General features: G+C 64.5%; 52 protein-coding genes (1 of these 52 running past the window's edge). 16 read left to right on the top strand and 36 right to left on the bottom strand.

Going from position 1 to position 57,294, the window contains the following annotated elements; translation table 11 throughout:
• The first annotated feature begins 426 nt into the window (after positions 1 to 426).
• Entirely contained in the window at positions 427 to 2,070 is a 1,644-nt protein-coding gene (locus tag DFR29_RS07910; protein WP_133818042.1) for an ArnT family glycosyltransferase, read from the top strand.
• 101 nt (positions 2,071 to 2,171) lie between these two features.
• Here DFR29_RS07910 and DFR29_RS07905 read toward each other — a convergent pair whose 3' ends face one another.
• The 3 genes from DFR29_RS07905 to DFR29_RS07895 are packed head-to-tail and all read right to left on the bottom strand — an operon-like array spanning position 2,172 to position 4,932.
• A complete protein-coding gene (locus DFR29_RS07905; RefSeq protein WP_133818041.1) occupies positions 2,172 to 3,590 on the bottom strand; it encodes a sensor histidine kinase in 1,419 nt (472 codons plus the stop codon).
• Positions 3,577 to 4,254: a winged helix-turn-helix domain-containing protein gene (locus tag DFR29_RS07900; RefSeq protein ID WP_133818040.1), complete on the bottom strand. Its 678-nt coding sequence runs from the start codon at positions 4,252 to 4,254 to the stop codon at positions 3,577 to 3,579. Before DFR29_RS07900 ends, DFR29_RS07905 begins: the two co-directional genes overlap by 14 nt.
• A gap of 54 nt (positions 4,255 to 4,308) precedes the next feature.
• Positions 4,309 to 4,932, bottom strand: coding sequence for a phosphatase PAP2 family protein (locus tag DFR29_RS07895; protein WP_341829848.1), 624 nt, complete (start codon positions 4,930 to 4,932; stop codon positions 4,309 to 4,311).
• 234 nt (positions 4,933 to 5,166) lie between these two features.
• Here DFR29_RS07895 and DFR29_RS07890 point away from each other — a divergent pair, with 234 nt between their 5' ends.
• Genes DFR29_RS07890 through DFR29_RS07880 form a run of 3 tightly spaced genes read left to right on the top strand, consistent with a single transcriptional unit; the run spans position 5,167 to position 10,533 of the window.
• Complete coding sequence (locus DFR29_RS07890; RefSeq protein ID WP_133818039.1) at positions 5,167 to 6,540, top strand: TolC family protein; 1,374 nt, start codon at positions 5,167 to 5,169, stop codon at positions 6,538 to 6,540.
• The gene (locus DFR29_RS07885) at positions 6,533 to 7,441 is read left to right on the top strand and encodes a hypothetical protein (protein WP_133818038.1); all 909 of its coding nucleotides are present in this window, start codon (positions 6,533 to 6,535) and stop codon (positions 7,439 to 7,441) included. Before DFR29_RS07890 ends, DFR29_RS07885 begins: the two co-directional genes overlap by 8 nt.
• Before the next feature lie 2 nt (positions 7,442 to 7,443).
• A complete protein-coding gene (locus DFR29_RS07880; RefSeq protein ID WP_133818037.1) occupies positions 7,444 to 10,533 on the top strand; it encodes an efflux RND transporter permease subunit in 3,090 nt (1,029 codons plus the stop codon).
• 397 nt (positions 10,534 to 10,930) lie between these two features.
• Here the strand turns inward: DFR29_RS07880 and DFR29_RS07875 are convergent, their stop codons facing one another.
• The 4 genes from DFR29_RS07875 to DFR29_RS07860 all read right to left on the bottom strand — a co-directional run bounded on the left by DFR29_RS07875 (position 10,931) and on the right by DFR29_RS07860 (position 17,370).
• Positions 10,931 to 14,128, bottom strand: a complete 3,198-nt coding sequence (locus DFR29_RS07875; protein WP_133818036.1) for an efflux RND transporter permease subunit — start codon at positions 14,126 to 14,128, stop codon at positions 10,931 to 10,933.
• Positions 14,125 to 15,621, bottom strand: a complete 1,497-nt coding sequence (locus DFR29_RS07870; protein ID WP_133818035.1) for an efflux RND transporter periplasmic adaptor subunit — start codon at positions 15,619 to 15,621, stop codon at positions 14,125 to 14,127. Before DFR29_RS07870 ends, DFR29_RS07875 begins: the two co-directional genes overlap by 4 nt.
• Complete coding sequence (locus DFR29_RS07865) at positions 15,618 to 16,919, bottom strand: TolC family protein (protein WP_133818034.1); 1,302 nt, start codon at positions 16,917 to 16,919, stop codon at positions 15,618 to 15,620. Before DFR29_RS07865 ends, DFR29_RS07870 begins: the two co-directional genes overlap by 4 nt.
• A gap of 67 nt (positions 16,920 to 16,986) precedes the next feature.
• Positions 16,987 to 17,370, bottom strand: a complete 384-nt coding sequence (locus DFR29_RS07860) for a hypothetical protein (protein WP_133818033.1) — start codon at positions 17,368 to 17,370, stop codon at positions 16,987 to 16,989.
• A 995-nt stretch (positions 17,371 to 18,365) separates the two neighbouring features.
• Here DFR29_RS07860 and DFR29_RS29060 point away from each other — a divergent pair.
• Positions 18,366 to 18,791, top strand: coding sequence for a MerR family transcriptional regulator (locus DFR29_RS29060; protein ID WP_166653952.1), 426 nt, complete (start codon positions 18,366 to 18,368; stop codon positions 18,789 to 18,791).
• A gap of 29 nt (positions 18,792 to 18,820) precedes the next feature.
• Here DFR29_RS29060 and DFR29_RS07850 read toward each other — a convergent pair whose 3' ends face one another.
• The 3 genes from DFR29_RS07850 to DFR29_RS07840 are packed head-to-tail and all read right to left on the bottom strand — an operon-like array spanning position 18,821 to position 20,748.
• A complete protein-coding gene (locus DFR29_RS07850; RefSeq protein WP_133818031.1) occupies positions 18,821 to 19,036 on the bottom strand; it encodes a hypothetical protein in 216 nt (71 codons plus the stop codon).
• Between the two features lie 8 nt (positions 19,037 to 19,044).
• On the bottom strand, positions 19,045 to 19,428 hold the full coding sequence (locus tag DFR29_RS07845; RefSeq protein WP_133818030.1) for a four-helix bundle copper-binding protein: 384 nt from the start codon (positions 19,426 to 19,428) through the stop codon (positions 19,045 to 19,047).
• Positions 19,429 to 19,461: 33 nt separating this feature from the next.
• Complete coding sequence (locus DFR29_RS07840) at positions 19,462 to 20,748, bottom strand: hypothetical protein (RefSeq protein WP_133818029.1); 1,287 nt, start codon at positions 20,746 to 20,748, stop codon at positions 19,462 to 19,464.
• A gap of 749 nt (positions 20,749 to 21,497) precedes the next feature.
• Here DFR29_RS07840 and DFR29_RS07835 point away from each other — a divergent pair.
• From DFR29_RS07835 to DFR29_RS07825, 3 genes are all read left to right on the top strand, one after another.
• Positions 21,498 to 22,385: a zinc metalloprotease gene (locus DFR29_RS07835; RefSeq protein WP_166653951.1), complete on the top strand. Its 888-nt coding sequence runs from the start codon at positions 21,498 to 21,500 to the stop codon at positions 22,383 to 22,385.
• 72 nt (positions 22,386 to 22,457) lie between these two features.
• The gene (locus DFR29_RS07830; protein WP_133818027.1) at positions 22,458 to 22,838 is read left to right on the top strand and encodes a hypothetical protein; all 381 of its coding nucleotides are present in this window, start codon (positions 22,458 to 22,460) and stop codon (positions 22,836 to 22,838) included.
• Positions 22,839 to 23,120: 282 nt separating this feature from the next.
• Positions 23,121 to 23,435 carry a hypothetical protein gene (locus DFR29_RS07825; RefSeq protein WP_133818026.1) on the top strand — a complete coding sequence of 105 codons (315 nt, stop codon included), beginning with the start codon at positions 23,121 to 23,123 and terminating at the stop codon, positions 23,433 to 23,435.
• A gap of 73 nt (positions 23,436 to 23,508) precedes the next feature.
• Here DFR29_RS07825 and DFR29_RS07820 read toward each other — a convergent pair whose 3' ends face one another.
• From DFR29_RS07820 to DFR29_RS07810, 4 genes are all read right to left on the bottom strand, one after another.
• A complete protein-coding gene (locus DFR29_RS07820; RefSeq protein WP_133818025.1) occupies positions 23,509 to 24,417 on the bottom strand; it encodes a hypothetical protein in 909 nt (302 codons plus the stop codon).
• 26 nt (positions 24,418 to 24,443) lie between these two features.
• Positions 24,444 to 24,830 carry a hypothetical protein gene (locus DFR29_RS29975; protein WP_243745989.1) on the bottom strand — a complete coding sequence of 129 codons (387 nt, stop codon included), beginning with the start codon at positions 24,828 to 24,830 and terminating at the stop codon, positions 24,444 to 24,446.
• Positions 24,827 to 25,735, bottom strand: a complete 909-nt coding sequence (locus DFR29_RS07815; RefSeq protein ID WP_243745988.1) for a hypothetical protein — start codon at positions 25,733 to 25,735, stop codon at positions 24,827 to 24,829. Before DFR29_RS07815 ends, DFR29_RS29975 begins: the two co-directional genes overlap by 4 nt.
• Positions 25,736 to 25,907: 172 nt before the next feature.
• Positions 25,908 to 26,249 carry a DUF305 domain-containing protein gene (locus DFR29_RS07810; RefSeq protein ID WP_133818024.1) on the bottom strand — a complete coding sequence of 114 codons (342 nt, stop codon included), beginning with the start codon at positions 26,247 to 26,249 and terminating at the stop codon, positions 25,908 to 25,910.
• Between the two features lie 560 nt (positions 26,250 to 26,809).
• Here DFR29_RS07810 and DFR29_RS07805 point away from each other — a divergent pair.
• From DFR29_RS07805 to DFR29_RS07795, 3 genes are read left to right on the top strand one after another with little or no spacing between them, the layout of a single operon-like run.
• Complete coding sequence (locus DFR29_RS07805; protein ID WP_208113541.1) at positions 26,810 to 27,337, top strand: DUF305 domain-containing protein; 528 nt, start codon at positions 26,810 to 26,812, stop codon at positions 27,335 to 27,337.
• Positions 27,334 to 28,713 carry a PQQ-dependent sugar dehydrogenase gene (locus DFR29_RS07800; protein ID WP_133818023.1) on the top strand — a complete coding sequence of 460 codons (1,380 nt, stop codon included), beginning with the start codon at positions 27,334 to 27,336 and terminating at the stop codon, positions 28,711 to 28,713. The genes DFR29_RS07805 and DFR29_RS07800 overlap by 4 nt, the downstream gene beginning before the upstream one ends.
• Positions 28,714 to 28,732: 19 nt before the next feature.
• On the top strand, positions 28,733 to 29,635 hold the full coding sequence (locus tag DFR29_RS07795) for an NAD(P)/FAD-dependent oxidoreductase (protein ID WP_133818022.1): 903 nt from the start codon (positions 28,733 to 28,735) through the stop codon (positions 29,633 to 29,635).
• Between the two features lie 88 nt (positions 29,636 to 29,723).
• Here the strand turns inward: DFR29_RS07795 and DFR29_RS07790 are convergent, their stop codons facing one another.
• The 8 genes from DFR29_RS07790 to DFR29_RS07755 form a co-directional block, all read right to left on the bottom strand.
• Complete coding sequence (locus DFR29_RS07790; protein ID WP_133818021.1) at positions 29,724 to 30,074, bottom strand: four-helix bundle copper-binding protein; 351 nt, start codon at positions 30,072 to 30,074, stop codon at positions 29,724 to 29,726.
• Between the two features lie 58 nt (positions 30,075 to 30,132).
• A complete protein-coding gene (locus tag DFR29_RS07785; protein WP_166653950.1) occupies positions 30,133 to 30,576 on the bottom strand; it encodes a DUF411 domain-containing protein in 444 nt (147 codons plus the stop codon).
• A 184-nt stretch (positions 30,577 to 30,760) separates the two neighbouring features.
• Positions 30,761 to 31,243 carry a DUF411 domain-containing protein gene (locus tag DFR29_RS07780; RefSeq protein ID WP_208113540.1) on the bottom strand — a complete coding sequence of 161 codons (483 nt, stop codon included), beginning with the start codon at positions 31,241 to 31,243 and terminating at the stop codon, positions 30,761 to 30,763.
• A gap of 7 nt (positions 31,244 to 31,250) precedes the next feature.
• Positions 31,251 to 32,258 (bottom strand): c-type cytochrome, encoded by a 1,008-nt coding sequence (locus DFR29_RS07775; protein WP_133818019.1) that lies wholly within the window; start codon positions 32,256 to 32,258, stop codon positions 31,251 to 31,253.
• A gap of 3 nt (positions 32,259 to 32,261) precedes the next feature.
• Complete coding sequence (locus DFR29_RS07770) at positions 32,262 to 33,689, bottom strand: multicopper oxidase family protein (protein ID WP_208113539.1); 1,428 nt, start codon at positions 33,687 to 33,689, stop codon at positions 32,262 to 32,264.
• The gene (locus DFR29_RS07765) at positions 33,689 to 34,021 is read right to left on the bottom strand and encodes a hypothetical protein (RefSeq protein ID WP_133818018.1); all 333 of its coding nucleotides are present in this window, start codon (positions 34,019 to 34,021) and stop codon (positions 33,689 to 33,691) included. Before DFR29_RS07765 ends, DFR29_RS07770 begins: the two co-directional genes overlap by 1 nt.
• Positions 34,018 to 36,090, bottom strand: coding sequence for a TolC family protein (locus tag DFR29_RS07760; RefSeq protein WP_166653949.1), 2,073 nt, complete (start codon positions 36,088 to 36,090; stop codon positions 34,018 to 34,020). Before DFR29_RS07760 ends, DFR29_RS07765 begins: the two co-directional genes overlap by 4 nt.
• A 117-nt stretch (positions 36,091 to 36,207) precedes the next feature.
• Complete coding sequence (locus DFR29_RS07755; RefSeq protein ID WP_133818016.1) at positions 36,208 to 36,606, bottom strand: CopL family metal-binding regulatory protein; 399 nt, start codon at positions 36,604 to 36,606, stop codon at positions 36,208 to 36,210.
• Between the two features lie 258 nt (positions 36,607 to 36,864).
• Between DFR29_RS07755 and DFR29_RS07750 the strand changes: the two genes are divergently transcribed.
• Positions 36,865 to 37,269 (top strand): heavy metal-responsive transcriptional regulator, encoded by a 405-nt coding sequence (locus tag DFR29_RS07750; RefSeq protein ID WP_133818015.1) that lies wholly within the window; start codon positions 36,865 to 36,867, stop codon positions 37,267 to 37,269.
• Complete coding sequence (locus DFR29_RS07745) at positions 37,266 to 39,692, top strand: heavy metal translocating P-type ATPase (RefSeq protein ID WP_279571516.1); 2,427 nt, start codon at positions 37,266 to 37,268, stop codon at positions 39,690 to 39,692. The genes DFR29_RS07750 and DFR29_RS07745 overlap by 4 nt, the downstream gene beginning before the upstream one ends.
• 15 nt (positions 39,693 to 39,707) lie before the next feature.
• Here the strand turns inward: DFR29_RS07745 and DFR29_RS07740 are convergent, their stop codons facing one another.
• A complete protein-coding gene (locus tag DFR29_RS07740; protein WP_166653948.1) occupies positions 39,708 to 41,108 on the bottom strand; it encodes a PepSY domain-containing protein in 1,401 nt (466 codons plus the stop codon).
• A gap of 333 nt (positions 41,109 to 41,441) precedes the next feature.
• On the opposite strand from DFR29_RS07740, the gene DFR29_RS30485 reads away from it, so the two are divergent.
• From DFR29_RS30485 to DFR29_RS07725, 3 genes are all read left to right on the top strand, one after another.
• Positions 41,442 to 41,846 (top strand): CopL family metal-binding regulatory protein, encoded by a 405-nt coding sequence (locus tag DFR29_RS30485; protein ID WP_133818013.1) that lies wholly within the window; start codon positions 41,442 to 41,444, stop codon positions 41,844 to 41,846.
• A 304-nt stretch (positions 41,847 to 42,150) separates the two neighbouring features.
• On the top strand, positions 42,151 to 42,843 hold the full coding sequence (locus DFR29_RS07730) for a heavy metal response regulator transcription factor (RefSeq protein ID WP_133818328.1): 693 nt from the start codon (positions 42,151 to 42,153) through the stop codon (positions 42,841 to 42,843).
• Positions 42,821 to 44,254, top strand: coding sequence for a heavy metal sensor histidine kinase (locus tag DFR29_RS07725; RefSeq protein ID WP_166653947.1), 1,434 nt, complete (start codon positions 42,821 to 42,823; stop codon positions 44,252 to 44,254). The genes DFR29_RS07730 and DFR29_RS07725 overlap by 23 nt, the downstream gene beginning before the upstream one ends.
• Positions 44,255 to 44,272: 18 nt before the next feature.
• Here DFR29_RS07725 and DFR29_RS07720 read toward each other — a convergent pair whose 3' ends face one another.
• The 13 genes from DFR29_RS07720 to DFR29_RS07660 all read right to left on the bottom strand — a co-directional run.
• The gene (locus tag DFR29_RS07720; protein ID WP_133818011.1) at positions 44,273 to 45,094 is read right to left on the bottom strand and encodes a DUF3050 domain-containing protein; all 822 of its coding nucleotides are present in this window, start codon (positions 45,092 to 45,094) and stop codon (positions 44,273 to 44,275) included.
• A gap of 78 nt (positions 45,095 to 45,172) precedes the next feature.
• The gene (locus tag DFR29_RS07715) at positions 45,173 to 45,895 is read right to left on the bottom strand and encodes a ferredoxin reductase domain-containing protein (protein WP_133818010.1); all 723 of its coding nucleotides are present in this window, start codon (positions 45,893 to 45,895) and stop codon (positions 45,173 to 45,175) included.
• On the bottom strand, positions 45,892 to 46,380 hold the full coding sequence (locus DFR29_RS07710) for a hypothetical protein (protein ID WP_133818009.1): 489 nt from the start codon (positions 46,378 to 46,380) through the stop codon (positions 45,892 to 45,894). Before DFR29_RS07710 ends, DFR29_RS07715 begins: the two co-directional genes overlap by 4 nt.
• Entirely contained in the window at positions 46,367 to 48,694 is a 2,328-nt protein-coding gene (locus DFR29_RS07705; RefSeq protein WP_133818008.1) for an efflux RND transporter permease subunit, read from the bottom strand. The genes DFR29_RS07710 and DFR29_RS07705 overlap by 14 nt, the downstream gene beginning before the upstream one ends.
• Positions 48,691 to 49,878, bottom strand: coding sequence for a hypothetical protein (locus tag DFR29_RS07700; protein ID WP_166653946.1), 1,188 nt, complete (start codon positions 49,876 to 49,878; stop codon positions 48,691 to 48,693). Before DFR29_RS07700 ends, DFR29_RS07705 begins: the two co-directional genes overlap by 4 nt.
• 78 nt (positions 49,879 to 49,956) lie before the next feature.
• The gene (locus DFR29_RS07695; RefSeq protein ID WP_133818006.1) at positions 49,957 to 50,760 is read right to left on the bottom strand and encodes an outer membrane lipoprotein-sorting protein; all 804 of its coding nucleotides are present in this window, start codon (positions 50,758 to 50,760) and stop codon (positions 49,957 to 49,959) included.
• Positions 50,761 to 50,801: 41 nt separating this feature from the next.
• Positions 50,802 to 51,926 carry an acyl-CoA dehydrogenase family protein gene (locus DFR29_RS07690; protein ID WP_133818005.1) on the bottom strand — a complete coding sequence of 375 codons (1,125 nt, stop codon included), beginning with the start codon at positions 51,924 to 51,926 and terminating at the stop codon, positions 50,802 to 50,804.
• Positions 51,907 to 52,413 carry a type II toxin-antitoxin system RatA family toxin gene (locus DFR29_RS07685; RefSeq protein ID WP_133818004.1) on the bottom strand — a complete coding sequence of 169 codons (507 nt, stop codon included), beginning with the start codon at positions 52,411 to 52,413 and terminating at the stop codon, positions 51,907 to 51,909. The genes DFR29_RS07690 and DFR29_RS07685 overlap by 20 nt, the downstream gene beginning before the upstream one ends.
• A complete protein-coding gene (locus DFR29_RS07680; protein WP_133818003.1) occupies positions 52,410 to 53,675 on the bottom strand; it encodes an aspartate aminotransferase family protein in 1,266 nt (421 codons plus the stop codon). The genes DFR29_RS07685 and DFR29_RS07680 overlap by 4 nt, the downstream gene beginning before the upstream one ends.
• Positions 53,672 to 54,697 carry an SDR family oxidoreductase gene (locus tag DFR29_RS07675; RefSeq protein ID WP_133818002.1) on the bottom strand — a complete coding sequence of 342 codons (1,026 nt, stop codon included), beginning with the start codon at positions 54,695 to 54,697 and terminating at the stop codon, positions 53,672 to 53,674. The genes DFR29_RS07680 and DFR29_RS07675 overlap by 4 nt, the downstream gene beginning before the upstream one ends.
• A 24-nt stretch (positions 54,698 to 54,721) precedes the next feature.
• Positions 54,722 to 55,555 (bottom strand): SDR family NAD(P)-dependent oxidoreductase, encoded by an 834-nt coding sequence (locus DFR29_RS07670; protein ID WP_133818001.1) that lies wholly within the window; start codon positions 55,553 to 55,555, stop codon positions 54,722 to 54,724.
• A gap of 16 nt (positions 55,556 to 55,571) precedes the next feature.
• The gene (locus DFR29_RS07665) at positions 55,572 to 56,351 is read right to left on the bottom strand and encodes a fatty acid desaturase (protein ID WP_166653945.1); all 780 of its coding nucleotides are present in this window, start codon (positions 56,349 to 56,351) and stop codon (positions 55,572 to 55,574) included.
• A 232-nt stretch (positions 56,352 to 56,583) separates the two neighbouring features.
• Positions 56,584 to 57,294, bottom strand: partial view of a helix-turn-helix transcriptional regulator gene (locus tag DFR29_RS07660; RefSeq protein WP_166653944.1) — the 3' portion only. The gene runs 102 nt beyond the window's last position; 711 of the gene's 813 nt are visible here — the last part of the coding sequence; its start codon lies off the right edge, out of view; it ends in the stop codon at positions 56,584 to 56,586.

Genomic DNA, 57,294 nt, shown 5'->3' with positions numbered 1-57,294 from the left:
AACCGCGGCAAGCCATGCCAACGGCCGGAACCGCGGCCAGACGGAGCTGATTGGATACAAAGAACTTCCTGAATTTCGCGCGCGACCGCGCCACTCACGACAGGTTCGCTGCGTATGTGTAAGGGCGCCTCACGCGAATCTCAGGCGTTCGTTAACGCCGGCCCCGGTGCAACGCATCCGCCTCAGCCGCCGGGTCGATCGACGAGCGGCGGAACCTTGCTGCGTGGGTCTCCACGAATGAGATTTTGTCCACCCTTTCTGAAAAAATACGGCACAAACCGCCCGCAATTTCCGTGCATCGCACCGTCGCGGTTCGCCTCGGAAAGAGGACGATTTAACACGCGGCTGAGCGTCGCCTTAGCGCGGCTTACAAACGCTCGCCGATAGTGAGGCGCAGCCGAATCCTCCGGCGTCAGCCTCACTCCCATGCCTCTCATCGAACTGCACGCGAGCCCGCGGCTTTCACGCCGGATGGGCGGGACGAACTCGGCCGATGTTGTCGACTTACCCGCGCAAGGGCATGCGCAACGGCCCGGCGGATTGGGCGCGACGGTACCGCGGCTGCTCTATCGGTTGCTCGTGTTCGCGTTCCTTACGCGTCTGCTCACGCTCGGTCTCTACCCGCTGACCGACAACACCGAAGCGCGCTACGCGGAGATCGCACGCAAGATGATCGAGACGGGGCAGTGGCTCGTGCCGCAGATCGACTACGGCGTGCCGTTCTGGGGCAAGCCGCCGCTGTCGATGTGGCTGACGGCGATTTCGTACGAACTGTTTGGCGTGAACGCATTCGCCGCACGCTTGCCGTCGCTGCTGCTGGGTCTGGCTGTCTGTTTTCTCGCCTACCGGCTTGGTGCGCAATACAAGGGCAGAGAATATGGTTTGCGAGCAAGCCTCGTTGTAGCGACCAGCTTGCTGATGCTGGTGAGTGCGGGCGGAGTGATGACGGACCCGGCCATGCTGCTCGGTACGACCCTGTCGATGGTCGGCTATTGGCTCGCATTGACCACGTCCTCGCGAAGGTGGGGTTACTTGTTCTTCGTGGGGCTCGCCATCGGACTGCTCGCCAAGGGGCCGGTGGCGACGGTACTGACGCTGCTGCCCATCGGCGCGTGGGCGGTGCTGACCGGGCGCGTGGCCGAGAGTGGACGCCGGCTCCCGTGGGTGCGTGGCACTGTGCTGCTCGGCGTTCTCGTCGTGCCGTGGTACTGGGCGGCGGAAATGCAGAGCCCAGGATTTCTGCGCTATTTCATCGTTGGCGAACACCTGCAGCGCTTTCTCACGCCGGGATGGAAGGGTGATCTCTACGGGGTGGGCCATGCGTACCCGCGTGGCACGATCTGGCTGTATGCGTTGCTCGGCACGTTGCCGTGGTCGCCTTGGCTGGTCTGGCAACTGTTCCGGCGCGGCGCGGTTCAGCCGCTCGCGCCCCTGCGCGGCGGCGACGGCTGGACGCTCTACCTGATCTGCTGGATGCTCGCGCCCGCGGTGTTCTTTACGTTCTCGCGCAACATCCTGCCGACCTATTTCCTGCCCGGCCTGATTGGCTTTGGCCTGCTCGTGGCGCAGGTATGGCAGGCGCAGGCTGCGTCGGCGGCAGCGCGGCGCACGGGCTGGCTGGCGCTGGTGACGCCGTCGCTGGCGGTAGTGCTGCTGGCCGCGTGGGCGCAATCGGGTTTCCAGTCGCAGCAGGACATCGTGGCGGCGTACCGCCAGGACTCCGCAAAGGACGGCGCACTGGTCTACTTCCGCCAACGGCCCCATTCCGCCGAGTTCTATTCGCGCGGGAAGGCCGCTCGCGTTGACGACGCCGACGCCATGCGCGCCTACCTCGCACGTCTGCCGAACTCGTATGTAGCGACCGAGGTCAACGCGTTGGACTTGCTGCCGCCGGATCTGCGCGCGCAATTGGATGAGGTCGCGGTTTCGCGCACCGGCAAATACGTGCTGTTGCGGCATCTTGGCGGCGAACCCCGGTTTCCAGCGGCCGAAGCGGTGCGCAACGTGCCGGGCGATACGAACGCCAGGCATCCGGCGGGTCCACACCGGTTGCGCACCTCGCGGGAATGAGATGAGTCGACGCGGCACCTGCATCGACGCATCCGCGGCTGCACGTTCACGGAGACGCGCCAGCCGGAAGGCGGATGTTGTGCAATCGATTTCGCTACGGCTCAACGACGCTCTGCGGTGCTCAACGGCGTGTGCACGGCTTCAGAATCCGAGGACAGGGAAGGCGGCAGCACGACGCGGAACGACGTTCCGCGTTCGTTGTCGACGACAGCAACTGTCGCATTGTGGACATCGGCGATGGCTTTGACCAAGGCCAGACCCAGACCGTTGCCCACTTGAGTCCTGGACCCATCCAGACGCACGAACGGCCGGAAGATGCGTTCGCGCTCGCCGACAGGAATGCCGGGTCCGGTGTCTTGGACGACGGCAACGAAACCTTCTGCCTGGCGGGCCAAGCTCACGCGGATCCGAGTCCCTGAAGGCGTGTGGCAGATCGCGTTTTCAACGACGTTGACGAGCATCTGTGTCAGGAGGTCACGGTCCCCTTCAACGAAGACGTCGGGCTGGATGTCGGCCGTCAGCAGGTGTGCGGCGTCCTCGGCGACGGGTACGAGCGCATCGACCACCGTCGTAAATACCTCACTGAGATCGAGGCGTGCAAAACCGCGGCGCGGCGAGCCGTCCTCGATGCGCGCAATCCGCAGCAGTGCACCGAAGGTGCTGAGGATGCCGTCGACGTCGGTCAGGCAAGCGGCGATCGTATCGCGTTCGCTCGATCCGTCCGCGGCCGCCTCTTGCGCCGACTCGAGCTTCTGACGCAGACGCGACAACGGCGTACGCAGGTCGTGCGCGACGTCGAGCGACACTTGGCGCAATCGTTCCATCAACTGCTCGATGCGGTCGAGCATTTCGTTGACGTGGCCGCCGATGCTGTCGAACTCGTCGTTGCCGGGCGTCAGGATGACGCGACGGGAAAGCTCACCCGCACCGACCGCTTCGGTGACCGAGCGCAGCGCATCGGTTCGGCGCCGCAGACGGCGACTCACGATCGTTCCGCCGGCCACCGCGAGTACGAGCGTCAGCAGACTCATCCATCCGAAGAACCCCGCGTAGAGTTCTTCCAGTTCCGTCAGCAGGAATGTATCCCGACCGACCGCCAGCCATCGGCCGTTGGGGAGCGGTTGCGCGAGAACGAGCAGGCGGTGCTCGTCCTGATCCGCCACCGGCGTTGCCGTATCCGGATAGGGAATCTCGTGCCAGCCGGCGCGCAGCGCCGGCAGCACGAAATCGCCCTTGAGCAGTTTTCCGTCCGGAGCGAACAACGCATACCAGCCCAGGCGCGCATCGTCGTTCCCTCGATAACGCAGCACGCGCTCCACGTCCGGGGTTTCTCCCGCGGGGTCCGCCGCAATCAGCGCTGCGAGCTCGCGCTCGACATCGCGGTGCAGCTGATTTTGGGCGTACGCGGTCATGCCCCCATAAAGCCCCGCGAACAACAAGGCCGCGAGCGCGAGGAACACCAGCGCCTGCAACGCCGCCAGCCGCAGCCAGAAACTGGGGCGCCAGTCAGCGAGGTTCACGAAGGCTGTATCCCATGCCTCGGATCGTATGGATCAGCTCCGGGGCCGAGCCGCGACCAATCTTGGCGCGCAGCCGGCTTATGTGCGTCTCCACGACGCTGGTCTTCGGGTCGAAATGAAACCCCCACACATGTTCCAAAAGCATGGTGCGGGTGACCACCCGGTTGGCGTTGCGCATGAGGTATTCAAGGAGCTGAAACTCACGCCCCTGCAGGTCGATCGGATGGCCGTCGCGCACGACGGTACGGCGTACCAGATCCACCGTCAGCCCTCCCACGCTCAACGTGGTCTCTACCGACGAGAGCGGCGGCCGACGCGCCAGCGCATGTACGCGCGCCGTCAGCTCGCTGAAAGCGAACGGCTTGGTCAGGTAATCGTCCGCACCTGCGTTGAGTCCTTCGACACGCTCCGCGGTTTCGCCGAGCGCCGTCAGGACGAGGATCGGCAGCGCGTTCTTCGCGCCCCGCAAGGTGCGCACGATGCTCAGTCCGTCCAGGCGGGGCAACAGCCGGTCGATGACGGCCACGTCGTACTCACCTGTGCTGGCCAGATACAGGCCGTCGCGGCCGTCGGCGGCGAGGTCGACCACGTGCCCGCCCTGGCGCAAGCCTTTCGCAAGCCATTCGGCCGTCTGTTGATCGTCTTCGATGATCAGGAGGCGCATCGGTATCGTGGGCACCCACGGCTGGGTTGGCGTCAACGGTAGCGCAATCGCCGCCTAGAAGTGTTTGCTCCAGCCGACCATGAAGCCGTCCGGCAACGCGTTGAGGACCAGCGGTTGTTCGCGGCCGTGCGCATACCATCCGAACGCAGCGCCGACCGCAAGCCCGGCGAGCACGTCGCTCTGCCAGTGTCCGCGGACCTTCATCCGCGCGACCATGTCGTAGGCAGGAAGCACGCCCAGCGCGTAGACGGCCGGATGCTCGTCGCCGTATTCCAGGACGAACGGCATGACCGCCGCGGCCATCTGGGCGACTTCGCCGCTGGGGAAACTCTGATTGCCGCGGCCCTTGAAGAAGGCGTTGGGATCGTCGGTCCGACTCGGTCGCTCGCGCGAAAATGTGAACTTCATGACTTGTGTCGTTGCGCCGGACAGGGCCATGGCATCGACGGATTGCCATAACGTGCGGCCCAGACGGCTTTCGCCACCTTCCCACACGGCGCCACCCAGCACCGCAGCACCGACGCCAATCTGCAGACCGGTCTGAACCGATCGACGCCAGATGCCGCTGTTGTCGTAGTTCAACCGGTGGTCGATGCCGAAGGGACCGCCACCGGCCGACGCGACGGGCACGATCGACAGGCACGCCAAAACCAACGCGATGCGTTGCATACCGTTCATGGAGTTTCTCCGCAACGTGCCCCGCCGGTCGGCGGGTCCGGGCGGAGCAAGCCTACGAAGCAGTCCTTGTGCCCAGCATTCCATGGGCTTACGAGTTCGTAAGGTGCTTGCCGGCAGGTTGGTTTACCGATTGGTAAGAACCGGGACAGCCGGCGTGGAAATCCGTCGGCCAGACTGCAACGCGTCGACACAACGACGGAGCGAGCGGTGCGAACAGGCGCGCGATGGATCGGCATGGCGGTTTTCGCGGGGATCGCGGGGTGCGTGGCCTACACGCCGCGTCCCATCGATCTAGCGGCCAAACACGCTTTGTTGGCGGAGGCGTCGCTCGATGACGAAGCCACTGCACGTTTGCTGAATCAATGCGGGATGGGGATGCCCACGCCCCACCGCGAATGGAAGAAAGCGGAGCTCACCTGTGTGGCGCTCGCGCGCAGTCCCCGCATGAGTGCGGCACGAGGCGCGGTCGAAGAGGCGCTGGCGGGTGCGATCACCGCGCGTGCGCGCCCCAACCCTACGCTGTCGGTATCGTTGGATCGCACGGCAGGCGTCTCCGCCTTGCCGTGGCTGTGGGGGTTCGTGTTGGATGTTCCGCTCGACGGCAGTACCCGGCGCAAACTTCGCATGGCCTCCGCCGATGTAGCGGTGCGGGCGGCACGCCTGGACTATGCAGAGCAAAGCTGGGCGCTGCGTCGTGACGTGCATGCAGCGGTCCGCAGCATGCTGATGGCGCGTCAGCGAACCGAAGTGGCCGAGCGGATGACAGCCGCCGCGCGGGATTGGTTGGCGGCCATCGAGGCGCGGATCGTCGACGGCGAGGCGGCGGCTGTCGAACGCGGAGCTCCCCGGCTGGCGCTCTCCCGCGCGTTGGGCGAGCAGGCGCAATCCCGCCAACGCGCCGATGAGGCTTCCACGCGCGCGGCCGTAGCACTGGGGCTGTTGCCGAGCGCCCTTTCGTCGACGCGGTGGCAGGAGGCGTGGACGCTGCCGCCTCCGCCCGTTGCCGATCTCGACGCGTTGCGACGGAACACCTTGGCGCATCGCGCCGACCTCGCACGGGCGCTGCGCGACTACGACGCCAGAGAGCTCGACCTGCAGGGCGAGGTGAGGAAGCAGTACCCACAACTATCCATCGGCCCGGGTTATACCTACGACCACGGAGCGCGCAAACTCACGTTCGCGTTGAGCGCCACCTTGCCGCTGTTCGATCGCAACGCCGGACCGATCGCGCAGGCCAAGGCCCGACGGCAGACTGCGGAAAGCCGTGTGGACGCTGTCCAGGCGACGATCGCCGCAGAGCTCGACGGCGCCGTCACGGGCTTGGTCACCGCCAATGCGGCGCTGATCGCTGCGAGCGAACAGCGCTGGACGACGGCCCGCGCGTTCGACCGGCTTCGACGCGCTCGCGACGCGGGTGCTGAAGACCGTGCCGCGTTGCGCGCCAGCGAGGTTGAAGCGCTGGACGGTCAACTGGCCGAGCTCACCGCTCTGGAGTCCGAGCTCACCGCTCACGCCGCGCTCGAAGACGCGTTGCGTCTCCCGCTCGATGCCGAGGAGCGCGCGTTCGCTCGTTCGGTGGCCTACCGCGAGGATCAACCCAATGAGTAGAAGCCGGGTCGTTCAACTCGGGCTGTGCGTGGGGCTCGCCTGCGCATCGGCGGCGAGCGCCGAAGTGTCGTTGACGCCGGCACAGCGCGACAACCTGGGTGTGCGGACCACGGTGCTGCAGGCTGTGGCGGCGTCGCAGCAGGTCTCTGCCATCGCTCGGGTTGTCGATCCTTTGCCGTGGATCAAGCTCGACGGAGACTGGCGCGCTGCGGTCGCCGTAGCGCAGGCTGCGCAGCGCGAAGCCGAACGTTCGCAGCGGTTGCATGCCGCAGAAAGCACGGTGTCGGGCCGAGCGCTGGAAGCCGCCGATGCGCAAGTGGTGGCGGAGAACGCTCGACGCGACGGCCTGGACGCGGAGCGCCGTCTGACGATGGGTGCCGGTCTGGCTGGCCTGGGCGATGCGGCGCGCCGGCGGTTGTTCGACGATCTGGTCAAGGGACGTGCCCGTGTCTTGCGGTTCGAAGCGTTGGGTATCGAACCCGCCGGCACCGTGTTCGACGGTGCAAGCCTTGTGGACGATGCGTCAGCGCCGTCGATCGAATGGCTGGGACGCGCACCGCAGGCCAATCCAACGAATCTTGCACCGGGCTTTCTGGGCATCGCGCACGGGCTCGACGCGTCGCCCGGCGAGGTGATCGGTGCGCGGCTGCACAAGCCCGGTACGCAGGTGGCCGCGCGCGTGCCCGCAGCGGCCTTGCTGCGCTGGAACAAGGCAACGTGGGTATACCGGCAGCGCGACGCGCAGACGTTCGTGCGCACGGCGATCAGGCTGGTGCACCCGCTGGACGACGGCGACTGGCTGGCCACGGGCGTGAAAACCGGCGACGCGGTCGCGGTGGCCGGAGCAGCAGCGCTGCTGAGCGCCGATCGTGCCCAAGTGCCGGCCGGCGAGGTGCCCTGAACATGCTGCGCTGGCTGGTGTACGCGTCCGTGAGCCGCCCCGCGTGGGTACTGCTGTCTGCGGCAGCGCTGGCGATCGGCGGCGCTGCTGGAGTGAGCCGGGCCCGCTACGACGTGTTTCCGGAGTTCGTGCCGGCGCAGGCCGAGATACAGACCGAAGCGCAGGGAATGGTAGCCGAGCAGATCGAGCAGCTGGTCACCCAGCCGCTGGAAAATGTGTTGAACGGCGCGCCGCAGATTGCTGCGGTGCGCTCCGAATCGACGCCGGGCCTGTCGGCCGTCACCGTGGTGTTTACCGCCGGTGCTGATCCGTTCCGTGCGCGCCAGCTTCTGGCCGAGCGAATCGCCGAAGCGGCAGCGAGCCTGCCGGCCGGCGTGAAAGCGCCAACGCTGAGTGCAATGACGTCCTCGACGATGGATCTGCTCAAGATAGGCTTCATGAGCGAGCAGCTGTCCCCGACGGCGCTGCGCGCGCTGGTCGAACAGACCGTTCGGCCCCGGTTGCTCGGCGTGCCCGGTGTTGCACGCGCGACCGTGTTCGGGGGCGTGGTGCACGAATTGGACGTTCGGTTGCGACCTGAGCGTCTGCGGGCCTTGAACGTGTCGCTGGACGACGCACTGGCTGCGGTGCGCGCGGCCGGCGGCGTGCGCGGCGCGGGTTTCGTGGACACCCCGAACCAACGCGTGGTGCTGGAAACGGAAGGGCAGGCCAACACGGTGGAACGGCTCGCTCGGACCGTGGTATCGAACACGAACGGCCGCGCCACTCTGCTGGGTGACATCGCCGACGTCGAGCACGCTGCCGCGCCTGCGTTTGGCGACGCCTTGATCATGGGCAAACCGGGCGTACTGCTGGTTCTCCTGAGCCAGCACGGCGCGAACACGCTCGACGTGACGCACCGCGTCGAGGCGGCGTTGGCCGAGTTGGGGCCGGTGCTGGCGAGCGCAGGCGTGCGGGTGACACCGGCCCTTCATCGGCCCGCGACGTTCATCGAAACCGCGTTGACCCACATGCGCGACGCGCTGTTGCTGGGTGGTGGGCTCGTGGCTGCGGTGCTTCTCGTGTTCCTGCGCAGCTGGCGTACGGCGCTGATCTCGTTCGTGACGATACCGTTGTCGCTGCTGACGGCGGTGCTGGCGATGTCGGCGATGGGGTGGACGCTCAACACGTTGACCCTCGGCGGGCTCGCGGTCGCGCTGGGTGTTGTCGTGGACGACGCCATCATCGATGTCGAGAACATCGTGCGGCGGTTGCGTGCTGCGCCGCCCGGAACCGATCGGCGTGCGGTCATTCTCGATGCGTCGATGGAGGTGCGTCGCCCGGTGTTGCTGGCCACGGCGGTCGCCGGGCTGGTATTCCTGCCGGTCGCCGCGCTGCCGGGTCTGCAAGGCAGTTTCTTCGCGCCGTTGGCCGTGGCGTTTCTGATCGCCGTGTTCGCGTCGCTCGTGCTGGCGCTGACCCTGGTGCCGGCGTTGTGCTTCGTGCTGTTGCGTACCTCGTTTCTCGAGCGCGAACCGTGGTGGTTGCGTCGGTTGAAGCTCGCCCATCGGCGGGTGCTGCATCGCATGCAACACAGGTCGGCGCTGTTGTGGATCGTGGCGCTCGCCGTCGGTGTCCTGGCGGTCGGGCTGCTATTGCGCCTCAACACCGAACTGCTGCCGGCCTTTCGTGAACGGCATTTCGTGGTGCAGTTGCGCGGCACGCCGGGGACCTCCCTGAGCGCGACGTTGCGGCTCGGTGTGCAGGTGTCCGAGCGGATGCTCGCGGTACCCGGAATCTCGACCGTGTCGCTGCAGGCCGGCCGCGCGACCGCCAGCGAGGATGCCTGGGGGCCGGAACGCGCCGAGGCACATGTGGAGCTGTCGCCGGATACATCGGGCGCTGACGAAGTGCGCATCGAAGCGGCCCTGCACGCGCTGCTCGCGGATTTCCCCGGAGTTCAAACGGAAGTACTGACGTTTCTGGGCGATCGTGTCGGTGAATCCTTGAGTGGTGAAGCGGCGCCGTTCGTGCTGAACCTGTTCGGCACGGATCTCACCCTGCTCGATGAGTGGGCGCAGCGCATCGCTGGCGCGCTGCGGCCGCTGGCCGGGGCCGGCGATGTGCGCGCGAGCGATTCGGCGTTGCTGCCTTCGGTCCGTGCGCGCCTCGATCCTGCGCAGCTTGCAGCGCACGGCTTGCGCGCCCTGGACGTGCTCGATGCCGTGGCGACGGCAATAGGCGGCGCCGTGGTCAATCAGATTTATGCGGATGGCCGAACGATCGATGTGCGCGTCAGCGTCGGCGAGGGAAATCGGACCGCACCGGAGTCGGTAGGCGACGTGCTGCTGCGTGCTGCAGACGGCCGGCTTGTGATGCTGCGCGGCGTCGCCGACGTTTCGTTGTCCGAGAGCCGCGCGGTCATTTCGCACGAAGGCGCGCGGCGGCGGCAGAAGGTGACCGCGTCGCCGGCACCGCACGATGCAGCGAGGTTTGTAGCCGATGCGCGCGCGGCGTTGGCGGCGCTGGGTCCACTGCCCGCGGGGATGTACGTGGAAATCGCGGGTACCGCCCGTGAAGCAGCCGCTGCGCGTGGGGATCTGGCCCGCTACAGCGTTCTCGCGGCGATCGTGATCGTGGTGCTGCTCCTGCTGTCGTTTCGGGAACGCCGCAGTGCGCTGATCGTTCTGATCAACGTGCCGTTTGCGCTCGTCGGTGGCGTGCTGGCGCTGGCCGTATGCGGCGAGGCGCTGTCGATGGGCGCGCTGGTCGGGTTCATCGCACTGTTTGGCATCAGTGCGCGCAACGGAATCATGCTCTTGTCGCACTACGAGCATCTCATGCTGAATGAAGGCCTGCGTTGGAGCCGCCACACGGCGTTGCGGGGTGTCCGGGAGCGGCTCACGCCCATATTCATGACGGCGTTGGTCACCGCGCTCGGCGTGGTGCCGCTGGCGCTGGGCAGCGGCGAGGCCGGCCGCGAAATCGAAGGCCCGATGGCGATCGTTCTGCTCGGCGGCCTGCTGTCGTCGACCGTGCTCAATTTGCTTGTGTTGCCGCTGATCGCCGCCCGCGCTTTGCGTACGCCGCCGTTGTTGGGTGCTACTTCCTAGCTCCGCGCTGGCACGCACGCGGCGGAGCATCCGCGAATGCTTCAACGGCGTGTACTTCGTCGCCGAGGGTCGCTGCTGGAACGGTCTGCGCAAAAATGGCCGCAACAATCGGCCGATGCTGGCCGCGAAAACGCTTCGCGAGAACGACGACAGCGACGGGGTCTTGTCGCCGATTTCAGCGATCGCGACCATCGCCAGCGAAGCGAAGAGACGCCTGATGCTTGGCGTCGATGGGCGTGAGCAGCGCATCGGGATCGCAGCGTTCCGTGCCGACGTTGGGCGGCCCTCACGAGGATTTCGACCGCGAAGCGCCCACCACGAAGAGCTGCTGGGCGCGCTGCCAAAGCTGCGACAAGGCGAAGATCAAGCATGCTTTCCCGCACCAGCGCGAAGGCGCTCACGCGTCCTTGTTCGCGGAGCGGTTGCTCGGTGGGCATGAGTGAGCACCGCGCGTCGAGACGCTCGCCGTTCCGAAGTCACGCGTGCGCAGTAGGCGAAACACGACCGGAATCACCAGCATCGACAACAGTGGCGCGGTGATCATCCCGCCCACCATGGGCGCGGCGATGCGCTGCATGATTTCCGAACCCGTGCCGCTGCCGATGAGGATCGGCAGCAGACCGGCGAGGATCACCGCGACGGTCATGGCTTTGGGGCGCACGCGTTGCACCGCTCCTTCACGGATGGCTGCCAGCAGCGTATCGGCCGTGGCCGGCTCGCCGGCGGCAAGGCGTCGCTCCCACGCCTGCTTCAGGTAAAGCAGCATGATCACGCCGAACTCGGCCGAAACGCCTGCCAGCGCGATGAAGCCGACTGCCGTAGCGATCGAGAACGCATGGCCCAGCTGATACATCAGCCAGAACCCACCGATCAGCGCGAACGGCGCGCTGGCGAGGATCAGAACCGCGTCTTCGACGCGCCCGAAGGTCACGTACAACAGCACGAAAATGATCAGCACTGTCGCCGGAATCACGACGCGCAGCTTGGCCATTGCGTGCTCGAAGTATTCGAACTGGCCCGACCAGGTGATCGAGGTGCCGGCAGGCAGTACGACGTCTCGCGCGACGCGCTCGCGCAGGTCGTGCACGACCGAGGCCAGGTCACGGCCGCGCGCGTCCACATAGATCCAGCCGGACAGGCGTGCATTCTCGCTTTTGATCATCGGCGGGCCGTCCGTGATCGCAATGCGCGAGACGCTACCCAGCGTGATCTGCGCGCCCGCCGCCGTCAGCAGCGGCAGGTCGCGCAGCTTCTGGACACTGTCACGCAGCTCGCGCGGGTAGCGCACGCTGATCGGAAACCGCCGGCGCCCTTCGACCGTTTCCCCAATCGTCTCGCCGCCGATCGCGGCACTCACGACGCTCTGCACGTCGGCGATGTTGAGGCCGTAGCGTGCCGCCGCTTCGCGGTCGATATCGACGTCGACGTAACGGCCGCCGGTCAGGCGCTCGGCCAGTGCCGAGGTGACGCCCGGCACCGTCTTGATCGCCTGTTCGATCGCGGTGGCCACCTGGTCGATGACGGCGAGATCACTGCCGTTGACCTTGATGCCGATCGGACTCTTGATGCCGGTCGCCAGCATATCCAAGCGATTGCGAATCGGCGGCACCCACAGGTTCGTCAGTCCGGGCAGCCGTACCGCCGCGTCGAGTTCATTGATGAGTTTTTCTGGCGTCATGCCGACGCGCCATTGGTCGCGCGGCTTGAAGCGCACCGTCGTTTCGACCATCTCCATCGGCGCCGGATCGGTCGCCGTCTCGGCCCGGCCGATCTTGCCGAACACGCTGGCGACTTCCGGTACCGAGCGGATCATCTTGTCGGTCTGCTGCAGCACCTGCGCGGCCTTGCCGGCGGACAGGCCTGGCAACGCGCTTGGCATGTAGAGCACATCGCCTTCGTCAAGCGGCGGCAGGAATTCGCCGCCGAGGCGGCTGATCGGCCATGCCGTCGCCGCGAGCAGGAGCGCTGCAGTGAACAACGTCACTTTGGGAAACCGCAGCACGACCTCGAGGATCGGACGGTAGAGCGCGATCAAGGCGCGCGACAACGGATTGGCGCGCTCGTCCGGGATACGTCCACGAATCCAGTAGCCCATCAACACGGGAATCAGCGTGATCGACAAGCCCGCAGCGGCCGCCATCGCGTAGGTCTTGGTAAACGCGAGCGGCGCAAACAGCCGGCCCTCCTGCGCTTCGAGCGTGAACACCGGCACGAACGAGAGCGTGATGATGACGAGGCTGAAGAACAGTGCCGGGCCCACCTCGGCCGAAGCGTCGCCGATCAGCCTCCAGCGCGCGTCGGTGGCCAGGGTTTCGTCCGGATGCGCGTGCTGCCAGGCTTCCAGGTGCTTGTGCGCGTTCTCGATCATCACGATCGCGGCATCGACCATGGCGCCGATCGCGATCGCGATGCCGCCGAGCGACAGGATGTTCGCGTTGAGCCCTTGCCAGTGCATCACGATGAATGCGGCGAGCACGCCCAGCGGCAACGCGACGATCGCGACCAGCGCCGAGCGCAAGTGGAACAGGAACGCGGCGCAGACCAGGGCGACGACGAAAAACTCCTCAAGCAGTTTGCCGCTCAGGTTGTCGACCGCACGCTCGATGAGCTGCGAGCGATCGTAGGTTTCCACCACTTCGACGCCGACGGGAAAACTGGCTCGTACGCTCGCGAGTTTTGCTTTGACCGCGGCGATGGTCGCCTGCGCGTTCTTGCCCGAACGCATCACGATCACACCGCCGACGACTTCACCGTCGCCGTTGAGTTCGGCGACACCGCGGCGCATCTCGGGGCCGAGCTGCACGCGCGCGACGTCGGCAAGTCGCACCGGCACGCCGACGGCGCCGACGGTGAGCGGAATCGCGCGGAAATCGTCGAGCGTTTTCAGATAGCCGCTCGCACGCACCATGTACTCGGCCTCGGCCAGTTCCAGTACCGAGCCGCCAGCTTCGCCGTTGGCCCGTTGCACGGCCTCGGTCACCGTGGCCTGCGTGATGCCGTAGGCGCGCAAGCGATCCGGATCGAGCACGATCTGGTACTGCTTCACCATGCCGCCGACGGTGGCCACCTCGGCGACGCCCGGCACGCTTTTCAGCTCGTAGCGCAGGAACCAGTCCTGCAGCGCGCGCAACTCGGATAGATCGTGCTGACCGCTACGATCGACCAGCGCGTATTCGTAGATCCAGCCAACCCCCGTGGCGTCGGGCCCGAGCGCGGCGCTTGCACCGCGCGGCAACCGCGACTGCACCTGGTTGAGGTACTCCAGCACGCGGGATCGCGCCCAGTACAAGTCGGTGCCGTCCTCGAACAGCACGTAGACATACGAGTCGCCGAAGAACGAGAAGCCGCGCACCGTCTTGGCCCCCGGTACCGACAGCATCGTCGTGGTCAGCGGATAGGTGATCTGGTCCTCGACCAGTTGCGGCGACTGCCCGGGCCAGGTCGTGCGGATGATCACCTGCACGTCCGACAGGTCCGGCAAGGCATCGACCGGCGTTTGCCGCACGGCGTACACGCCCCAGGCGGCCAGGAACACCGCCGCGAGCAACACGAGGAATCGATTCGCGATCGAGCCGCGGATGATGTGCGCGATCATGGCGAGCCTCCTGTCGGCAGCGCGGCGATCGTCGCGATTTCGAACGCGTCGTCGGCGTTGCGCACAAAGGTGAAGCGCACGCGCTGCCCGACCCGAAGGCCGTCGACGGACACGGTGTCGGGAAACTCGAAGGCCATGGTCATCGCGCTCATCTCCAGCGCGGGGATGGCGTCGGTCGCGATGGTCCAGGTGCTGCCGTCGATTTGCTTGACGGTGCCGTCGGTCGTATAGCGCGGCGCCGCGGCGGTCGCTGGCGACATTGCGGCGTCCGGCGCATCGAGTCGCGCCAGCGTGCCGGCGAGGCTCGCTTCGGAATCGATCAGGAATTGTCCCGACAGCACGACCCGGTCGCCGTCGTCGAGGCCTTCGAGCACACTCGTGCGGCCGTCGCTCTCGTCGCCGATGCGCACCTCCTGCGCACGAAAGCGCCCGTCGCCAACGTCGACAATGACGACCTGGCGCGCACCGGTCGCTATCACGGCCTCGGTCGGTATTTGCACAACCTCTGCATCGGCGGCCCGGCCGGTGATGGCGACGCGCGCAAACATGCCGGGCACCAAGCGGCGTGTCGGGTTTGGCACGACGATGCGGGCGGTCTGCGTGCGCGTCGTGACATCGAGATCGGGCAGCAAGGCCTCGACGGTACCGGCGAGCGAGTCGCCCGGGAAAGCTGGCAGCTCCACCATCACGGTGTTGCCGGGTGCGACGCGGCCGATCTGCGCTTCGGGAATCGCGGCGTTGACCCACACGGTGTCGAGATCGTTGATGCGCAGCAGCGGCGTACCGGCCATGACGCTCGCGCCGTCGCGCACGAGCAGCTCGCTGACGACGCCGGCACGCGGCGCGACGATGGTGATGCGATCCTCGGCGCGTCCGAGGCGCTCGACGGTGCGAATCTGGCCCTCGCTCATGCCGAGCAGCAGCAGCCGCTGGCGTGCGGCCGCACGCACGGCATCCAGCCCTTCGCTACGGGCCGTGCGCAGCGACAGGTACTCGGCCTGCGCGGCTGTCCACTCCGGCGCGATCAACGTCAGCAGGTCCTGGCCAGCAGTGACCGTCGTCAATGGTGCACGCACGGCAAGGTGCTCGACGATGCCGGCGACGCGGGCCTGCACGACCACCACGCGCCGTTCGTCGAACGTCACCGACCCTGTTGCACGGACTGCGGCCACCGGCGTGCCACGCGTGGCGAGCGCGGTGCGCACGCCGAGGTTCTGCACGAGGCGCGGTTCGATGCGCACGGTGCCCGCTTCCTCGGGTCCGTCGCCGGCGTATTTCGGGACCAGTTGCATATCCATGAACGGCGATTTGCCGGGCTGGTCGAAGTGCTGCGCCGGCACCATCGGGTCGAACCAGTACAGCACCTTTTTTTCAGTCGGTGCCGGCACCGCGGCCGGCATGCCGCGGTGTCCACGGCCGACGAGCCACCAGGTCGAGCCTGCGCCGACAACGACACCCACGAGGAGTGCGACGAACACGGATAGACGGCTCATGGCGTGCGCTCGGTCGGAAACGCGAAATACAGCGTCGCCCAGGCCTGGCCCAGGGTGCTTTGCAGATCGGTGTAGGCCAGCCGTTGCTCGATGGCTTCGTCCAGCGCGCGCAGCGACGCCGTGAGGTCGCCGCGGCCGCCGCGGTAGGCTGCCAGTGCCGCGTCGGCGCGGTCCTCGCTCAGCGGCAGCAGCTCACGCTCATAGCGCGCCAGGCGATCCACCGCGCTGCGCCAAGTCGTCAGCGTCTTGTGCAGTTCGGCGCCGTGCATCCGCTGCGCCGCCTCACGCTCGGCGTCGATGCGTGCGACCAGCGCCTGCTTGGACGCTATGAGCGGGTCTTGTCGATGCGCAGCGAACAGCGCCAACGGCACCCGAAACTGCACCGAGACCATGTTGGAGAACTGCGGTCCGCGTCGTGCGTATGCGAGCTCCAACGACCAGTCGGGCCGCTTCTCGGCCCGGGCGAGCGCCGCATCGACGTTGGCCGCGCGCTCCGCAGCGTCGTAGGCCAGCAACTCGCGGTGGTGCGCGATGTTCGCTACCAGCGCATCGGGATCGCCGCCCAGATCGCGCCAGTCCGGCGGTTCGCCCAGCGGGCGATTGCCCAGGTCCGGCAGCCAGCGCGCCAGATCCGCGCGTGCCATGTCCTGGCCGGCCCGTGCGGCATCAAGCCGGTCCTGCAGCGCCCCGATCGCCGAACGGGCTGCGATGCCCTCGGCGGCCGTCGCGCGCCCGGCTGTCAGTGCGGCGGTGGTCGCAGCCAGCTGTGCATCCGCCTGAGGCTGCAGCGCCGCCAGCAGTCTCAGTCGGCGCTCGGCGGATGCCGCCGCAATCCAGGCTCGCGCGACGCCTTCACGCACGACGAGTTGCTCGTTGGTCAACAGAGCCCGCTCGCGGTCCACGTCGGTCGCGGCGCGCTCGCGGCGCAGGCGGCGTTTCTCGCCCCGCGGAAACTGCTGCATGACACCGATCGTGCGCATGGTCATGAAGTCGCGCGTCGTCCTGAAAGCGTCGTCGCCGGTCACCGGCAGGTTTTGCAGACCGACGACGAGCTCGGGATCAGGCAGCTGACCGGCGGGGCCGACTGCGGCCTCCGCGGCCGTCACGCCCGCCGCTCGCGCCTGCAGCTCGGGCGCCTGGCGTTCGGCCGAAAGAACGGCGTCCGTAAGCGACAAGGGGTTCAGATCCGCCGACACGGCCGCGCCAGCACCGAGAGCGGTGAGTACCGCCAAAACAAAACGCAATGACGCGCGCCGCCGGCAAAAGGGGCGCGGAAAAAAACGAGGAAGGGCAAACATGAGAACTCCACGGCAACGACGAAACGGCCGCGCACAACGCGGCGCCACGGTCAATCCCGAGGGGTGCTCAAATCTGGAAAGTGCAGTGCTGAATGCTCAGCGGCGGCGGTTGCGCCCTGACGCGCAGAGGGTACTCCGGGCTCGCCTGGTCAAGCGCGGCCGTACACGCAAGCTCTCGCGACCAGGTAGTTGCCGGTAAAAACGCCGGTGGCACGGTCAGCGCCGGGGCATGGTCGGCCGAGGCCGTCGTAGGGTGGCAATGTTCGTGGCAGCGTGCCTGATCCGACGTATCCGGTGTGTGGCACGGCGGCATTTCTGCGACGACTTGAGCCGTCGCTGTCGCGATCTCTTGAGGACAGACGTACGCGGCCATTGCGAACTGCTGGAACAGCAGACCGATCAGCGCAAACAACGCGATCCAGCGACGATGGCGGCGGTAGCGAAACGGCATGGAAGACAACGGATGTCCAGAGCGAGCAACGAACAGACCGGTAACCACAGCGACAGCTTACGCGCTGTTTGCGCCGGTAGGGTCATCCTACGAAACTTCGGTTCGCACCGAAGGTTCCCGCGGAGCTGTGAATGAGGTTTGCACGATGAGGGCAAACCGTAACGAACTCGCCGTCCGCTGGGTCTGGCGCGTGACGCCGATGGGGGTAGCACACGGCTACCTACGGGCGTAACGCGTGAGCGCGAACGCACCGCCACGTGCCCAGATCGTCACAGCTTCGATGCCATTCTGCCCTGGAGCGTGTCGGAACGAAGCCGGCGTCGCGATTCCGAACTCTTCCAAAGCAGGGGCGTAGCAACCGACGGGTTGAGGCATTGTTTTTGTAACCCGCTTGCTCATCCGTAGACGTAGCCACATGGCGCTGAGAACGCTTGCGACTTGCCCGGTCCTGCCGCACGCTAGGGCGATGATGGGTGCTCGTTCCTCTATGACGTGGCGCGGACTGCTGTGGCGCAGCCTGCTCAGTCTGTTGTTGGTGTTGACCGGCGCGACAGGAGCGAGTGGCCGGCCCGCTACCAAGGGCGCAACGCCCCAGCGTTCGTCCCATGCCTGTCACGGGGGGAACGAACCAGCGGCCCCGCATGCGCCGTCGCCGTCTATGCCGTGCTGCGCGGATCACCTCTGCCATTGCGGCTGTCTACCTGTCGCGGCGCCATCGGTAGCCTTGGGCCTGCATGCACCGGACCGGCAACGGACGCGATCGTCGGACGCACCGGCGTGGTCGTTGGATCTACGTCCCACCGCGCTCCTACGACCGCCTAACACCGCGCGAACCTAAGCCGGTTTCGAGCCGATCCGCTGCCTGCCGCTTGATGCAGCGGATCGTGGGTGCGCCTGCGCGCACGCTCAGCGGAGTATTTTCCATGGATTCTTTAAAGACGCCTGCGTCCAGCGACGCACCGGGCGCTACGGCCTCGAGGACTACCAAAGGCCCGATGCGTATCGGTGAACTGGCCAGCGCCAGCGGTGTGCCGGTCGACACGGTGCGGTACTACGAACGCATTGGCTTGCTCCCCACACCGGCGCGACGTGGCGGCGGCTACCGCAAATACGAGCCAGATGACGTGTTCCGCCTGCAAGCCATACGTGGCGCCAAAGCCTTGGGGCTTACCCTGGAGGCGATTCGCACGCTGATCATCATGGCGCTACCGAGCGCGCGACCGGCGCCAGTACGGGCGTGTGCCAAAGCGTTGCAGCAAGAGCTCGCCGATCGTTGCGCCGCATTGCAGGCGCTCGCCGCCGCGGTCGAAAACTGCCGACGGGGTCCGCCGCCGACGCTGGCGGCGTGCCCGATTCTGGCGACCTTGCAGGCCTATGCCTGTACCCACGAGACGAGCGGCAGCGTGCTCCTGGACACCTGATGAGGCTTGGGTCAACGAGGTCAGCGGCGTTACTCGCCAGTGCGTGCGTGCACCAGGGCGTCGACCAGGCCACCGATGCCCAGCAGCGCCATCACCGTCGCGTCGGCAAACCAGTGGGCCGTCGTAAAGCCCAGCCATGCGCCGGTGGTTGTCATCGCGCTGATCCAGGCGGCCAGCATGGCCAGAAAACCGAGCGCGAGTGCGCCGCGACCGAGGTTGGCGAACAGTCGCGCACGGGGTGTCATGGGCGTGTTCATGAGTGAGCGGCCGTGCCAGCGCGTTGATCGGTGCCACTGCCGCCGGCCATCGCTTCGCAAGCCTCCGCACAGCGCTCGCACGCCTGAACGCACGCGTCCATGTTGCCCAGGCGTTTGCAACTCTCTGCGCAGGCGCGGCAGATGTCTGCGCACACGACGCACTGCGCTGCGTGGAAGGCCGAGCCGTTGGCCATCAGCGCGGCCGCGCTGCGGCAGACCTCGGCGCAATCGATCATGAGCCGAAAATGCGTCGGCTCGACGTGTTCGCCGCCGAGCTCCAAGCAATGCGTCAGCGCCGTCTGCTGGCACGTGGTGAAGCAGGCCAGGCACTGCTGGATGCACTCGTTCATGGCAGAGGACATGTGGGTCTGATGCGGCATGGGTTTCTCCTAGGGAAGGGACAACGGCGGTCGTCAGAGGCGCCACCGGGCAAACGCGAGCCACGCGTCCGGCTGACGGCCGTAGACGGGCTTCAGAGCCGCGGGAATCGCGTAGCGGCTGTACTGCAGGCCCAGGCCAAAACGCCCCAGGCGCGTGGGCGGGAAATCGTGAATGGCGCCGAGCGTCGCCTTGTCAACGGTGAAGACCTCGCCCGCGAGCGGCTCGTCCTCACCAAAGAGCTCGTCCTTGTCCACGCGCTCCACGCGCCCGTACAGGGTGTGCATCTCGTCGATCACGAGCGTGCTTTCCAGAAGGAAGGATTCGGTCGCGTGGCCGGGCAGCTTTTGGTTGCGCCCCCAGGCGAGCGTCGTCTGCCACTGCGCGCGCTCGAACGGGCGGTGGTAGATGACCGACGCGGTCGTGCGGCGCATGTCGACGTCGGGCTCCAGTTGCTCCGGGCTCTTTAGGAGGCCGCGGCTGACCTGCAGCGCCCAGCGATCGCTCGGGTTGTAGGAGAGGCGGCCAGACCAGGAATCGAGCGCGCGCAGCTCGATGTTGGTGCGGATCTGGTCGGGCTCGCGCGCATTGAATGCGGAACCTTCCACTTTGAAATCCTTCCACACCCAGCCGAGCGTGGCGACGCCGAAGGTGATGTGGGTGGCATCGAGCCAGTGGTGGCCGAGCGGCGCTTCGGGGTTGGCCATGCCGGAGAACCGGTGCATGTAGGTCGGCGGGCCCAATGCCGGCTCGCCGGGCAATCCCAGGTACACAAAGGCCGAACTGGACTCGCCCACCGGCTGGGAATAGCTGGCCGCCAGTTCCATGAAAAGATCGTGCGGGTGCTGCCGATCGATCAGCGGCGTGCGACCGTCGGCGGTTTCGCCGGTCTGGAAAAGGAGCGGATAGCCGGTCTTGCCGACACCCCAGGCGTCCAGCGACACCATGGCACGCACACCCAGGGTGCCCGGACCAAGCGGGCGCATGCCCATCAGCATGCCCATCGTCTGGACCACCGTGTCGCGGTCACCGCGCGGGCCGGAGTTATCGGTCGCGACGAGATTGACCGAACCATGCGCCATCCACATCCACTCGCCCGTCATCCACGGTGCGCTGCCGCCCATCGGGGTGGCTTGCGGCTGCCAACTCGTGCCGGAGGCTTCGCGGCTCATGGCGTAGGGCCCCAGCAAACCGCGCATCGGCGTGGCGCCATCGTGCTCGGCCATGTCCGGCATCGCCGGCGCCGATTCGTGGGGGTGAGTGGGCGCATCCTGCGCCTCGAGCGTGCCGCTGATGAGCACCAGCAGGCCGGTTAGAAGCACGGGAGCGCCGTGGGAGCGGAGCCGGTGAGGCAGGGCAGGGTGCGTCATCGCGAAAGCGTCCGTGCAAGGGGAGATTCCAAGGCAGCACGCGCTGTGCCATGAGGCGCTCTTGCGTGTGGCCGTCACGCGCGGACGGCCATGAACGCGACGGGCCTGCGACAATTCGGTCACGCTTCAGGGAGTTGCCTTGTCGCGCTAGGTGATTGAATTCGTTGGACGTCGGAGCCAACTCCAAACCTGCAGTGCGATGCTGCGTCATGCAGCATGCCCCCTGCTGCGCAGCAAGCGCCTCATCCTGCACGACACGTCATGACGGGTACGCCAACTTGGCTTGCCGGACGCGCAGCCTGCGTGCACCGTCCACGGTTTTACTGGCCAAACACGTCGGGCAGTTTGCGGCGTTCAGTGTAGTGACAGGTTTAGAGTCTGCTCCAGGCTCCATCTGTGCACAGAGGAACAGTGCGTTTTTGCCACATGCATAGCAACCCGCGCGCGGTGCGGCGCGTTCGTGCTAGTCCGTTGATTTGGCAACCGATGCCGTCGGCGTATCGAACATCGGCGGCTGCTGGCGCCCGTGATTTGAGCAGCGGACGTCGGCGCTACCGCCGAATCCGCACGCGAGGTCCACCCGCTATCCACGGCCGCAACGGCGGCGGTGTATTGCAGCGCAGAATGCTTTTTTTTCGCGGCTGCGTAGCGTGCCTGCGCCTGTCGCTCCGGGAGGGGATCGACAGGCCCACGACAGGGGCGTGGTACAGGGCATTCGCTCTGGACATCCCGTTCGCCGCGCCGCGGCGATCGTGCGCTTATCTTCATTCTTCGGAGGGGTAGATCGTATGCGTCGTTCCTTGCTTGCACTTTCCTTGGGCATGGGTTTCTCGATCATCGCCAGCACCGCGTCGGCCAGCCACGATTGGAACAACTATCACTGGGCCCGCACCACGTCCTCGTTCAATCTCGCCACCGTCGACAGCGTCACGGCGACCTGGCAGCCGATGTTCAACACGTCGGTGTCGCAATGGTCCTCGTCGGCCAAGCTCAATCTCGTGGCCTCGCAGGGCACGGAGACGGCGAGCGCGCGCAGCGCCTGCACGCCGATCGCCGGCAAGCTGCGCGTGTGCAATTACACGTACGGCCAGAACGGCTGGTCGGGGCTGGCGTCCATCAACCTGGACTCGCGCGGTCACATCTCGCAGGGCACCGCGAAGATGAATGACAGCTACAGCTTCACGAGCAATGCGCGCTATCACGTCATGTGCCAGGAGATCGGCCATGTGCTCGGTCTGGATCACACCAGCACGAATGGCACGTCACAGAACACCTGCATGGACTACTCCCAGTCGGCCAGCAGCATCGCACCCAATGCGCATGACTACGCGGAACTGACCAGCCTTTACGGGCATCTGGACAGCTACAGTAGCGCCAGTTCCAGCATGGCCCTCAGCGCGCAGGAAATCGCGCTGAGCGATGGCCCGATGGGCCGCTTGGAAATGGCCGGTGGCGTGCCGCTGGGGCATCTGGTCAAGCGCGAACGCTTCGCGGAAACGTACGTGGCTCCCGACGGCAAAGGCGGTTTGTGGATCCACCACATCACCCTCGCACCGGAAGCAGAGAACCTCGATCTGATCGAGGAATAAGCGTTGCTCGACCGCGGCGTCATGCCAGGGAGACGCCGCGGTCTTTCGTTACGAAAGCACGAGGACAGCGGGATGCGATTGTTGTTGGGTATGGTGTGGATCGGCTTGGCCGGATGTGCGGCCGCGCAAACGGCGCCGCCAGCCACGTCCGTGACGTCGGCCGTGGCGGGCAAGGGTGGGCCGGTCGTGACCTCGCGCGAACAATGCGTTGCGCTCAAGGGCACGTGGCGCAAGGTCGGCGTGCAGCAGCTCGACGCCTGCGATGTCCCCACGCGCGACGCCGGTAAATCGTGTCAACGCAGTGCGCAATGCGAGAGCCTGTGCGTCGCCAGCGCCGATGCCGACACGGCGACAGTGGCCGAGGGCCACTGCTACGCCTCATTTCTTACCGTCGGCACCTGCCTGTCGGAAGTCGAGGACGGGCGCATCGTCCGCGCGCAGTGCGTGGACTGATCGCGCCGCGGACCTCATCCGCTTACCGCGCCGCGCCATCGGCACGCTCGAGGCCGTGGGACTCGGCACCGTGGCATAAACCGGACCGCCGAGAAAAACAGCGGGATCGTGCGCGCCGTCCGCGCGTGTCGCTCGATACTGAATTTGGATCTCAACTTCAGCTTCCATCGTGGACAATGCGATCTTGTGACAAGCGCAACGTTCGCTAGGCTGCATGCGCCACGCCAGGGCGCACACGGGGGACAGATCATGGGGATTCGCTATGCAGGTGCGGGGTGAGCGGTGTTGCTGCTGACGACGAACTCGGCCAGCGCGCAAAATCACCGTCACTACGAGTACTACGTGGACGTGCAAAATGGGTTGAACGAAACCGTCGCGGTGAGCTGCAGTGGCAGGCCGTCGGTGATGTTGCGGCCCGGCGAGGCGCGGTCGATCAATGTGCATGGCGGCGAGTCGTTGCGCGTGCGCTGCGACGCGCGTGATCACCATGGCCAACCGCTGCTGCGGCAGGTATTTGAGCTGGATCATCACGACAACCGCGCTGACTGGCTGCTGGGGCAAGGTCAGGACGATCACGGTCACGACGACGGCAACTAAGGGCACCCGGTCGGCCGCGGCACCGTGGCAGCCGCGGCGGACCGGCTGCTGTTTGCCTGTGGCGGCTTGAGCATCACTTCATAGGAGCACGCGGCTCCGTGTGCGATGCACGTGCCGGCGGCTTGAGCGCATACGCGGCCGTCAGGGTGGCGATCGCTACGCTGCCCTGGGCGCGGATCATGATCAGCGTCAGGAACACGAACACGGCCTTGCGCAGATCCTGGGTGGTGGCGTGGGTACGGGCGATGCTGTGGGCGATGAGATTGCGCTGTTCGAGCAGTTGTTCGAGCCCGCTCGCCAGACGACTCACCAGCGGCTCGTCACGAATGACGTCGCACTGCACGGCACGCTTGAGCATCAGCTGGAACTTGTCCATCAACTTCAGTCGGCTGACCGGCTCGCGCAGCTCCTCGTACATTGTCAGATCGCGCAGGGCGTGATTGATCAGGCTGTCGATCGCGGTGACGTAGGCGAACAACGCCTGCTTGGTACGGCCATCGGCTGCAAAAGCGCGGGCTTCGACCGCCGTCTCTTTGAAAAACTCCGGCGGAAGGTCGCTTTTTTTCAGGCCCTGGATACGCAGCCGTGCGACACAGCGCAGCAGCTCCGCTTCGAGATCCGTGCCGCCGCGCAGCACGCCTGAGAGCACGACCTGGGCGTCGAGGCGCCGCGGCTCGGCGCGATCCAACGTCAAAGCGAAAGTATCGGTATCCGTCACCAGCGGCGCGCCGGATTCACCCTCCGGCTCGATCGTAAATCCGGCCTCCAGAATCTTCACCGCCTGCACGAAGGCGTAGCGCGGAGATAGATCCACCCGTGCCGAGACGACGTGATCGTGCGGCACCGAGTTCAATCGCAGCCGATCGGCGACCTCGAGCGCTACATCGGCGGTCTCGGTATACAGCCGCGCCATGCCAAATTCCCGGAACAGCCGGGGCAGGGCTTTGATGACGCGCGCTTCGAAAACGTCCAAGGCGTTCATGCCGCGCTCCTCATTACGACTACCGCTTAGCGCAGCGCACGCGCGATCGCGAGTACGCCCTTCAAGCCCGATCCAAAGCGACCGACGGCTTCGCGATGCGTCGTGAGCTCGCTGTAGGGCAAGAAATGCAAATTGAGGTCCGTCGCCCGGCTAAAGGCGGGCCGCGCGAACTGCGCGCGCACATCCGCCTCGCGCGCATCGAGTGCCACCAGAAAATACGCGCCGTCGGCGTGCTCGGGCACCCCGAGCGCAAGATCGAGCATGCGCACGATGCCCGAGTAAATGCTGGTGGAATGCTCGACCTCGAATGCCGCCGCGACGCGGCCGCTGTCGGCCTCCAGCCACAGCACGTCGATCAGGCCAAACGTGTCGGCCGCGGCATGCGCGGCAAGGGCGGGCGGCAGCTGCGTCACGCAGCCAGTGCCCAATGGCGCGTCGGCATACGCACGACTGCGATCGTTACTCGCGATCCATACGGCGTATCCCAGGGCCTTGCCCAGATCGCGCAACCAGGCCTGGATCTGCGTGTGCGTGTGATCGCCTTCACGGGCGAGCGCGAGCGCCTTGCGGCACTCTCCTCACGCACGCACGCCAAGTCCTCCGCCCAGCGCGCCACGGCGGCCGTGTCGCCCGCGCGCGGCGGCGCAGGGTAGCGTCCGCTACCTACATCGAACAGGAAGCCGGCGATCGCGCCGAAGTCGTTGGAAAGTTGTCCCCGGTGTCGGGCTACCAGCTCCTGCATCCCTCGGCGCATAGCCAGGTATTCCTCCCAGCGGCCGAGCTTGACGCGAGCACCGGTAACGGCGTTGTAGCCGTTGACGATCGCCGTGTTGAAGGGCGGCATATGCGTCGGGTGAAGGAAATACAAGAGATTCGCCGTCGAGGGTCCCAGTCCCTTGATGCGTCGGCGGTCCAGCGCATGGATCGCTTCGATGATCGATGCGTCGCCGCTGCAGCACAGGCACGTGTCGAGAAACCGCCCGAACGCTCGCTGATGTTCGGCATCTTCGTAGATGTCGGGGATGCGCAGTTTGGGCTTCCACAAGAAAGCATGATCTGCGCCCTTGAAGATTTGACGCTGCTCGGCCACGGAACGAACCACAGTCTCCAACGAGGAGCCCCGATAGGTACTGCCGAACGTGCCGTGGGCAATCTCGGTGACCACGGCTTGGACGCCACGTCGAATCGCTCGAAAATTGTTGAGCCGTTCCTCCCACAAAAACCACGTGCGATAGGCCCCGCCCGCGTCCTCGCGCCAGCGTGCAATCAAGGTGCTCAAAGCGTCAGCGTCAGTGGCGCCGGGCAGCGTCGCAGTCATCGGCGGGTCTTGGAAGTGGGCGTAGGGCAAGTGTAGCCACCACTCGGGCCTGTGTGGCATACCCGCCATCGACCAAGTCGATGCCATGTCAGAGATCGGGCCTTGACTGTACCCGCCACAGCCCAGGCGGTCGCCGGCTGACGCGGGCGCGCCGACGGCCGCCCGTCGTGGGTCAGTGCACCTTCGCGAGGCGTTCCAGATCCGCGATTTCCTGCTTTTGCTGCTCCTTCATCTTTTTTGCCATCGCCTGCAATTCGGAATTGTGGCCGTCGCGGATTTCTATGTCGGCCATCGAGATCGCTTGGCGATGATGCGCGATCATCATCGTCGCGAAATCCTTGTCGACGTCGCCGCTCATCGCCATCGAGGGCATGCCTTGCATCATGATCTTCTGCAGTTCCGAAGAACCTGCCTTGGCGGGTTTGGCGTTGTCTTCGCGGGAGTACGCTGTGGCGGCGATCGCCAACAGTGCAAGGGTGGAGCCGACAGCGAAGGATTTCCGTAGAGTGGACATGGTTGTTTTATCCTTGGGTTGGATGGGCGCCAAACAAAGCGGATTAATAAAAGTGTAAAAATACAATAATCCGATGCGGCGCGCGTTGAGTATGAGCGCGCCGTGTGAAATCAACGCGAATGCACGGTGTGGGAATCTTGTTGTTCGCAGTCGTTTCGACAACGAGTCGTCGCTCGCAATCCGAACTGACGCGTTCGCCCGGGTTGGTTTCTTTTTCTCCAGCCATCCGCTGCAAGACTGTTCCGCAGTTTTTCGTGCCGCTCGCCGTCGCAATTTGCCATGAAGCCATGGGGCCGCCGTGCATTGCGCGGTCACAGGCGACCGAGTTTGGCCGTATAGAAGTCTGGAGTTGGCTCCAATCTCTGGATATTAAATGCGTTCCTGGCTCACCGAAATGTGTTGCGGAATAGTCGTTTGAAACCGCGCGGGTCTCGCGCAGACTGCGGGCGCGCGTCGTGTTGCTTGCCTGCGCCGAGTTGGTATGCGCCCTGCATTCGACCACTACGGAGGTGCAAACCGCCGGCATCCGACCCACGTTTCTCACGCAAGGAGCGCCTCTCATGAAAACCCCGCACGCTGCGCACGCAGCACCGCCAAGCGCCTCTTCTCACGCCGAACACCGGATGAGCGGCACGAAAAACCATTACCCCCGCTTTGCTGCCATGGTTGCGGCCTCGTTCGTCGCGATGTTCGCGCTGATGTATGTGATGGTCGATCGTTTTGCGCACGTCCTGAGCAACCTGAATCAGGTCTACATGGCTGCTCTTATGGCTGGGGCCATGGTCCTCATCGAACTGGCGTTTATGTGGAAGATGTACCCAGACCCCAAACTCAACGCTCTGTTGGCTGCCATTGCCGTAGTCGTCGTCGGCGTGGGTTGGTTTGGTGTTCGCTACCAATGGGGCATTGGCGATTCGCAGTTCCTGCGCTCGATGATTCCGCACCACGCCGGTGCCATTCTCATGTGCGAAGAGGCGGCGATCACCTCACCGGAGATCCGCACTCTATGCGGCGACATCCAGCGCTCCCAGCGCGCCGAGATTGCGCAGATGCAGGCATTGCTGGCGGCCGAGCGGCAAGGGCAATGAGGCCGAACATCGTCGATCCGTCTAGGTCGCGAGGCGAGTCCTCTCGGCTGCCCGGGTACGTTTGGCCGTACGCCGTCGTTGTTGCCGCGGCGAGCTTGGCTGCATGCGCGCCCGCATCGCGTCCGTTGATGGAGTCCACCGGCGTAAGCCCCAGCCTTCCGCCACCGGCCCCTTCCGTGATCCCGGTGATCGATATTGCGCCGGCCGTCGGCTGGTCAGCGGATCAGGCGCCCGTCGCAGCGGCCGGACTGAGGGTGCGCGCGTATGCGCGCGGGCTCGATCATCCGCGTTGGCTGCTCGTGCTGCCCAACGGCGACGTGCTCGTCGCGGAAAGCAATGCGCCGCCCGATTCGCGCGCCACCAAAGGCATCAAAGGTGCCGTTATGAAAGCCGTGATGAAGCGCGCGGGCGCGGGCGTGCCCAGCCCCAATCGCATCACGCTGCTGCGCGATGCCGACGGCGACGGCGTGGCCGAGCAGCGTCACGTCTTCGCCCATGACTTGAATTCGCCATTCGGAATGGCGCTCATTGACCAGACGTTGTACATCGCCAACGCGGATGCACTGGTACGGGTGCCCTACCACGAGGGCGACGTCACCGCGGCCAGCGCCGTGGAAATGGTTCTGCCGCTGCCCCACGGGCCAGGTCCGCTCAACCACCATTGGACCAAGAGTCTGGTGGCCAGCGCGGACGGAACGCGCCTTTACGTGGGTGTCGGTTCCAACAGCAACGTCGCCGAGGGCGGCATGGACAAGGAAGTGAATCGCGCCGCGGTGCTGCAGATCGATCCCGAGCAACGCAGCGCGCGGGTATTTGCCAGTGGTCTGCGCAATCCCGTAGGACTGGACTTTGAACCGGTCACTGGGGACTTGTGGACTGTCGTCAACGAGCGCGATGAACTGGGCAACGATCTGGTTCCCGACTATTTGACGCACGTGGTCGAAAACGCCTTCTACGGCTGGCCGTACAGCTATTTTGGCGACCACATCGATGCACGCGTCGAACCGCAACGCCCGGATCTCGTCGCCGGCGCCCGCGTCCCCGACTACGCGTTGGGCGCCCATACCGCCTCGCTGGGGCTTGCGTTCACCACGACTCGCACGTTGCCAGCGCGCTATCACGCCGGCGCCTTCATCGGACAGCACGGCTCCTGGAACCGCAAACCGCCGGTCGGCTATCGCGTCATTTTCGTGCCTTTTGCCAACGGCCGCCCCAGCGGCTCGCCCACGGTTGTCCTGGACGGATTTCTCGATGCCCAAGGCAACGCGCGGGGGCGTCCGGCCGGCGTACACCTGGCCCACGATGGTGCCCTGCTGGTAGCCGATGACGTCGGCAACGTGATCTGGCGGGTCGACACGGATCCGGCCGCCCCATGAGGCACGCAGGGAGGGGGCGATGCTCGATTGCCTGATCGTAGGCGGCGGCCCGGCAGGCCTCACGGCGGCGCTGTATCTAGCGCGATTTGGGCGCTCGTGCACGGTCATCGATGCGAACGCCAGCCGCGCTGCACAGATCCCCGTGTCGCACAATCTGCCGGGGTTTCCTGAGGGCATCGGTGGGGAAGCCCTGCTGCTGCGATTGCGCCGTCAGGTTGCCCACGTCGGTGTACCCATCGAGCATGCCACGGTGGATACGCTGCGTAGTGACGGGGGCAGCTTTGTCGCAACCCTCGGTGAAGAGCATCGGCACGCCACGACGGTGCTCCTGGCTACGGGTGTGATCGATCAGCTGCCGCCCGGCGCGCCCCCGGCCCAATGGCGTGCGATGACGCTCGACGGTTTGGTGCGCTGGTGTCCGATCTGCGATGCCTATGAAGTCCGCGACAGGCGCGTAGGCCTCATCGCATCGGCGGCGACGGCACTGGGCCATGCGGAATTCCTGCGCACCTACACCCGGGACCTGACGCTCATTCTGGCGCCAGGCGGCGGTGCATTGTCCACCCAGGACCGCGGTCGCCTGCATACTCTGGACGTGCTGATCATCGACCAGCCGATCACCGCCGTCCGCGACACGCCCTCCGCCGTTCTGGTGCAGTTCGCCGATGGTTCGGTGGCCGATTTCGACACGGTCTATCCGCTCGTGGGCTGCGCGGCCCGTTCTCACCTGGCCACTGGGCTGGGCGCCCGCTGCGACGAGCAGGGCGAGCTCTTCGTGGATGCGCACCAAAGTACGTCCGTCCCCGGGCTCTACGCCGCGGGGGATCTGGTCAAAGCCTTGAACCAGATGACGGTGGGGATGGCTCACGCCGCGATTGCCGCGACCGCGATCCATCACCGGCTGGGCAGCAATCCGCGTTGATCAGCGCCGTCCTGTACCGCAGTCGGTGCGGTGTGTCGGTCAGGCTGCGGATGTGTACCCCGCGCGGACCCGATCCGCTCCTCAGTGCCTAGGCCTGCGCTGCGTCGCGCGCGTGCACCACGCAGAGGCGGCAGTCCCGGGCGCACTCGGTCAACGCGCCGCGAGCCTCGCAAGCGCTCGCGCAGGTCTCACACACCTGGGCGCACGCGTCGCACAACGCAATCGCTTCGGGATTGCCGATCCGAAGGTATTTCGCGGTCACTTTGCACAGTTCTGCCGTGACGATCAGGAGCTGGCGCAGTTCGTCGTCCAGCCAGGCCTCGCTGGCGCCTTGATAGGGCAAAAGACCCGCGCTCATGCAAGTGCTGTAGCACCGCAGGCAGGCTTCGACCGCCCGTGCCGTGGCGGACTCCGGCGACGAATTCAGGAAACGGAGCATGGTGCCTCGGGCGGGACAACAGCCCCTGCGACGCCTCGCGGTGCCGAAGGAAGGTGCATCACGGCAGCGACGGAACGGCAGGGTGGTGGGCGTATACCGTGGCTTCCCCGCGCGGCGACAGGGCCCACACGTCATAAGCTTCGGCAACGGCACTTTCCATGCCCGGCGAACCGGCTGGCATGCCCGGTACCGCCAAGCCGCGCAGGGCAGGGTGTTCTTGCAGCCAGCGCCGTATGTCCTGCGGCGGCACGTGACCCTCGATCACGTAGCCCTCGCGGGTCAGCGCCGTATGGCAACTGGCTTTGGCCTCCGGTATGCCCAGGCGTCGCCGCAGGGCGCCCAGGTGCGGCTCTTCCTGCACCGCGACGCGAAACCCCGCCTCGCGCAACCGCGTTACCCACGCCAGGCAACATAAGCAGCCCGGCCGCCGGAACACCGTGATGTCACCGCGCACCGGGAGACCGCGCCCCAGCACGAGCAACGCGGCCAGGACGATCAGCATAGCCGCACCGACCCCCGCGAGCGCTAGGAGGGAGAGGGGACGACGCCTCACGGGAGAGCGTTGCGTCGTCGCGCTCCAGCGTGGGTCGGTGCGGCGCCTCATCGACGAGTGCCCACGGATCGTGGGGAACGATTCCCGAGCCTCGTCGAAACCACTCGCGCCAACGCCGGCACTAGCGGCGGTGTCATTGACCGTGTCGCGCGAAGTCGCTGACGGTGCCGTCGCCGTCAACCTGGTGCACGGTATAGGGTGCGACCCGGCCGTCTGGGAGTTCCATGCCGGGCGAGCCGGCTGGCATGCCCGGCACGGCGAGTCCTCGAATCGCGGGTCGCTGCGTCAGCAGACGCCGGATGTCGGCCGCCGGCACATGCCCTTCCACGAAGTACCCGCCGACCTCGGCGGTGTGGCACGACGCCATCGGTGCCGGCACCCCCAAACGGCGTTTGCTCGGCGCGACATCGGCCTCATCGTGTACCTCCACCGTGAAACCGTTCGACCGCAGGTGTTCCACCCACTTCGTGCAGCATCCGCAGGTCGGACTCTTGTGCACCACCACGTGAGCGCTGGCCGCGGTCGCGGCCGTCGACGACGATTGCGCCGACACGGGGCCGGCGGAAAGAATCAAGAGCAGGCTCAGCGAGCTTGCCCATCGCAGCAAAAGATTCATCACAGCCTCACGAGGTCTTGTTGGGTCGGGACGACCAGTGGATGTGCACAATGCGCCAGCCCTGCGGCGTCTTCTTGAGCACCATGGTTTCGGTGCTGATGAGATCGACGGGCTTGTTCTTCACCGACGCGGTGATGCGCGATTCGCTGCCGACCCAGGCCAGATCGCCGACCGCATCACCAGTGCGCGACTGAAGCGCCAGCGTCGCCGTCTTCAGGAAAGCCGCGTCGCTGGTGAGGTGGTGCGAGGCGTATTCGGCTTTGGAGCGCTCGATGCCGCCGCTCTCGAAGATCTTGACCTCAGGGTCGAGAAGTCCTGCCGCCGCCGCGGTGTCGCCCGTCGACAAGGCTTTCTGAAACTGTTCCACGACAGCCGTGGGTTCGTTCGCGCCTTGCGCACCGTGCGATGGTGCCGGCTCTGCAGCGCTCGCTGGGGACGCCGCAGCGCCCATGTCCATACCCTCATGATCCATCGGTTCGTTGCCTTCACGAGCGGTCAGGATCTGGTACTGATCCGCCGTCAGGGTCGGCAGCTTCTGCAGGAACGCCACCATGGCCCAGATGCGCGCGTCATCGTGCGTAGGCCCCCAGGCGGGCATGGCCGATGCCTTGATGCCATGCTTGATGATCCAGAACTGCCGCGCCGCTGCGCCTTCCGCCAAGTCCTTCGTCAACGGAGCCTGCTGGGAGGCGGGCTTGGACAGATTCGGCGGCTTCGGATAAAGCCCTTGGGCCATGTCGGACGTGGTCTTGCCCGGCTTCAAATGGCACGACGCGCACATGTCGTTGTAGTCTGCTCCGCCTGCCAGGAGCATGGATGGATCGTCCAGTGCGGGCACCTTCAGATCGGCGCTGGCGCGGGCGATCGAGCGTTCCCGCAACGTTTCCAAACCCCAATACGTCAGTGCGTTGTGCGGCGTATCGGCGCCGATGGGATACAACCCCGAGTATAAAAATCCCAGCGCGCCCAGTCCGCCAACGAGTGCCAAAACGAGGATCACCTTGAGCGTTTTCATGCGCTAGCCTCCCGTAGGTTTGCCGTGTTGTGAGTGATCCATCGCCGGCATTGGGTCCGTTGCCGGGGCCGGTCGTGTCGCCCGAGCGGGGCCGTAGGGAGTACGCCGATGAGGCTGACCGAAATCGACATCGCTGCTCACGCGGCGTGCGATCTTGTCCTTCGGATAGCGGTACGGACCCGGATCGCGAAAATCTCCGGCCGCCAGGTCGTCGCGGACCTTGACCACGGTGAACATGCCGCCCATTTCGATCGGCCCGAACTGGCCTTGGCCGGCCATCATCGGCAACGTGTTCTCCGGGCCCGTCAGGCCCATCGCCACGTGCTCGGAATGCTCCGACATGCCGTTTTCGCCCATGGCCATGTAGCCAGGCAGCAACTGCCGAATCTGGGCTTCCACGCCGCGCTGATCGACACCGGTCGGGTTCGGGATGCCGTGGCCCATCGGCCCCATCGTGTGATGCGCCATGTGGCAGTGCAGTGCCCAATCACCCGGCTCGGTCGCCACGAACTCCAAATCGCGCATCTGCCCGACGCCGATGATCTCGGTGACCTCCCGCCGCCATTGCGATCGCGGCCACCGGCCCGCGTCCGACCCGGTCACCCAGAATGGATTGCTATGCATGTGGATCGGATGGTTCCACATGGATAAATTGCCGATCCGGATGCGCAGCCGCTCGCCCGTACGCATCACCAGCGGCTCGATCGCGGGGAACACCTTCGAGTTGAACGTCCACAAATCGAAATCCTGCATGATGCTGGGGTCCGGGCGATACGTGCCCGGGTGCAGCGCCCAGTTGTGCAGCAGGAACGCGTAGTCGCGGTCGATCGGTTCTTCTTCACCGGCACGCGGATGAATGATGAACAAGCCCATCATGCCGAAGGCCATCTGGGTCATCTCATCGGCGTGAGGGTGGTACATGTGCGTACCGTGCTGCTTGAGCGTGTATTCGTAGACGAAGGTCTCGCCGGGCAGTATGTGCGGCTGGTTGAGACCGGCCACGCCATCGAACCCGTTGGGCAAATCGATGCCGTGCCAATGCACCGAGGTTGGCTCTTTCAGCCGATTCGTCACGAACAACCGCACGCGATCGCCTTCGACCGCTTCGATCGTCGGCCCAGGTGACGTGCCGTTGTAGCCCCAACACAAGGCGCGCGAGCCCGGTGCGAACTCGTGCTCGATCTCCTCGGCCACCAAGTGGAATTCCTTGACGCCGTCATTCATGCGGAAAGGCAGCGTCCACCCGTTGAGCGTGCGCACGGGCCGGTAACCGGCCGCCGCACGCGGCGGCGGAGCGGCATCGCGGGGACCGGGCGAGGCCGCCGGCGTGTGGCCGGCGGGGTGTTGCGCCTGGGCGGGCTTCACCGCGCCGGCCAACAGGCCCGCGCCGCCTACGCCCATCCATTGCAACAGGTCGCGTCGTGAGGTCATCAGTGCCCCCCGTGATCGTCGGTCGACGTCGGTGCGTTCTTGTCGTCTTTTTTCGGGTCTTTCACCGCGTCCTTGGCCGGCGCGTGCCCGTCACCGTGACCTTGCGCCGCGCCGGCCGCATCGGCCTTGGCGCACTTGGCCATCATGGCCTTCATGACCGGGTCGTTCGGGTCCATTTTGGACGTGTCCATGGTTTTCAACTTGGCGCAGTCGGGCTTGGCCTTGGCCGCGGCCGCCTCTTTTTCGTGCTCTTTGGGGTCGTGCGCCGACACGTTCAGCGCGAACGTCAGGCCAATCAGGGCAAGCGCAATACGCAGGGAAGCGGTATTCATGGGTGATCTCCGAAGGAAGGTACGGTCAGTGAAACGGTCACGGCACCGAGCAGCGCCGTATGCCCGATCGTTCGGGCGGTGGAAGAGGGGCCGGGTGATGACGATGTGCGCCTGTCGTCTTCGCGCGCCGGTGCGGGGGTAGGGGTGGCGTTGTCCTGGCCGTGATCCATACCGGGCATGCCGTCGTCGTCTTTCGGACGTTCGGTCGCCGGCGGCGAGGTCGGCTTCTTCGCGGCGTTCGACCCGCGCGAGTGTTTCTTGGGTGGGGCGTCACGGGCAGGCGGTGGTGTCGCCTTCATCGGCATGTCGTGACCGGCGTGATCCATGTCCTGTGTGCCGTCGTCGCGAGGCGACGCTGCGTTGACTGGGTCGGAAGCCGGCTTCATCGACGACATGTCATGACCAGTGTGGTCCATGCCCTGCATGCCGTCGTCGCGGGCTGGGCTCTGGGTTGGCGACGGCGTAGGCGCCGGCTTCATCGACGACATGTCGTGGCCAGCGTGATCCATCCCCTGCATGCCGTCGTCGCGGACGGAGCCCGCGGTTGGCGACGGCGTGGGGGCCGGCTTCATCGACGACATGTCGTGGCCGCCGTGATTCATCCCAGGCATCGCAGCGCCCTGGCCACCATGACCACCGTGGCCCGCACCGTTCGGCGCGGAGGGGGTCAAAATGGCGTCGACCCCGATCGTGCGCGCGTTCACGGTCGCGGCGCTTGGCAGTCGCGCCCCGATCGCGCGGCCCAGTTCCACCCGCGCCACCCAGTAGTCGCGCACGGCTTCCAGGTAGCCCTGGTAGGCGTCGTATTCCTGTTGCTTGGCCAGCAACAGTTCGAACGCGCCAATCAGCATGTAGTTGAGCCGTTCGACCTGGCGCGCTACGACGGCTTCGCGCTGCGGAACGAGCGCGGTCCGGTACTGCTCGACGATCCCTCGCTGCGCGTTGACACCTTCCATTCCCAGCCGAACGTCGTTGTCGATTTCCAGTTCCCGCTGAGCCAGTGCGCTCTTGGCCAATTCCCACTGCGCTTGCGCACGCGCGATCGCTGCTTGACCCTGGTTGAAGAGCGGTATGGCCAACGACAACGTCGGGCCGGTCAGCTTCGATCCGTCCGTTTCCTTCTCGCGCTCCACGCCGACATCGACCGCACCCAAAAGGCGCCAGCGTCGCGCCAAGCCCAGCGCGCTGCCGAGCAATTCGACCTCGCGCCGCGCGGCGGCCAAATCGAGCCGCTGTTCGAAGGCCAGGGACCGCAGCGTTTCCAGCCCGTCCTCGGCTGGCACCGGGGCCGCGAGCGGCACGTCCATCTGCCACTGCGCGGCTTGCGCGCCGGACAGGCCCATGTGCGTATTGAGCGCCAGGCGCTCGCGTGTCGCGTTCGCCCGCGCCGAGAGCGCGGCAATGCGCGCTTGACTCGCCGCGGCCTGCTCGAGCTTGAGCTCCAGCGCGCTGATGTTGCCCGCGTCGAAGAAGCGCTGGGCGAGTTCCGCGGAAGTCGCGGCGGCCGTGGCGACAGCTTCGCGCATGAGCGCCACCTGTTCGGCGCCGGCGGCCTCGTACCACTGTACTTCCACATCCGCGGCAAGATTCACGAGATCCGCCGCAATCGTCTGTTGGGCGCGCTCGTACTCGCCCGCCGCCAGGCGACGCCGGGCGGGTAGCAGCAACAAATCCGCGAGCGGCGCCGTGAGTCCGGTGGCGATCTTTGACGGGCCGCCGTCCTTGAGCGCGGAACCGCTGAAGGTTGGATTGCCAATGCGGCTGGCCTCGACCACGTCCGCTTGTGCCAAGCCCAATCGCGCGTACTCCGCCGCCATACGTGGATTGCGCAGCTGGGCGACTTGAAACGCCGTGGCGGGCGTAATTTTCGCGGCGGTCAGTTCGGCCACACGCGCATCGATTGCCACAGCACCTTCGGGGTCGGTGCGCCATTGCACCGCGCTGGGTACGCGTTCGTTCAACAGCGTTTGGACGCGATCGGCTCCCTCCCGTCGCGACACCCCGACGCAACCCGCAAGGATCGTCAACGCGGCCGCCAGCGGCAGCCGCAACATCATTCGTTCCATCATCTCGACTCGTTGGCAGGCACGCGTCGCGACACCGGGCGGTCTCGCGCACATGCGAAAAGAGTGACAGTGCACATATGCGCACCGCATCGGCAGCCCGGTCGGGCTGCTAGCCAACGCTTAGGCGATCGGAGGTCGCAAAGGCACCGTGTACCGCGAGGCGGTCAGGTGGGGGCGGGAGAAGTCGCGGTCTTTCGTTGCGCGCTGCGGACGCACGTTCACGCCCATGGCGGGCGCGGCGCTGGCCGACAACAGGCAGCCGCAGGCACATTGGCCGTGGGTGCAGCACGACGGGGTGCTGTGCTTGGAAGCAGGGGCTTTTTCACCGTGCTGTGCATGTCCGGACGTATCGCCCATCGCCATGTCCGGTACCGCTGCATCGCCATGGCACGGGGCGTCGGCGACCGCCGCACTCGCCTTCTCCGACGCGACGTGATGCTGTGCCATCGCCACGGGCATGAGAAACCCGTTCAGGCACAACACGATCGCGAGAAGAATGTTGGTGGCGGTGCGAAGCACGCGCTCTCCACGAACGACGAGGACGGCGCATAGACTGCGCGCCGGTGCCACAAGTTTCAAGTAGCCGTCAGCGCTCCTACGGCATCACCGACGGTCCCAGTGCGCACCGCGCCTTAGTCTGCGTCCGGTGTACGGCGCAGGTTGAGCCCCCACGTAAACGCAAGTACCGAGCGCCCGCGAACAGCGCTTGACTCTGGACCCGGGTCCAGACTGCACACTGTCTCCTCACGCAATCGATGTGTCACCGGAGGCGCAACCATGACGAGCTTTACCATTGGCGAATTGGCCAAACGTGCCGGGGTGGCCATCGACACCGTCCGCTACTACGAGCGCGGCCAACTGCTTGCGCCCGCGCAACGCTCGGCCTCGGGCTACCGGCACTACACGCAGACCGAACTCAAGCGCCTGCATTTCATCCGGCGCGCCAAATCCTTGGGCTTTTCGCTCGAGGACATTCGGACGCTGCTCGCCTTGAGCGACAACGCCGATATCGCCCAGGTCAAACGTGCCGCCATCGACAAACTCGCCGACGTCGATCAGCGCATCACCGAACTGACCCGCATCCGCACCGGACTGCAAACCCTCATCACGGCGTGCCCCGGCCACGGCCGGGCGGACGCCTGCCCGATACTCAACGCCTTGTCGCAGGAGGACCTGCCATGACCGCCCCTTCCCATAAACCCGCGTGCTGCCACGCGCCGCACTCGCCATCATCCCCAGCCTCCGTGGGCGGCCACGCCGCGGCGGCGGCGGCCGTCCGCCACGGCGCTCATGACCCTGCCCATGCCCCGACCCGGGGCGCCCCGCGCGAAGCCGAGCACGATCCGGTTTGCGGCATGACAGTCGACGCGGACTCGCCGCACCACGCGCACCACGCTGGCCACGACTATCACTTCTGCTCGGCGGGCTGCCGTACCAAATTTGTGGCCGATCCGGCGCGCTATCTGTCGACCGAGACCGCCGCCCCAGCGATCCCCGCACCACCGGGCACGACCTACACCTGTCCGATGCACCCGCAAATCGTCCAGGAAGGCCCCGGGGCATGCCCGATCTGTGGCATGGCACTCGAACCGGTCATGCCGAGCGAGGACGACGGCGAGTTGCCGGAACTCACCGACTTCCGTCGGCGCTTTATCGGGTCGTTGCCGCTGACGCTCATCGTGTTGGGGCTGGCGATGCTCGGCCACCGACTGACAGGGTTGTCGACCGAGCTGCGCACGGGCCTGGAGCTGGTATTGGCCACCCCGGTCGTACTGTGGGCCGGCTGGCCCTTCTTCGAGCGGTGTATCGCCTCGCTGCGCCTTCGTAGCCCGAACATGTGGACTCTGATCGGCATCGGCGTGGCCGCAGCCTACGGCTACAGCGTTGTGGCCACGCTGGCGCCCGGGCTCTTTCCTGATTCCTTCCGCGAACACGGGCGGGTCGGCGTTTACTTCGAGGCTGCCGCGGTCATCGTGTCGCTGACCTTGCTGGGGCAGCTCTTGGAACTGCGCGCGCGCTCGGCGACCTCCGTCGCGATCAAAGCGCTTCTGCGCTTGGCGCCCAAGACGGCCCGCCGTGTGAGTGCCGATGGCAGCGAAGAGGACATCGCGCTTGAGCAGGTGCATCCGGGCGACCGCCTGCGCGTGCGACCCGGCGAAAAAATTCCGGTTGACGGCACGGTACTCGACGGCCGCTCGAGCGTGGATGAGTCGATGTTGACCGGCGAGTCGCTGCCGATCGAAAAAGTGCCCGACGCGCGGGTCATCGGCGCGACCCTTAACGGTACCGGCAGCTTGGTCATTCGGGCCGACCAGGTCGGGTCTGCCACGGTACTCGCGCAGATCGTGCAGCTCGTCGCTCAAGCGCAGCGCTCACGCGCGCCGATGCAGCGCATGGCCGACACCGTTGCCTACTGGTTCGTATTGGCCGTGCTGGCCGCGGCGATCGCAACCTTCCTCGGCTGGGGCCTCTTTGGCCCGGAGCCCTCATGGACCTATGCCGTCCTGAATGCTGTCTCGGTGCTCATCATCGCGTGTCCGTGCGCGCTCGGGCTCGCCACACCGATGTCGATCATGGTTGCCACTGGGCGCGCTGCGCACGCCGGCGTGCTGTTCCGCGACGCAGAAGCGATCGAGCGCCTGCGCACCATCGACACGCTCGTTGTCGACAAGACCGGGACGCTGACCGAAGGACGCCCTGCATTTCGCGATGTGATGGTCGCCCCGGGCTACACCGAGCAGCAGGTCGTGCAGTTCGCCGCAAGCCTGGAACGGGGGAGTGAACACCCGCTTGCCGCGGCGATCCTGGCCGAGGCCGAGCAGCGTTCGCTCGCTCTCTCGACGGCTGCCGATTTTTCTTCGATCACGGGTCAGGGTGTGGTGGGCCGGGTGGACGATCGCGCGCTGGCCCTGGGCAACGCCGCGCTGATGGCGAGCGTCGGTGCTGACGTCGCCCCGTTGGCCGAGCGCGCCGACGCCCTGCGTACGTCCGGCGCTACCGTCATGTTCCTCGCGATCGACCGCGAGCTCGCCGGTGCCGTCGCCGTCGCGGATCCCATCAAGGCGTCTACCCCCGCGGCGTTGACGGCGTTACGCGCCGCGGGGTTCCACCTCGTCATGGCGTCGGGCGATGCGGCGGCCACGGCACAGGCCGTGGCCAAGACGTTGGCGATCGACGAGGTCCACGGCGAGGTCAAGCCAGCCGACAAGGTCGCTCTGGTCGAGCGCCTGAAAGCACAAGGCCGCCGCGTGGCAATGGCCGGCGACGGTGTGAACGATGCCCCGGCACTCGCCGCGGCCGATGTCGGCATTGCCATGGGCACCGGCACCGATGTGGCCATGTCCAGTGCCACCGTCACGCTCGTCAAGGGCGATCTCGGACGCATCCTGGCGGCGAGGACCATTTCCGAAGAGACGGTGCGCAATATGAAGCAGAACCTGGGTTTTGCATTTCTGTACAACGCGCTCGGCGTACCGATAGCAGCCGGTGTTTTCTATCCGCTGTTCGGCTGGGTGCTGAGCCCGATGCTGGCAGCGCTCGCAATGAGTTTAAGCTCGGTCTCGGTGGTGACCAATGCTTTGCGATTGGGGCGCACGCGATCCTAAGGGTATTTCCCGGCGTTACCGCGCCGGGCGGGCCGAGCTTTCCTTGCGCCAGCGGCGCGCGGCAACCCACACTCCGGAACCCACGAGCCAGATACCCCCCAAGGCCATGAGAATCAGCAGGGGATGGTTGAACGACGTGCGATGGCGATAGTCCATGATGTGCAGCATCCAAGCGACATCAAAGATTCGCCAGATACGGTTGCGCCGTTCCACCACGGTGCCATTGTCGGCCGACACGTACAGCGTCGAGTTGATCGAATCGTCGATGGGTACGCGCCAGAACGCACCGGCATGCCCACGGGTTTCCTGATCGGCCTGCGGCAACCACTCGGGTGTTTGAAGTTGGCCGGACCCCAAATAGTCGGCTTGCGCCACAGCGAGTGCGGCCGCGGCATCCACCGGTGCGTGTGCTCCGGTGCGCGCATCGAATCGGTGAACCGCATCGGCCGTCTGCACGAGATAGAACGGACCCTGGGGTGAGGATTGCAGCGTGAGGCGACGAACCGGTTGGCCCAGTCGCGCCAGTACCTGTTGGGGTTCCAGTAGGGAAGAGAGGTCGATCGGCGCCGCGGACGGTGGAACTCGGGCGTAGCGCGAACCGTCGACCAGCGAGTGATCGAGCAGACTCATGGTCAAACCACTGCCGATCCACAGAATGAGTTGGACCCCGACCGCCCAAGCAAACCCGCGATGCAGGCGATACGGCCAGGGACGCGCCGGCAACCGAAGACCGGGACGCGGGCGGCGGCGAGCGACGATCAAGAGCAGGAGGCCACTGCCGGCGAACAGTACGCCGACGCCGGCGGCGGCGCGCAGCAGCGGATTGTTGACATCGCTGCGCGTGGCATAGTCCATGATGTGGAGCATCCACAACGCGTCGAAAAGGCGCCAACCGGCAAATCGCTTCGCGAGTAATTCGCCGGTCTCGGGCGAGTAGTACAACGTCGGCTTCGCGGCGCCAGCGAATGTGACGCGCCACAGCGGGGCTGGACGGGTGCTGACTTCGGCAGGTGCATGCTCGAGCCAATCGACTGACACCACGGCTTGTGTGCCCGTAAAGCGCGCTTGCGCCAACGCACGCACCGTATCGGCCAACAGCGGCGACAGGCGATCGCCGGTTTGCGCATCGATGATCTGCACGCCGGTGGAATCGCGAATCTCGAATACCGGCTGCTGTGCAAGAGACTTCAACGTGAATCCCGTCAGCGTGGGAAATTGCGTGCGCAGTGCTGCGAGCGAGAGGACTGGACGATCCTCCAGCACACGATCGTCTTCATGCACCCAGTGGTCACCGTGAATCCAGTCAATGGGTGCGGCGGACATATAGAGGCCCGACATCATCCATACCACGACTTGCCACCCCACGAACCAGCCCAAGGCACGATGCCATTGCCGCAGTGCGCGTTGCGAAATCATCTGAACTCCCGATACCCAACCATGCCTTGAAGCCGCGTGCCGATCACGTGCTCCTACCCACCACGGCGGTCGACGGGATCTCGTCGATCGCGAGACATAAATCCGCCAACGATAGTCTTCATGATCGCATTGAGCTTGTACGCAACGGTCCTCGGTGTTGCGCTGCGCGATGAGGGTCTGTGGATTGAATGCGCGATGTGGCGATGAGCCAGTGCACCACGAGTTTCGCGCCTCGATCGGTCGTTCCGATTTTCCCCGGTCGCCCATCGCGTGGGGCGGCGACAACCACCGACGGTTGCAAGTTGTGCGTGCGCGACGCACTCTTGTCAGTGCATGAGTCGATGGCTGATCCACTGGCTGCTTACCCTAACGCTGGTCCTCAACGGATTTTCAGCGCCGTTGACTATGGCGGCGATGACGCACGATGCACGAATCGGCGACTCGCCCACGGCACCGCACGCACATCACGCAGCGGAACGCGCAGCGGCGACGTCGGAACGATCCGGCTTGAGTGAACACCCCCGTCACGGGGCAAAAACGTCGCCGTCGCCAACCGCGATAGACGACCGGTGTTGTGATGGTATGCAGTGCCACTGCGGCTGCGTTCTGCCGCATGCCGTCGCCCTCGCACCCCGCGTGTTCAGCGCTTATCGCCTGACGGACGTCCGCTTTACCGTGGTGGCCGCACACGCCCCGCGTCCTTCTCCCACTCCGCCGTTTCGACCGCCCGCGGCCTGACCGACACGTGCTATAGCGCCGGAACGGCCATGCCGCCGGCTCGTCAAGCTGTCTATCGCGCATCGCGTTCAACGCGATAGGGCGTGTGTGGAGTTGTCATGAAGATTTTTCCGTGTCGCTCCAGGAGCGCACTCGTCGTCTCGTGCATGCCGTACTCGTGCGCACAGGGTCTCGTTAACCCATGCCTCAATCGTCTCGCCGCGACACGCGGCGCATGTTTGCAATTGAACCGCGGCGCGGTGTCATGAAACCGTCGCGTACGCGGTATCTTTGTCGTCAATCCGTCGAAAAACGCGCACGTCCGATGAGAATTTTGCTGATCGAAGATGAAGGAAAGGCGGGCGACTACCTCAAACGCGGTCTGGCCGAAGCCGGCTTCACGACCGATTGGGTGCAAGACGGCCTGTCCGGCGAGCAGTTGGCGATCGAGGACGAGTATGACTTGGTCGTACTCGACGTCATGTTGCCGCAGCGCGATGGATGGTCGCTCTTGCGCAACTTGCGCCAAGCCGGAAAAGAAACGCCGGTCATGTTCTTGACGGCACGCGATCAGATCGAAGATCGCGTACACGGTCTAGAACTCGGCGCCGATGACTACCTTGTCAAACCCTTTGCGTTCGCTGAACTACTGGCCCGGGTGCGCAACCTGTTGCGCCGGCATCCCGGCCGCGACAGTGAGACGATGCAAGTCGCCGATCTGGAATTGGACGTGCGGCGTCGGCGTGCGTTTCGAGGCGGACGTCGGATCGATTTGACCGCCAAGGAATTTGCACTGTTGGAACTGCTGATGCGGCGCGAAGGCGAGATATTGCCGCGCACGCTGATCGCCTCCCAAGTCTGGGATATGAATTTCGACAGCGATACCAACGTCGTGGAAGTCGCGATGAAGCGTCTACGCTTGAAAGTCGATACCGGATTCGATACGCGCTTGATTCATACCGTGCGCGGCATGGGCTATGTCCTGGAGAGTCAGAGTGACCCGTCTTCCGCCGCTTAGCTCCATCGCTTGGCGCATCACGCTGTTGTACACGACGCTGGCGGCGGGGATTTTCATCACGGTTGCTCTGCTCATCCACGCCTCGGTCGAACACCATTTCGAGTCACAGGACCGCAAAGCTTGGGAAGGCAAGCTTGAACTCGTGGGCCACATTCTCGAAACGTGGCGAACCCCGGCCAACGACGAGCTGATTTTTCGCACCCTAGCCGACGCCATGGTGGGGCATCACAGCCTATTGGTACGCGTCGAAGATCCAGCCGGTACGTTTCGCTTTGCGAGCGGCCATGCCGAGATTCCGGTCGGTCCCGGTGCCTGGCGCCCCGCACGTGATGCCAACGTTCCGTTCCAGCCCATCGCCTGGGATGGCGCCAATGCCTCGTTTCGCGGCGTGGTGACGTGGGTCCCCACCGGCAGCAAAGGCCACGATATGCTCGTGTACCTCGCGTCGGACACGTCACACCACCAGGATTTCCTGACCTCATTCGACTACCAGCTAGCGCTAATTTGTGGTATTGCGCTGCTGCTGATGTCCGTGCTCGCCTGGGTCGCGACGCGGCGTGGGCTGCTGCCCATTCGCGACATGGCCGACGTCGCCGAATCCATCTCCGCGCAGCGCCTGCACCAGCGCTTGTCGGATGCAGAAATCCCGGTCGAACTACGGCCCCTTGCGCAGGCCTTCAACGCGATGCTCGATCGACTCAGTGACGCGTTGCAACGGCTGACGGACTTTTCCTCCGATCTGGCGCATGAACTGCGCACGCCGATCAGTAATCTCATGATGCAGACGCAAGTATCGCTCTCCAAACCGCGCCGCGCGGAAGACTACCGCGAGATCCTGTATTCCAATCTTGAGGAGTACGAGCATCTGGCACGCATGATTGCTGACATGCTGTTTCTGGCCAAGGCTGACCATGGCCTCATCATTCCCTCGCGCGAAGTCGTCACACTATCGAGCGAGGTCGCGGCGCTGTTTGAGTACTACGACGCGTTGGCTTCCGAACGCCGTGTCGGTCTTGTGCAACACGGCGAGGGACACATTCACGGCGATCGGGTGATGCTGCGTCGTGCACTGGGCAACCTCCTCACCAATGCGATCCGCTACACGCCGGACGGCGGGGCCATCGTTGTGTGCGTATCAACCAGCACGAGCGCAGTGACGATTACGATCGAGAATCCCGGGCCGACCATTCCGCCGGATCAGATTGTGCGCATTTTCGACCGTTTCTACCGGGGCAACGCCTCGCGGCAGCGCACGGAGGAGGGCGCGGGCCTCGGATTGGCGATCTGTCAATCCATCGTGCAGGCCCATGGCGGCGACGTATCCGTGGTCTCATTCGGTGGCATTACTCGCTTTGCGGTGCAGTTTCCCGCCGACGCGAAGGAAGGCCATATACCATCCTTCGCGGCATAGCGATCGGCAGTAGGCGTCTCACGCGGCGACGGCTTCGCGTTCAGCCAATGTTTCAGCGAGTGCGTCCCACAACGCGATACGGGCCTGCACCGCAGCGACGGCGGCGCGAATCACCGTAAGTCGACGCTCCAGGTCATCGGCGACCAACTCATCAATGATGGCTTCGGCTGCAGGGCCGTGCGCGTCACCATCGAGTTCGATGTGGCGCTTGAGGTAGTACACGAACGTCGGCACCGTCGCCTCGTCAATCGACCACTCGGCGAGAAGCGCGGAAAACATCGCCGGAATAACGTTCTCGCGACCGTAGAAGAAGCTGCCCAGTACTTCGTAGGTGCTGCCGGTCTGAGCGGTCAACATCGTCGCGCGCACGAAATCGCCCACGGCTGCCGGCGCGCGCGCGACTCGCAAGGCCTCATCAAGGTCGGCGCCGTCGGCCAACGCCTTCAAGCACTGTCGCATCTCCATCGGCTCCACACCGACCTCACGCATCGCATCGAGGTATAAGTCGTAGTGGCTCGCATGCGTGTCCGTCAGCGTCTCGTCTGATTCCTCGCCCAACACGATTTCGTTGATGAGGCGAGCGGCTTTGGGATGGCGCGGTGGCATCCAGGGCAACGATACGCAGGTCAAGTCAATCTGCAGCCGCTTGACGAGCGACATGAAATCCCACACGGCGAACACGTGCCAGCGCATGAACGTGCGCAGGTCGTTCATGTCGCGCACCATGGAGAACACACGATGGTGCTGCAGGGCATGCCCTGCCTGCCGCAAGTCAGCGTTCGCGCGCGCATACTGCTCGTGCAGCGACAGGTCCAAAAGTGAAAGTGTGGCTTCTTGCATGATCAGTCCTCAAACGTCAGGGTGGTGCAGCAGGGAACCGCGTCGGCTGCATCGACGCGTCGTGCATGACTGCACGGGTCAGATGGGCTCGTTGCGTGCGCGCAAAATGTCCAACCAATCACAGTGAAACTGGTCGGCAGGGACACCGTGCGCGTGGAGTGCGTGAAAGACGGCTCTGCCCATCGCTGGTGATCCGCTGCAGAAAATCGTCATCTGCGCGATCGCCGGGTGCTCGGTGAGTGCGCGCTCGTGCGGTAGCCCGATCGCACCGCGCCAGCCTGCGTCGGGATGCTCCACGACCGGCCGGTAACGCACGCGGGGGTGCTGCGTGGCGAGCGCCTGCAATTCCTCGTGCAGGAACAACGCTTCGGCTGTCGCTACACCCCAGTAGATCCAGATCGCACGGGTTTCCGCGCGCGCAATGGAGGAAGTCAGCATCGCCCGCATCGGTGCGATACCCGTGCCGCCGGCAATCATCACGACGGGGCGCTGATCCCCGGGCAGGCGACACGAGCCGTAGGGCATGTGACAGTCGACCGTAGCGCTGCGGCGCAAGTGCTCGACCACGGCACCGGTTCCCGCACCGGCGCGTTGCTGAACCTGAAGCTCGATACCCTCGGACTCCGGTGCACTGGCAATGGACAGGGCACGCAGTGAGCCGTCGGGCATCACCAACTTGAGGTACTGGCCCGCTTCGTAGCGAGGCAGCCTGTCATCGGCTGCCCTGAGGCCGACACGCAGCACCTGACGACTCAACGCTGCAATCTGCTCAACCTCGAGCGTGACGGTCTGAGAGTTCACCGAGATGCCTCCGCCATCGTCTGCGCGACGACGATCACGTCAATGCGCTGGAGAAATTCCTTCATGTCAGCGAGCATCTGCCGATGGGCCATAACCTTGACGATCTTGGCGGTGATCAAGGACACCGGCAGTGAGAACTCGACTTGTTCGGTGATGCAGACGCGCGAACGGCAAGCCGACAGATCGACAAACTGCACGCGCGCATCGATCGCAACGGTGGCGCTGTCTTCAGGTAGCGTTCGCCAGCACAACGTGCGCGGCGTTTCCCAGGAATAGCGCAAGCAGTAGCGGGGTTGGAAAACGATCCCCAGGTCCCGCTGAGTGGCGAGCGTCCACCGTGCTGTTACTGCATCGAGACACTCGAACGATTCGACATCGGCCGTGCATCGCGCCAAAGAGGGCAAATCGTGGAACACCGCTGCCACGGCGTGCGCCGGCGCGCAGAACGTGTGTTCGGCCTCATAGCGAAGCTTAATAGCCTGCATGACCGGTCTCCACCGCCATGACCGGCGTCACACCGGCCTGCGGCCGACGCACAGCGAGCAACGCGGGAATCAGCGTGAACGTCGCGAGCCCGGAGAAGATCATGTTCACCGAGACGAGGTAGCCGAAGTTTTGAATCGGCGTGAAGGCCGAAAAGATGAACGCGGTAAAGCCCAGCACGGTTACAACGACAGTGAACAGAATGGCGGCACCGGAAGCTTGTATCGCGTCGACAATCGCCGCGTGCGCGTCTCCGGATCGTTCTCGTGCTCTTCGGTAGTGGTAGAGAAAGTGGTAACTGAAATCGATGCCGATACCAATCGTGATGCCCGTGATGACTGCGGTCGAAACTTCCAGCCGCAGACCCAGCACCGCCATCAGAGCAAACGTGGCGAGAATGGCCAGCACGATGGGAGCCGCCGCGAGCAGCGCGTAGCGCAACGAGCGAAAGAAGAACGCGCACAGCAATACGATCGTGATCACCGAGGAAATAATGTTCTGTATCTTGCCGATGATGATGTAGTCCATTTGCGCGAGCCACACGAGCAGGTTGCCGCCGTATTCCACCAAGATGCCGTCGGTCGGCTGCTGCGCAATGAAGTCCTTGAGCTGCCGGTAGATCGCAATGTGCGTGTCCTGTTCGGAGGTCTTCACCGGAATGAAGATCTTGACGCGCCGGTAGTCATAGTCGACGAGGTCCGAGAAATCTTCGGGACTGCTGGAAATCGAATAGAGCAGCAGGTACTGCGCGGCTTGATCGAACGTGGCAGGAATCTCGCCGGCGGGTTTGTTATTCATCACGCCGTCAATGCGCGTGAGCACATCCACAAACGAGAGCGTGTGGCCGACCGACGGCAGCGTCTCCGCATAGCGTTGAATGGCTTCCACACGGCGTAGGAACGCCGGATCCTGCACGCCTTCGTTCGCACCGGCTTCCACTAACACGTCGAAATAGCGCGAGCCGCCCAGGCGCGCGTCGAAGTACGCCATGTCGGTCTTGATCGGGTGTCCGTCAGGCAAGTACTCAGCGAAATTCGCACCCGTGCGCAAAAACGTGAGCGAGACGAGTGTCATGCCCAACAGCACGACGTAAGCAATCAGCGTCGTGACTGGCCGCGCCACGCTGGCTGCCGCCAAGCGGGTCAAGCCCGCTTCAGCCCAGCGCATGATCCGCGAACTCGCTTCCAGGCCGGTAGGCTTGCCCGACTGAGCACTGTCTTTCCACCAGCAGCGAATCAACGCCGGCAGCAGCGTGATCACGACGATCAACGAGGCCACCGTACCGATGGCGGTGACAACACCCAGTTCGGCTATCGCGGAGACCTTGAACACGATCAGCGAATAGGCGCCGACGGCCGAGGTCAAGCAGGCGATCCACAACGGGTAGGCCACCTTACTCATCGCGCTTTGGTTGGCCGTGACGAGATCGTTCTGTACGAGTCGCTCCTCCAGGAGCGCATGCAGGTAGTAGATCGCATAGGACCCGGCGGTGACCGCAATCAGGATAGGAATCGACGTGGTCACGACTGTTACGGGATAGCCCAGCCAGCCCATGAGACCCATCGTCCACGCGATGCCAACGACGGTGGCGAGCACGCTGGCCGCCACGAGACGTACGTTACGGAAGATTGCCCAGAGGATGAGGAGCTGCACGAAGATGCCAATCGGGAACAGCACGACCGCATCGTCCTGAATCCCGCGATCGATCGCTTCTGACAAGATCAGGTCACCGATCACACGCACCGTGAACCGATCCCGATAGGGTTCGAGAATGCGGTAGGTGTCTTCGAACACCTGGGCTTGGTCCGAACCGCGCACGACGTTGATGAGAATCAACGAATCCGTTCCGTCATCAGAGACGACACGTCCCTGGATCAACGGATTGGCAAGCGCCTTGCGCCGCACATCCGCCGCGTCGGCAGCGGAGAGGGGGGGGCCGTCGTAGAGCGTGTCGACGTCAAGGCCGTCAGCGTTTGCCTCGATGTTCTTGATCGTCGACAGGCTCTTGATCTCATTGCCCACGACCCATTTCAGGCCGACGAAGGCGTCAGTGATCTCCCGGGTGGCGGTGAGTGAGCCGGGGGAAAACGCATCGGCGCTCTCGAGGCCGATGAGCACACGGTCCTTGCCGCCGAAAATCGCTTCGAACTTCTTGTTGGTCTGCACAATCGGGTCATTGGCGGGCAGATCGGCGTCATCGTTGTTGCGCAACGTCAACCGCGACATGCCCGCGAGCATCACGAGCAAGAGCACCGTGTGCGCGGCTAGAACTCCCGCGGGTCGCAAGCCGGCGAGACGGCGGAAGAGTGCGTTCACAGGGTGTACTCCAGACGAAGACCAAGGCGGTCATTGCGCGTGTACTGACCGAAGAACGTGTCGCTGCGGCCCGAGAGTAGATCGCCGGAGACGTGCAGGGTCAGGCGATCGCTGAGTTCGTGGCGCCACTCCAGCATCACGGCCGACTGGCGGCGTCGGGTATCGAACACCACATCCGTGGTGACGCTATCGCGCGTGCCCCAGGAAACTTCCACGCGAGCCAGAAGCGCATCTGACAGGATGTGACGTAGGTCTTCCTTGCCATAGCGTTGTCCGTCGCGCGCGAATTGTTTGCTGTACTCCAGGGCAAAATATGTCTCCTCGCCGAACAGCCCATGCTCCACATTGAGGTCGATTCCGGCGACCAGATGGTCGTAGCGATCACGCGTACCGTCGGCATAGGAAAGATCCACGCGCGTGGCTTCGGCACGCAGCACGGCCTTGCCAAGCAGCACCTCGGTATCGATACCGAGCGCGCGCTTATCCGGATACAGCTGATCGATGCCGACGAGAAGGCCACCCGGCGTCGGTTCCGGATCCCGCGCTTCAAACGCGGGCAGATTGTCCTCGCCATCAAAGTAACTGACCGCGTAGCTGAACCCCTGCGCCTCGCGATCTAGCTTTAGCAGCACCTGCGGACGAGACCCATCCGTATGACTGCCGGTATAGTCGATCCACGTGTAGGTCAGCGGCACCGAAGCACCCTCGGCGTCCACGGTCTGCGGTAATTGGAAAAACCAGCGCGAATCGGTGTTCGGCATCAGGCTTTTGGTGTGGCGCGGCGCATAGACCGCGCTCCACTGGTAACTGCCGGCGAACACGACTGCCCGCACGGCATCCGTCGCACGCACGCGATCCGTGGACAACAGCGCGTCGCGGTAGTCGCGTTGATCAAAATAGTCGGTCGGATTGACTAACGTCGCACGACCGCCGCGCACAGGTTGGCGCCCCACCGTGAGATCGAGCGCACCGAACGCGCGGTGGACATACCACTCGTCGAGATAAAGTCGGTCGTTGTATACCTGCGCGTCTGCTTCGGGGTTGCGATTCACCGACACTTTTGCGCGCACATCGTAAGCGCCGAGCGTCTGGTCGAGCTTGAGCATGGCGTAGAGCCCCTGGCGCTCCCGGGAGGCCCCTGCAGGTGGATCCCACGTGGCGTGCCCGAGATAGGTCAACGTCAACGTCGACTCCAGGGCAATGGCGACTGAAGGAACGCCACCGGTGAGTAAACCCGTGAGAACAACGAACCGCCGCATCGTTCAGTGCCCCTGCGTCAACGAGCGCAGTGAGATCTCGTCCTCAGGCACACCCGTGTCGACCTGATACGCGTCGAACGCCATGACGGTGGAGTGCTGGTTGATCAGGTCGGTCATCTCCATGCGGAACGGACGAATGGCACCTTCACCTTTGACCGCCCGAAATTCGCTCGCTCGAAACGACTTCGCATGCGTGCCGGATTTGTTGTAGTACTCGGCCGACACGACCATGTGCGTGCTGCTATCGAGGATCAGCACGCGCTTGGAGTATCCACTTTCGGTCTTTTCTTTCTCCGTGCGTGGCGTAGCCACGACCGCTACGCACGCGGTAGGGCATTCGTGGACTTCACCGAATGCGTAGTCGTAGTTTTCCGACTCTTCCGTGACGAGATCTTCGTAGCTGAAGTCCGTACCCATGAACGTATCGGACTTGTCCGATCCAGAAATGCGCCGCGTCTTCTGCAATGCCGGCAGGTAGAGCCAGCGCTCGTCCTCGGCGTTCTTGTTTTCGTGCGTCAAAAGCCCCGTGCCCTCGATCGACTTCGGACGATCGAAGTACAGCAATGATCGCTTGTCGCCTGTCGCTAACGTAACGGTGCGCCAGTGCAGGACGCGTTCCTGCGTCTTTCCTTGCGCGTTCTTGAGCGTGATCGTCACGCGCGTAGTTTCATCGCTCGACGCTTCGGCACGAATGTTGGCCTCGATATGCGCCAGCGGCGTCATAGTTGACGGTACTGCTGCCGATGCCAGTGAGCCGACGACGAGCAGTGCCAAGGTCGAGCCACAAACAATATGCGAAGCCGTCATGGTGAAAATCCTGGGGAAGTGGAAGCGGTTGTCGACTGCGATCAGCACAGCACGAGCTCGCCGCCGCGCAGCCAGCTCGCGAGGTTGTCCTGCATGGCGGTTCGCGAGGGCGGATGAAACGCCAGTGCCTTCGTGGCGGCCAGCAGATACGGAACTTCAGGGTCGCTGAGAAAGCGCATGCCACCCAATGCCTCGACCGCACGCGCACTGGACGTGTCGATCGCATCCTGGATGGCGTAGCGTGTCAGCAGAATGCGTCCCAGCAAGCTTGTTCGGTCGGATTCTGCGACATCGAATTCGGTTGCCAGCTGCAGCAGCGCGTTCATCGAGCACTCCATGCGGGCGGCAACCCCTGTGATATCGACACCGAGCGCACGCGGTGATTCGAGGAGCTTCTCGAGCAGCCGGCTGCAGGCGCCGAGATAGCTCGCCGTGAGCAACAGTTCGAACCAGACGAAGCCTGCGATCTGCACCTGGTCAAGCTCCTCGCGCGACCCGGAGTACGAAATCATCTTTTCGTGGACGACGACGTTGTCGAAGACGACCTCGTCGCTTTCCGCGGCACGCAGTACCGGCGAGGTCCAGAAGGGCCGTACCCGAATTCCGGCTGTGTCGGCGGGCACGAGCGCCACGGCAAGCAACGGGCCGTCGGGGGAGGGCACACGTAGACTCAGCGTGATCAGCTCCATTGATCGCGACAGGCTGCACGGCTTCTTCGACCCGTTGACCACGAACTCACCGTCACGCGATTCGGCGGTGAGGTAGGGTTCCAGGATGCTCGCACCAGCCGCTCCTTCAGCAAAGGCCGACGCCACGAGCATGCGACCTTCGGCTATGGCCTGCAGCAGCATCCATTCCACACCCGAGGTCGTCTTGGCCATTTCCACGAGTGTGGCGACCGAAAACTGGTGCATATTGATGGCAATCGCGAGCGAGGGTGAGAGTGCACCGAGTGCACGCTGCACCATGACCAACTCGCGTGCCGACAAGCCCTTGCCGCCATGCAGTGCGGGAATGGCCAGGTCGACGCCACCATGCGCCTTGAACAGCGACAGGACATCCGAGCCTTCGTTTTCGCGCTCGTCGAACGGGCGGCTGCGCACCTGAGCGGCAAAGCCCGGCATCACCCGCTCGAGAACCTCAAATTCAGAGCGCAGAAACGGCACGATCGTCCTCCGAGGTGACTGCCATCTGCGCGGCACTGGGGACTGGTGCTGTATGCACGTGTCCTTCGAACAGACCGTTGACGATCGACGTGATGTTCTCGCGAAGCGCTTGCACGGCGATCGGCTCCAGGAGGGATGCCAATTGTGGCAAGCCCAAGTCCAGCACTGCGTGGAACGTCAGCAGCGTGGTGCATTCGTCGTGCGGCTGCGCCTGCCAACTGCCGTCAAAGACGGCAAGATCACCCTTGGTTTGCGAAAAAAGAATGCGGCCTTGTTCGGGAAAGAAGGCATCTCGCTCGTGCCAACGCAGCAGACCATCGCGGAATTTGACCTCCCAAAAGCTCTCGCACGAGCCGGGCTTCACATTGTAGATTTCCACCTTGCGAACGGCATCGGCGAACGTTTCGTATGAGGGAAAATCAGCGATCACTTCGTAGACGGAAGTTGCCGGCTGACTGATGAGGAATTGCAGAGTCGCGGTCTTCATGAGCGATGTCCTTGCGTCTCGAAATAGCGTTTGTGGATGGCAGTCAGCGACGACTCAACCGCAGCCAGCAGCAGACTGACGTCGGTGTCGTTGAGCGTGAGCGGCGGCGTCAGGCGCGCCGTGGCGTGAGCGTTGAGCGAATGCGAGATCAGGACGCGATGCGCGACCATCTCGAGCAGGAACTCGCCGGCGAAAGCATCGTCGGAGAATTCGAGGGCCATCAAAAGCCCGCGACCGCGGATGTCTCGCACAAACGGGAATTGCCAGCGTTGCTGGGCTGCGATGAGTCCGTTGAGAATGCGATCACCCAGTCGGCGCGCACGCTGTGGCGCGTCCAACTCGGATAAGGTATCGATGGTCGCCTTCACTACCGCAGAAACCAGTGGTGAACCTGCAAATGTCGAGGTGTGGACCAGAGGATTGCAGTTGAACGCTTCATACAATGCCGGCCCGCACATCAGTGCGCTGACCGGCACCAGGCCGCCGCTGAGTGCCTTACCACATAGGAGGATATCCGGGGTCACGCCCTCCTCCTGGCAGTACCACCAGGCACCGGTGCGTCCCAGCCCGGTGGAGATCTCGTCCATCACAAGCAGGCTGCCGCGCTCATCGCACAAGCGGGCGACCTCGCTCAGATAGCCCATCGGCGGGATGATGACACCGGCTTCCGATTGCAACGGCTCCATGACGACGGCCGCATCAGCAGCGTGCTTTCCCAGCGCGTCGGCGAGCGCTGCTGCATCGCCAAAAGGAACGAACGTCACGTCCGGCAGCAAGGGCAAGAATGGTGTGCGGTACTTGGGGTTGTGCGTCAGACTCAGCGCACCCAGCGTTTTGCCGTGAAAGCCGCCCTCCATCGCGATGAAGCGCGTACGTCCGTTGAGCTTCGCGAGCTTGATCGCGGCTTCGACCGCTTCGGCACCGGAGTTGGCCAGCCACACGTATCGCAAGCCGGCTGGCGCGATGGCGGCGAGTGCTTTGGCTGCATCGGCTTGTTGCCGATTCACCAATAATCGAGAACCCAGCGCGATGTGCTCGAGCTGCGCATAGGCGGCCTGCAACACGCGAGGATGTCGTCGTCCCAGCAGGAATACACAATAGCCGCCGCAGTCGAGATAACGGACACCGTTGTGATCTTCGACATACGCACCCTCAGCGGTCTGCTCTACGCCGACATTGAGCAGCCGCATCAATCGCGCCATCCCACTGTTGACGTGGTCGTAGTGAGTGTCGATCACTTCCTCGACGTCGGTAAGCGTCATGCGGCTCGCTCCCGATAGCGGGTCTGCTCGGCCCAGTACGCCATGTTGTTGAGAATTACGTATTCGTCGTCCGGCATGGCCGGCAACGAAAACTCCTCCGCGAGTTCGGCATAGTTGCTCGGAAACGGCTCGCTCATGTTGAAGTAGCAAGCGTGGTCCACCAGCGCGTTGAGCCGTCGGCGCGCGAACTCGGGGAGACTGGGCAGGAAAACCGGAATGAACAGTCGGTCGATAATTTCTGGATCGACGATCTTCGGCATTGGGCGGGTATAGCCGCACGACTGCGAGAACCGATCCATGAGCTGATGCACATCGGCAACCTTGCTCGCCTGCGTCCCACGCGTGATCCAGTATTCACGATGTCGACCATTGCGCTCACTGAGTGCGGCAATCGCCTCCGCCAGCACGTCCTGCGGTACCAGATCAACCAGTGCGCCGTCTTTGGCCGGAATCACGGGCGCAAACCCCTGCAATACGGCGCCGACGATCGAATGTAGGCCTTGGAATCGTGAGATCGCGCCGGTTGCCGAATCGCCGACGACGATCGACGGCCGCACAATCGTCCAATCGCGAGCGAGTGTCTTTACCTGAAGCTCCGCCCGGCGCTTGGATTCGCAGTACGTCGAGTATTCCTTGAGGTATTCCGGCAGCTTGAGATCGTGCGTATAGGCCGTGCTGACATAGAGCAGTCGTGCATCGAGGGTATTAGCCACCTCGATCGCGTGCACGGTGCCCAGCACATTTGCGCGTTGCATCTGCTCTTCGGATTTCCCGAAATGCGTCAGCGCCGCCGAATGCACTACGCAGTCGATGCTTCCGTGTTCGCGCTGCAATTCTGCTAAATCGAGCCCGAAGCCGGGGACGGAGATATCGCCTTCGACCGCGATCACGCGCGGATCGGCGATCGGATTGGCGCGAATCAATGCGATGACGCGAATGCCGCGCTGCAGGAGCGCGGGGACGAGCGCACTACCTACCACACCCGTTGCGCCCGTGAGCAGAACCGTCGTTGATGTTTTCACGTAAGAAGCTCGCTCAGTGAACGATCAGGGAAACGTCGGCTGGTCGAGCTCGATCTTCAGCGTGCCGCGCCGAACTAGGTAGTTGACGCGCGTGCGAATAAACGCGTCGACGAAGCGTGGCATATGGCGTGCAAACCAGAGCGAGAGGGTGCCCAAGCGCGTCGTTCCGACATCGCGGTAGTTGCGTCGGCACGCCCGCAGTACACCGTGCGCGGCCGATTCGACCGATTCCTCGAAGCTCAGCAGCTTCAACCCTAGCGGCCGAATATCAATGATCTTGGCGACCGACAGTCCTTGGCGAACGGCGTCGGTGTGGATACCGGTGTCGATGAATCCCGGGTACATCGTCGTGACGCTGATCTGGCCGTGATACTGCATGCGCAGCGAATCAGAAAAGGCCGAGACGGCACGTTTGCCGGCGCCGTAGGAGGGAATGAGCGGGGCATTGATGTACGCGAACAGCGAAGCGATATTGATGACTTTGCCGTGTGAGTGGAGCAGATAGGGCATCAGCTCCGCGGTTAACGTCCAGGGTGCCCAGAAGTTCACGTCGACGCTGTTGCGCGAGCTTGTCGTCGGACGAATACCGGCGTCCTGCAGTGACAACGTGCCGGCGTTGTTAATGAGAATGTCGATGCCGCCGCCGAGAAAGTCCAATGCTTGTGCGATCGTCGGCTGCAACTCCTCACGCCGTGTCAGGTCGCAGCGCAGGAAACGGCCGACACGGCCTGCATCGCCTGGTTCTCGGACGTCGATACCGACGACTCGGGCGCCGTGCTCCACCAGCAGCTCGGCCGTCTTACGGCCCAGCCCACCCGCCACGCCGGTGATGACGACGCGTTTGTTTTTCAGACTCATGAAACTCTCCTTGCGATCAGGGGGAGGGCGCGCCAGCGCGTGTAGCGCGTGAGGCTTTGGCAAGCGCCATCAAGTGTTCGGCGTCGGGAAGACGTGCGGGGTAATCAAACCACGGCGTGCGCGGCCAGAAGTGGTGCACGATGTGCAAGTTGTGATTGAGCATCAGTACCTGCAGCACGCGCGAGCGGACAAGTCGTGTGTGTTCAAATCGCTCCTGCGATTCCTGAGGGTAGTGAACCAGCCAGGCGACCAGCAGTTCGACGGCGGCGCCTGCAATAGCGAGCGGTATGATCCACAGCACGACGGCGTTCATCGTTCCGAACACGAATGCCAGCAGGCCGAAATACGCGACTTGTGCGCCCAGCGTGAGGACATGCTCGGCCAGGTGCGCCGGGCGTCCCCGCCAGAGTCCCTGACGGATCATGTAACTGTTGTCGTGCAGCAACCGCACTACTACCCACAGCGGCAACAGTACCCGTGGCCGTCGCCCGATGACCCAGTCGGGGTCGCGCTGCGGATCGTTCGTATAGCGATGGTGCATCATGTGCGACAACTTGAAGATCGGAAACGTCAGTCCTTCATGAAAGGCGCCGATCCGTCCCATCGCGTCGTTGAGTCGTTTACTCGGTGCAGCAATGCCGTGGACTGCATCGTGCGTTACGCTGTACATGGCGTAGAGCGAAATCCCGTTGATGACAGCGGCTGTGACCAACGTAATGAATCCGCCGTGGAACGCCAGCAATGATCCATAAAACGCACAAAGCGTGACGATGCATAGCCAGTGCGTGGGGTTCATACCGCGGCTTCGTGCAATGGACATTCGAGTAGCCAAGTCGCGCCATACCAGCCACGACGGAGCGTGGCTGACATGACTGGTTGGAATCCAGAAGGGATAGCCGCCGACAGGACTGCCGAGGCCGAGTTCATCAATGTGTGAACCATTGTCAACGCTAGAGGCGAATTCAGCTTGTATGCAGCGGAATTTTCGCGTTGCTGTTAACTAAGATTTTGCACCTAGCGGAACTACGCTACTTATTCAAAAATGATGTACTACTAAAAGCACACAATGCCGATTCATCCCCCGGATCAACCGGCGAGATCGAACGTCGCGACGCGGCTGAATCGAACACTGCCGACGGTGATGAACCGAACATGCTGCGAAACGTGCGCGAGAAATGCGCTGAATCCGTGAATCCGGCCGTAGCGGCGGCGTCTGTAAACGTATCGCCACGCAACACACAGGTGAGTGCCGTGCGCAATTTGCACCATTGCCGGTAGCGTTGGGGCGAAATACCCAGCTCACGTTCGAACAATTTACGCAAATAGCGAGAAGTCACGCTTAGTCGTTCAGCAACATGATCGAGCGAATCGGCGTCGCACAAATGATGGTCGATGTAATCCAAAGCGCACGCTACGCGCCGATCAATTGACCGGGAGCGCCAGGCGCTGCTGGTTAGTGCTGCCACTAGCCCCCGCAGCAACGGCTCGCCGGTTTCGCCTGAATCTGCGTATATCTGGCGCACAGCCTCGACCCGCGTCGGACTGATATCGACAATCTGACCGGCATCCAACGCGTAGTGTGTGGTGACGAGGCGTCCAAGGTCCGTAGCCGGCTCGAGAAATAACAGTAGCGCTTCCGTCTCACCCGCCGACGAACCCCGCACGCAATGCGGTTTTCCGGATGGAATGATGATCCCCGAGGCGCAGTGTTCGAGTCCGTGGCGTTCGGTCACGCGCAG

This window comes from Tahibacter aquaticus, assembly GCF_004363655.1.
GTDB classification, from domain to species: Bacteria; Pseudomonadota; Gammaproteobacteria; order Xanthomonadales; family Rhodanobacteraceae; genus Tahibacter; species Tahibacter aquaticus.
The sequence above is the reverse complement of the archived record's forward strand: the minus strand, read 5'-3'. Positions and strand labels throughout refer to the sequence as shown.

Bases quoted from the DNA above. Each gene is read 5' to 3' on its own strand.
- DFR29_RS07910 (WP_133818042.1), top strand. From the start codon at position 427: ATGCCTCTCATCGAACTGCACGCGAGCCCGCGGCTTTCACGCCGGATG.
- DFR29_RS07900 (WP_133818040.1), bottom strand. From the start codon at position 4,254: ATGCGCCTCCTGATCATCGAAGACGATCAACAGACGGCCGAATGGCTT.
- DFR29_RS07895 (WP_341829848.1), bottom strand. From the start codon at position 4,932: ATGAACGGTATGCAACGCATCGCGTTGGTTTTGGCGTGCCTGTCGATC.
- DFR29_RS07890 (WP_133818039.1), top strand. From the start codon at position 5,167: ATGGCGGTTTTCGCGGGGATCGCGGGGTGCGTGGCCTACACGCCGCGT.
- DFR29_RS07885 (WP_133818038.1), top strand. From the start codon at position 6,533: ATGAGTAGAAGCCGGGTCGTTCAACTCGGGCTGTGCGTGGGGCTCGCC.
- DFR29_RS07880 (WP_133818037.1), top strand. From the start codon at position 7,444: ATGCTGCGCTGGCTGGTGTACGCGTCCGTGAGCCGCCCCGCGTGGGTA.
- DFR29_RS07875 (WP_133818036.1), bottom strand. From the start codon at position 14,128: ATGATCGCGCACATCATCCGCGGCTCGATCGCGAATCGATTCCTCGTG.
- DFR29_RS07870 (WP_133818035.1), bottom strand. From the start codon at position 15,621: ATGAGCCGTCTATCCGTGTTCGTCGCACTCCTCGTGGGTGTCGTTGTC.
- DFR29_RS07865 (WP_133818034.1), bottom strand. From the start codon at position 16,919: ATGTTTGCCCTTCCTCGTTTTTTTCCGCGCCCCTTTTGCCGGCGGCGC.
- DFR29_RS07860 (WP_133818033.1), bottom strand. From the start codon at position 17,370: ATGCCGTTTCGCTACCGCCGCCATCGTCGCTGGATCGCGTTGTTTGCG.
- DFR29_RS29060 (WP_166653952.1), top strand. From the start codon at position 18,366: ATGCGTATCGGTGAACTGGCCAGCGCCAGCGGTGTGCCGGTCGACACG.
- DFR29_RS07850 (WP_133818031.1), bottom strand. From the start codon at position 19,036: ATGACACCCCGTGCGCGACTGTTCGCCAACCTCGGTCGCGGCGCACTC.
- DFR29_RS07845 (WP_133818030.1), bottom strand. From the start codon at position 19,428: ATGCCGCATCAGACCCACATGTCCTCTGCCATGAACGAGTGCATCCAG.
- DFR29_RS07830 (WP_133818027.1), top strand. From the start codon at position 22,458: ATGCGATTGTTGTTGGGTATGGTGTGGATCGGCTTGGCCGGATGTGCG.
- DFR29_RS07820 (WP_133818025.1), bottom strand. From the start codon at position 24,417: ATGAACGCCTTGGACGTTTTCGAAGCGCGCGTCATCAAAGCCCTGCCC.
- DFR29_RS07815 (WP_243745988.1), bottom strand. From the start codon at position 25,735: ATGACTGCGACGCTGCCCGGCGCCACTGACGCTGACGCTTTGAGCACC.
- DFR29_RS07810 (WP_133818024.1), bottom strand. From the start codon at position 26,249: ATGTCCACTCTACGGAAATCCTTCGCTGTCGGCTCCACCCTTGCACTG.
- DFR29_RS07805 (WP_208113541.1), top strand. From the start codon at position 26,810: ATGAAAACCCCGCACGCTGCGCACGCAGCACCGCCAAGCGCCTCTTCT.
- DFR29_RS07800 (WP_133818023.1), top strand. From the start codon at position 27,334: ATGAGGCCGAACATCGTCGATCCGTCTAGGTCGCGAGGCGAGTCCTCT.
- DFR29_RS07795 (WP_133818022.1), top strand. From the start codon at position 28,733: ATGCTCGATTGCCTGATCGTAGGCGGCGGCCCGGCAGGCCTCACGGCG.
- DFR29_RS07790 (WP_133818021.1), bottom strand. From the start codon at position 30,074: ATGCTCCGTTTCCTGAATTCGTCGCCGGAGTCCGCCACGGCACGGGCG.
- DFR29_RS07785 (WP_166653950.1), bottom strand. From the start codon at position 30,576: ATGCTGATCGTCCTGGCCGCGTTGCTCGTGCTGGGGCGCGGTCTCCCG.
- DFR29_RS07780 (WP_208113540.1), bottom strand. From the start codon at position 31,243: ATGAATCTTTTGCTGCGATGGGCAAGCTCGCTGAGCCTGCTCTTGATT.
- DFR29_RS07775 (WP_133818019.1), bottom strand. From the start codon at position 32,258: ATGAAAACGCTCAAGGTGATCCTCGTTTTGGCACTCGTTGGCGGACTG.
- DFR29_RS07770 (WP_208113539.1), bottom strand. From the start codon at position 33,689: ATGACCTCACGACGCGACCTGTTGCAATGGATGGGCGTAGGCGGCGCG.
- DFR29_RS07765 (WP_133818018.1), bottom strand. From the start codon at position 34,021: ATGAATACCGCTTCCCTGCGTATTGCGCTTGCCCTGATTGGCCTGACG.
- DFR29_RS07760 (WP_166653949.1), bottom strand. From the start codon at position 36,090: ATGATGGAACGAATGATGTTGCGGCTGCCGCTGGCGGCCGCGTTGACG.
- DFR29_RS07750 (WP_133818015.1), top strand. From the start codon at position 36,865: ATGACGAGCTTTACCATTGGCGAATTGGCCAAACGTGCCGGGGTGGCC.
- DFR29_RS07745 (WP_279571516.1), top strand. From the start codon at position 37,266: ATGACCGCCCCTTCCCATAAACCCGCGTGCTGCCACGCGCCGCACTCG.
- DFR29_RS07740 (WP_166653948.1), bottom strand. From the start codon at position 41,108: ATGATTTCGCAACGCGCACTGCGGCAATGGCATCGTGCCTTGGGCTGG.
- DFR29_RS30485 (WP_133818013.1), top strand. From the start codon at position 41,442: ATGAGTCGATGGCTGATCCACTGGCTGCTTACCCTAACGCTGGTCCTC.
- DFR29_RS07730 (WP_133818328.1), top strand. From the start codon at position 42,151: ATGAGAATTTTGCTGATCGAAGATGAAGGAAAGGCGGGCGACTACCTC.
- DFR29_RS07720 (WP_133818011.1), bottom strand. From the start codon at position 45,094: ATGCAAGAAGCCACACTTTCACTTTTGGACCTGTCGCTGCACGAGCAG.
- DFR29_RS07710 (WP_133818009.1), bottom strand. From the start codon at position 46,380: ATGCAGGCTATTAAGCTTCGCTATGAGGCCGAACACACGTTCTGCGCG.
- DFR29_RS07695 (WP_133818006.1), bottom strand. From the start codon at position 50,760: ATGACGGCTTCGCATATTGTTTGTGGCTCGACCTTGGCACTGCTCGTC.
- DFR29_RS07685 (WP_133818004.1), bottom strand. From the start codon at position 52,413: ATGAAGACCGCGACTCTGCAATTCCTCATCAGTCAGCCGGCAACTTCC.
- DFR29_RS07680 (WP_133818003.1), bottom strand. From the start codon at position 53,675: ATGACGCTTACCGACGTCGAGGAAGTGATCGACACTCACTACGACCAC.
- DFR29_RS07670 (WP_133818001.1), bottom strand. From the start codon at position 55,555: ATGAGTCTGAAAAACAAACGCGTCGTCATCACCGGCGTGGCGGGTGGG.
- DFR29_RS07665 (WP_166653945.1), bottom strand. From the start codon at position 56,351: ATGAACCCCACGCACTGGCTATGCATCGTCACGCTTTGTGCGTTTTAT.